General features: G+C 70.0%; 57 protein-coding genes and 1 pseudogene (1 of these 58 only partly in view). 36 read left to right on the top strand and 22 right to left on the bottom strand.

From position 1 onward, the window contains the following. Positions 1–540 precede the first annotated feature (540 nt). From EDD92_RS22810 to EDD92_RS22800, 3 genes are all read left to right on the top strand, one after another. Complete coding sequence (locus EDD92_RS22810; protein ID WP_123966046.1) at positions 541–1,314, top strand: serine protease; 774 nt, start codon at positions 541–543, stop codon at positions 1,312–1,314. 216 nt (positions 1,315–1,530) lie between these two features. Continuing rightward, positions 1,531–2,538: a bifunctional lytic transglycosylase/C40 family peptidase gene (locus tag EDD92_RS22805; protein WP_260326695.1), complete on the top strand. Its 1,008-nt coding sequence runs from the start codon at positions 1,531–1,533 to the stop codon at positions 2,536–2,538. 232 nt (positions 2,539–2,770) lie between these two features. After that, positions 2,771–3,478 carry a phosphatase PAP2 family protein gene (locus EDD92_RS22800; RefSeq protein ID WP_123966044.1) on the top strand — a complete coding sequence of 236 codons (708 nt, stop codon included), beginning with the start codon at positions 2,771–2,773 and terminating at the stop codon, positions 3,476–3,478. A 171-nt stretch (positions 3,479–3,649) separates the two neighbouring features. Here EDD92_RS22800 and EDD92_RS22795 read toward each other — a convergent pair whose 3' ends face one another. Then, positions 3,650–5,206, bottom strand: coding sequence for an FAD-binding oxidoreductase (locus EDD92_RS22795; protein ID WP_123966043.1), 1,557 nt, complete (start codon positions 5,204–5,206; stop codon positions 3,650–3,652). Positions 5,207–5,542: 336 nt separating this feature from the next. On the opposite strand from EDD92_RS22795, the gene pstS reads away from it, so the two are divergent. The 4 genes from pstS to pstB all read left to right on the top strand — a co-directional run bounded on the left by pstS (position 5,543) and on the right by pstB (position 9,709). Beyond that, a complete protein-coding gene (gene pstS / locus EDD92_RS22790; RefSeq protein WP_123966042.1) occupies positions 5,543–6,670 on the top strand; it encodes a phosphate ABC transporter substrate-binding protein PstS in 1,128 nt (375 codons plus the stop codon). Between the two features lie 138 nt (positions 6,671–6,808). Next, a complete protein-coding gene (gene pstC / locus EDD92_RS22785; RefSeq protein WP_123966041.1) occupies positions 6,809–7,813 on the top strand; it encodes a phosphate ABC transporter permease subunit PstC in 1,005 nt (334 codons plus the stop codon). After that, on the top strand, positions 7,810–8,865 hold the full coding sequence (pstA, locus tag EDD92_RS22780; RefSeq protein WP_123966040.1) for a phosphate ABC transporter permease PstA: 1,056 nt from the start codon (positions 7,810–7,812) through the stop codon (positions 8,863–8,865). The genes pstC and pstA overlap by 4 nt, the downstream gene beginning before the upstream one ends. Positions 8,866–8,932: 67 nt before the next feature. Then, a complete protein-coding gene (gene pstB / locus EDD92_RS22775; RefSeq protein ID WP_030941589.1) occupies positions 8,933–9,709 on the top strand; it encodes a phosphate ABC transporter ATP-binding protein PstB in 777 nt (258 codons plus the stop codon). 249 nt (positions 9,710–9,958) lie between these two features. Here pstB and EDD92_RS22770 read toward each other — a convergent pair whose 3' ends face one another. Beyond that, complete coding sequence (locus EDD92_RS22770; RefSeq protein ID WP_030941588.1) at positions 9,959–10,957, bottom strand: inorganic phosphate transporter; 999 nt, start codon at positions 10,955–10,957, stop codon at positions 9,959–9,961. A gap of 7 nt (positions 10,958–10,964) precedes the next feature. Beyond that, on the bottom strand, positions 10,965–11,585 hold the full coding sequence (locus EDD92_RS22765) for a DUF47 domain-containing protein (RefSeq protein ID WP_123966039.1): 621 nt from the start codon (positions 11,583–11,585) through the stop codon (positions 10,965–10,967). A gap of 224 nt (positions 11,586–11,809) precedes the next feature. Between EDD92_RS22765 and EDD92_RS22760 the strand changes: the two genes are divergently transcribed. Then, positions 11,810–12,148, top strand: coding sequence for a metal-sensitive transcriptional regulator (locus tag EDD92_RS22760; RefSeq protein ID WP_123966038.1), 339 nt, complete (start codon positions 11,810–11,812; stop codon positions 12,146–12,148). 23 nt (positions 12,149–12,171) lie between these two features. Here the strand turns inward: EDD92_RS22760 and EDD92_RS49945 are convergent, their stop codons facing one another. The 9 genes and pseudogenes from EDD92_RS49945 to EDD92_RS22720 all read right to left on the bottom strand — a co-directional run bounded on the left by EDD92_RS49945 (position 12,172) and on the right by EDD92_RS22720 (position 20,785). After that, on the bottom strand, positions 12,172–12,345 hold the full coding sequence (locus EDD92_RS49945) for a hypothetical protein (RefSeq protein ID WP_185124098.1): 174 nt from the start codon (positions 12,343–12,345) through the stop codon (positions 12,172–12,174). A gap of 109 nt (positions 12,346–12,454) precedes the next feature. After that, the gene (locus EDD92_RS22755; RefSeq protein ID WP_123966037.1) at positions 12,455–13,285 is read right to left on the bottom strand and encodes a hypothetical protein; all 831 of its coding nucleotides are present in this window, start codon (positions 13,283–13,285) and stop codon (positions 12,455–12,457) included. Between the two features lie 282 nt (positions 13,286–13,567). Then, complete coding sequence (locus tag EDD92_RS22750) at positions 13,568–13,990, bottom strand: NUDIX hydrolase (RefSeq protein ID WP_123966036.1); 423 nt, start codon at positions 13,988–13,990, stop codon at positions 13,568–13,570. 51 nt (positions 13,991–14,041) lie between these two features. Then, positions 14,042–15,169, bottom strand: a complete 1,128-nt coding sequence (locus EDD92_RS22745) for a CHAD domain-containing protein (RefSeq protein ID WP_123966035.1) — start codon at positions 15,167–15,169, stop codon at positions 14,042–14,044. Then, positions 15,150–17,384, bottom strand: coding sequence for an RNA degradosome polyphosphate kinase (locus EDD92_RS22740; protein WP_123966034.1), 2,235 nt, complete (start codon positions 17,382–17,384; stop codon positions 15,150–15,152). The genes EDD92_RS22745 and EDD92_RS22740 overlap by 20 nt, the downstream gene beginning before the upstream one ends. A gap of 315 nt (positions 17,385–17,699) precedes the next feature. Next, positions 17,700–18,488, bottom strand: a complete 789-nt coding sequence (locus EDD92_RS22735; RefSeq protein ID WP_123966033.1) for a hypothetical protein — start codon at positions 18,486–18,488, stop codon at positions 17,700–17,702. Continuing rightward, entirely contained in the window at positions 18,485–19,450 is a 966-nt protein-coding gene (locus EDD92_RS22730; RefSeq protein WP_221268121.1) for an ABC transporter permease, read from the bottom strand. The genes EDD92_RS22735 and EDD92_RS22730 overlap by 4 nt, the downstream gene beginning before the upstream one ends. Next, positions 19,447–20,363: pseudogene (locus tag EDD92_RS22725) on the bottom strand (ABC transporter ATP-binding protein). Before EDD92_RS22725 ends, EDD92_RS22730 begins: the two are co-directional and overlap by 4 nt. Further along, positions 20,360–20,785 (bottom strand): GntR family transcriptional regulator, encoded by a 426-nt coding sequence (locus tag EDD92_RS22720; protein WP_123966032.1) that lies wholly within the window; start codon positions 20,783–20,785, stop codon positions 20,360–20,362. The pseudogene EDD92_RS22725 and the gene EDD92_RS22720 overlap by 4 nt, the downstream one beginning before the upstream one ends. Positions 20,786–20,914: 129 nt before the next feature. Between EDD92_RS22720 and EDD92_RS22715 the strand changes: the two genes are divergently transcribed. From EDD92_RS22715 to EDD92_RS22695, 5 genes are all read left to right on the top strand, one after another. Beyond that, on the top strand, positions 20,915–21,454 hold the full coding sequence (locus tag EDD92_RS22715; RefSeq protein ID WP_123966031.1) for an RNA polymerase sigma factor: 540 nt from the start codon (positions 20,915–20,917) through the stop codon (positions 21,452–21,454). A 187-nt stretch (positions 21,455–21,641) separates the two neighbouring features. Then, positions 21,642–22,472: a zf-HC2 domain-containing protein gene (locus tag EDD92_RS22710; RefSeq protein WP_123966030.1), complete on the top strand. Its 831-nt coding sequence runs from the start codon at positions 21,642–21,644 to the stop codon at positions 22,470–22,472. Continuing rightward, positions 22,469–23,332: an ABC transporter ATP-binding protein gene (locus EDD92_RS22705; protein WP_123966029.1), complete on the top strand. Its 864-nt coding sequence runs from the start codon at positions 22,469–22,471 to the stop codon at positions 23,330–23,332. Before EDD92_RS22710 ends, EDD92_RS22705 begins: the two co-directional genes overlap by 4 nt. Next, a complete protein-coding gene (locus EDD92_RS22700; RefSeq protein ID WP_123966028.1) occupies positions 23,329–24,861 on the top strand; it encodes an ABC transporter permease in 1,533 nt (510 codons plus the stop codon). Before EDD92_RS22705 ends, EDD92_RS22700 begins: the two co-directional genes overlap by 4 nt. Continuing rightward, positions 24,851–25,567, top strand: coding sequence for an ABC transporter (locus EDD92_RS22695; protein WP_260326691.1), 717 nt, complete (start codon positions 24,851–24,853; stop codon positions 25,565–25,567). The genes EDD92_RS22700 and EDD92_RS22695 overlap by 11 nt, the downstream gene beginning before the upstream one ends. 68 nt (positions 25,568–25,635) lie before the next feature. Here EDD92_RS22695 and mshD read toward each other — a convergent pair whose 3' ends face one another. Next, a complete protein-coding gene (gene mshD / locus EDD92_RS22690; protein ID WP_123966027.1) occupies positions 25,636–26,562 on the bottom strand; it encodes a mycothiol synthase in 927 nt (308 codons plus the stop codon). Positions 26,563–26,737: 175 nt separating this feature from the next. Between mshD and EDD92_RS22685 the strand changes: the two genes are divergently transcribed. The 6 genes from EDD92_RS22685 (at position 26,738) to EDD92_RS22665 (ending at position 32,853) form a co-directional block, all read left to right on the top strand. Continuing rightward, positions 26,738–28,537, top strand: coding sequence for a bifunctional UDP-sugar hydrolase/5'-nucleotidase (locus tag EDD92_RS22685; RefSeq protein ID WP_123966026.1), 1,800 nt, complete (start codon positions 26,738–26,740; stop codon positions 28,535–28,537). A gap of 58 nt (positions 28,538–28,595) precedes the next feature. After that, positions 28,596–29,786: a DUF2993 domain-containing protein gene (locus tag EDD92_RS22680; protein WP_123966025.1), complete on the top strand. Its 1,191-nt coding sequence runs from the start codon at positions 28,596–28,598 to the stop codon at positions 29,784–29,786. 326 nt (positions 29,787–30,112) lie between these two features. Next, the gene (locus EDD92_RS51250) at positions 30,113–30,241 is read left to right on the top strand and encodes a hypothetical protein (protein WP_260326690.1); all 129 of its coding nucleotides are present in this window, start codon (positions 30,113–30,115) and stop codon (positions 30,239–30,241) included. A gap of 113 nt (positions 30,242–30,354) precedes the next feature. Continuing rightward, the gene (locus tag EDD92_RS22675; protein ID WP_123966024.1) at positions 30,355–32,139 is read left to right on the top strand and encodes an ABC transporter ATP-binding protein; all 1,785 of its coding nucleotides are present in this window, start codon (positions 30,355–30,357) and stop codon (positions 32,137–32,139) included. 76 nt (positions 32,140–32,215) lie between these two features. Further along, complete coding sequence (locus EDD92_RS22670; protein WP_123970497.1) at positions 32,216–32,449, top strand: type II toxin-antitoxin system VapB family antitoxin; 234 nt, start codon at positions 32,216–32,218, stop codon at positions 32,447–32,449. Further along, positions 32,446–32,853 carry a PIN domain nuclease gene (locus EDD92_RS22665; RefSeq protein ID WP_123966023.1) on the top strand — a complete coding sequence of 136 codons (408 nt, stop codon included), beginning with the start codon at positions 32,446–32,448 and terminating at the stop codon, positions 32,851–32,853. Before EDD92_RS22670 ends, EDD92_RS22665 begins: the two co-directional genes overlap by 4 nt. Positions 32,854–32,877: 24 nt before the next feature. On the opposite strand, the gene EDD92_RS22660 is transcribed toward EDD92_RS22665, so the two are convergent. After that, positions 32,878–34,920: a pectinesterase family protein gene (locus EDD92_RS22660; protein WP_123966022.1), complete on the bottom strand. Its 2,043-nt coding sequence runs from the start codon at positions 34,918–34,920 to the stop codon at positions 32,878–32,880. 230 nt (positions 34,921–35,150) lie between these two features. Between EDD92_RS22660 and EDD92_RS22655 the strand changes: the two genes are divergently transcribed. Then, entirely contained in the window at positions 35,151–35,741 is a 591-nt protein-coding gene (locus EDD92_RS22655; protein WP_260326689.1) for a Uma2 family endonuclease, read from the top strand. 11 nt (positions 35,742–35,752) lie between these two features. On the opposite strand, the gene EDD92_RS22650 is transcribed toward EDD92_RS22655, so the two are convergent. The 6 genes from EDD92_RS22650 to EDD92_RS22625 form a co-directional block, all read right to left on the bottom strand. Next, a complete protein-coding gene (locus tag EDD92_RS22650) occupies positions 35,753–37,258 on the bottom strand; it encodes a cell wall metabolism sensor histidine kinase WalK (protein ID WP_123966021.1) in 1,506 nt (501 codons plus the stop codon). After that, a complete protein-coding gene (locus tag EDD92_RS22645) occupies positions 37,255–37,992 on the bottom strand; it encodes a response regulator transcription factor (RefSeq protein ID WP_123966020.1) in 738 nt (245 codons plus the stop codon). Before EDD92_RS22645 ends, EDD92_RS22650 begins: the two co-directional genes overlap by 4 nt. Positions 37,993–38,113: 121 nt before the next feature. Beyond that, positions 38,114–38,314, bottom strand: coding sequence for a hypothetical protein (locus tag EDD92_RS22640; RefSeq protein ID WP_123966019.1), 201 nt, complete (start codon positions 38,312–38,314; stop codon positions 38,114–38,116). A gap of 34 nt (positions 38,315–38,348) precedes the next feature. Further along, positions 38,349–39,407, bottom strand: coding sequence for a S1C family serine protease (locus EDD92_RS22635; protein ID WP_123966018.1), 1,059 nt, complete (start codon positions 39,405–39,407; stop codon positions 38,349–38,351). A 172-nt stretch (positions 39,408–39,579) separates the two neighbouring features. Next, positions 39,580–40,602 carry a LacI family DNA-binding transcriptional regulator gene (locus tag EDD92_RS22630; protein ID WP_123966017.1) on the bottom strand — a complete coding sequence of 341 codons (1,023 nt, stop codon included), beginning with the start codon at positions 40,600–40,602 and terminating at the stop codon, positions 39,580–39,582. A 97-nt stretch (positions 40,603–40,699) separates the two neighbouring features. Next, positions 40,700–41,479 carry a response regulator transcription factor gene (locus EDD92_RS22625; RefSeq protein ID WP_123966016.1) on the bottom strand — a complete coding sequence of 260 codons (780 nt, stop codon included), beginning with the start codon at positions 41,477–41,479 and terminating at the stop codon, positions 40,700–40,702. A gap of 181 nt (positions 41,480–41,660) precedes the next feature. Between EDD92_RS22625 and EDD92_RS22620 the strand changes: the two genes are divergently transcribed. The 8 genes from EDD92_RS22620 (at position 41,661) to EDD92_RS22590 (ending at position 46,859) form a co-directional block, all read left to right on the top strand. Further along, positions 41,661–42,524: an alpha/beta hydrolase gene (locus EDD92_RS22620; RefSeq protein WP_123966015.1), complete on the top strand. Its 864-nt coding sequence runs from the start codon at positions 41,661–41,663 to the stop codon at positions 42,522–42,524. Between the two features lie 41 nt (positions 42,525–42,565). Further along, positions 42,566–42,820, top strand: a complete 255-nt coding sequence (locus EDD92_RS22615) for a MoaD/ThiS family protein (protein WP_123966014.1) — start codon at positions 42,566–42,568, stop codon at positions 42,818–42,820. A gap of 2 nt (positions 42,821–42,822) precedes the next feature. Continuing rightward, complete coding sequence (locus EDD92_RS22610) at positions 42,823–43,980, top strand: hypothetical protein (RefSeq protein ID WP_123966013.1); 1,158 nt, start codon at positions 42,823–42,825, stop codon at positions 43,978–43,980. Between the two features lie 174 nt (positions 43,981–44,154). After that, positions 44,155–44,901 carry a DUF2993 domain-containing protein gene (locus EDD92_RS22605; RefSeq protein WP_123966012.1) on the top strand — a complete coding sequence of 249 codons (747 nt, stop codon included), beginning with the start codon at positions 44,155–44,157 and terminating at the stop codon, positions 44,899–44,901. A 198-nt stretch (positions 44,902–45,099) separates the two neighbouring features. Continuing rightward, complete coding sequence (locus EDD92_RS52445; protein WP_350751515.1) at positions 45,100–45,180, top strand: Ms5788A family Cys-rich leader peptide; 81 nt, start codon at positions 45,100–45,102, stop codon at positions 45,178–45,180. 132 nt (positions 45,181–45,312) lie between these two features. Next, positions 45,313–46,152, top strand: coding sequence for a sulfurtransferase (locus EDD92_RS22600; protein ID WP_123966011.1), 840 nt, complete (start codon positions 45,313–45,315; stop codon positions 46,150–46,152). Positions 46,153–46,236: 84 nt separating this feature from the next. Further along, positions 46,237–46,524: a DUF1416 domain-containing protein gene (locus EDD92_RS22595; RefSeq protein WP_030052146.1), complete on the top strand. Its 288-nt coding sequence runs from the start codon at positions 46,237–46,239 to the stop codon at positions 46,522–46,524. A gap of 71 nt (positions 46,525–46,595) precedes the next feature. Then, complete coding sequence (locus EDD92_RS22590; protein ID WP_099929824.1) at positions 46,596–46,859, top strand: DUF3099 domain-containing protein; 264 nt, start codon at positions 46,596–46,598, stop codon at positions 46,857–46,859. A 30-nt stretch (positions 46,860–46,889) separates the two neighbouring features. Here the strand turns inward: EDD92_RS22590 and EDD92_RS22585 are convergent, their stop codons facing one another. Further along, positions 46,890–47,252 carry a DsrE family protein gene (locus tag EDD92_RS22585; protein ID WP_123966010.1) on the bottom strand — a complete coding sequence of 121 codons (363 nt, stop codon included), beginning with the start codon at positions 47,250–47,252 and terminating at the stop codon, positions 46,890–46,892. 71 nt (positions 47,253–47,323) lie between these two features. Here EDD92_RS22585 and EDD92_RS22580 point away from each other — a divergent pair, with 71 nt between their 5' ends. The 6 genes from EDD92_RS22580 to EDD92_RS22550 all read left to right on the top strand — a co-directional run bounded on the left by EDD92_RS22580 (position 47,324) and on the right by EDD92_RS22550 (position 52,401). Further along, positions 47,324–48,124, top strand: coding sequence for a hypothetical protein (locus EDD92_RS22580; RefSeq protein WP_123966009.1), 801 nt, complete (start codon positions 47,324–47,326; stop codon positions 48,122–48,124). After that, positions 48,121–48,966 (top strand): hypothetical protein, encoded by an 846-nt coding sequence (locus tag EDD92_RS22575; RefSeq protein WP_123966008.1) that lies wholly within the window; start codon positions 48,121–48,123, stop codon positions 48,964–48,966. The genes EDD92_RS22580 and EDD92_RS22575 overlap by 4 nt, the downstream gene beginning before the upstream one ends. A 224-nt stretch (positions 48,967–49,190) precedes the next feature. Beyond that, positions 49,191–50,078 (top strand): hypothetical protein, encoded by an 888-nt coding sequence (locus EDD92_RS22570; protein ID WP_260327325.1) that lies wholly within the window; start codon positions 49,191–49,193, stop codon positions 50,076–50,078. A gap of 240 nt (positions 50,079–50,318) precedes the next feature. Beyond that, positions 50,319–50,894 (top strand): FABP family protein, encoded by a 576-nt coding sequence (locus tag EDD92_RS22560; protein WP_030941519.1) that lies wholly within the window; start codon positions 50,319–50,321, stop codon positions 50,892–50,894. 93 nt (positions 50,895–50,987) lie between these two features. Beyond that, positions 50,988–51,425, top strand: a complete 438-nt coding sequence (locus EDD92_RS22555; protein WP_123966007.1) for a Fur family transcriptional regulator — start codon at positions 50,988–50,990, stop codon at positions 51,423–51,425. A gap of 10 nt (positions 51,426–51,435) precedes the next feature. Next, positions 51,436–52,401: a folate-binding protein YgfZ gene (locus tag EDD92_RS22550; protein ID WP_123966006.1), complete on the top strand. Its 966-nt coding sequence runs from the start codon at positions 51,436–51,438 to the stop codon at positions 52,399–52,401. A gap of 23 nt (positions 52,402–52,424) precedes the next feature. On the opposite strand, the gene dtd is transcribed toward EDD92_RS22550, so the two are convergent. Continuing rightward, complete coding sequence (dtd, locus tag EDD92_RS22545) at positions 52,425–52,850, bottom strand: D-aminoacyl-tRNA deacylase (protein WP_123966005.1); 426 nt, start codon at positions 52,848–52,850, stop codon at positions 52,425–52,427. A gap of 202 nt (positions 52,851–53,052) precedes the next feature. Here dtd and EDD92_RS22540 point away from each other — a divergent pair, with 202 nt between their 5' ends. Further along, positions 53,053–53,700 carry an aerial mycelium formation protein gene (locus tag EDD92_RS22540; RefSeq protein ID WP_123966004.1) on the top strand — a complete coding sequence of 216 codons (648 nt, stop codon included), beginning with the start codon at positions 53,053–53,055 and terminating at the stop codon, positions 53,698–53,700. A 597-nt stretch (positions 53,701–54,297) separates the two neighbouring features. Beyond that, on the top strand, positions 54,298–54,562 hold the beginning of the coding sequence (locus EDD92_RS22530) for a GNAT family N-acetyltransferase (protein WP_123966002.1). The gene runs 992 nt beyond the window's last position; the window shows 265 of its 1,257 coding nt (coding positions 1–265); it begins with the start codon at positions 54,298–54,300; its stop codon lies off the right edge, out of view.

Below are 54,562 nucleotides of genomic sequence, written 5' to 3'. Positions count from 1 at the left end.
GTGAATTCGTAAGTCTCTGTGCGGACGGACCCCGAGTCCCGTACGGGTTCCGGGCTGAACCTGTCGTAGCGGCAGAAAGGGCCGAAGGCGGGCGTGGGCTGCAGCCCGTGCGGGCCTGTGCGGACTCGGTCGGGGTTTGTGCTGCGAGAGCTCGGCGCGTCGAGGGGCGGGAAGCTGCTGTGGGCAATGTCAGTCCGGTGGCCTAACGTGATGGTGTGGGTTCGGAGAGTGATGGGAGGGTGTTGTGGCGAAGGTGGAGCCGCGGGGCAGGAGGGCTGCGCACGCGTGGGTGGACCGTGACCCGGAGGCGGGGGAGCAGGTCGCACAGTACGGTGGATTCGACGCTGAGCGGGATGTCGGACCTCCCAGTGACCCCGCTCGTGCAGCCGGCGAGGAGGAGGGACGGAGGCAGCGAGCGATGTCCGTATCGTCCGAGGCCTCCATGTACCTGAGGGCGCTGCCGCAGGAAGGCTCGTTCACGGAGAGATCCAAGTGAACGGCAGACCTTTTTCTCACCTTCGTGGGCCACAGTGGCTGCCGATGAAGCGCATCCCACGCATCAGCAGGCGTGTCACCAGTCCCCTGTGCGCGGCCGTCGTGCTCCTTGTGCCGGCGCTCACCTCCGCTTCCCTCGCCAATGCGGACGACGGGCCGGGACCTCTCGGGGTGACCGCCGTCACGGCGGACAACGCGCAGTCCAGGAAGGTCGGGGCCCTCTTCGGCGCCGACCGAAGATCCTCGCTCGCCGGCGGGCACTTCTGCACCGCCTCCGTCGTGTACAGCCCGCACCGCAATCTCATCGTCACCGCCGCTCACTGCCTGGGCGGGAGCAAGGGCGGGGACCTCATCTTCGTGCCGGGGTACCGGGGCGGGCGGGCTCCGTACGGGACGTGGACGGTGCGGAAGGTGTTTCTGCCCGACGGGTGGGCCAAGGGGCAGCGCGAGGACAGTGACGTCGCCTTTGCCGTCGTCGAGAACAAGGGCGGGAAGGGCGTCGAGGACGCCGTCGGCGGCAACCCCTTCGTGGCCGGTATGGCGACCGGGGCCACCGCCGTCACCATCACCGGGTATCCCAACACCCGGGAAGTGCCCGTCAGCTGTACCAACAGGCCGACCGTGCACAGCCGCACCCAGCAGCGGATCTACTGTCCCGGCCTTGCGGGAGGAACCAGCGGCAGTCCCTGGGTCAACGGGGACAAGGCGGTCGTCGGGATCCTGGGCGGCCACGAGAAGGGCGGGAGCACGGACGACATCTCGTACAGCGTGGTGTTCGGGGCGGAAGCGGCCGAGCTGTATCGGGACGCGACCGGCTGACGGCTGGCGGGGTGCGCCAAAGGGCGGATATCGGGCGCCATTTGGCGCGTAATTACCTTGCGGGGCATGCCTGTTGGCAGGGGGTGGGTATGGCCTTTCCGCGTGCGGTTCTCCGTCTGTCCTGCGTCTGTTTCTCGTTCTGTGTGATCACCCGGAAACACCGGACGCGCGCCTAGACTGACGTGGGCTATCGGACTACCGGGCGGTGAGGGGCGGTTGACGGTGCGTAAGGCGTGGATCATTGCCGGCGTTGCCGTCGGCTCTGCCCTGTCCTTCGTCATGCTGCTCGTCGTCGGGGTGTACGTCGTCGCCGGGAACCTCATCAACGGGGTGGGCGGCGGGACCAAGGCGTTGGCCAAGGGGGCCGTGCCCGCCGCGTACTCGGCCATCGTGCAGAAGTGGGGCAACCTCTGCCCCGCCCTCAACCCCGCGCTGCTCGCCGCCCAGCTCTACCAGGAGAGCGGGTTCAATCCGAACGCCAAGAGTGCGGCGGCCGCGGAAGGGATAGCGCAGTTCATCCCCGGCACCTGGGCCACGCACGGCGTCGACGGCAACGGGGACGGGGTCAAGAACGTCTGGGACCCGGCGGATGCCATTCCGTCCGCCGCCTCCTATGACTGCCAGCTCGCCTCGTACGTCAAGGACGTGCCCGGGAATCTGACCGAAAACATGCTCGCCTCGTACAACGCGGGGTCCTACGCGGTGATCAAGTACGGCGGCGTGCCGCCGTACAAGGAGACCCAGAACTACGTCAAGACGATCACGACGCTCGAGGAGAGCTTCGCCGCGCCCGTCAGCCGGGTGGATCCCAGCAAGCAGGCCGCGGGGGCCATCTACTACGCGCAGAAGAAGCTCGGGACGCCCTATCTGTGGGGCGGCAACGGGACCGCCGCGGACGACGGGCGTTTTGACTGCTCGGGGCTGACGAAGGCCGCGTACGAGAGTGTCGGGATCACGCTGCCGCGGGTCGCCAACGACCAGTACAACGCGGGACCGCACCCGAAGCGGGACGAGCTTCTGCCCGGCGATCTCGTGTTCTTCTCCCAGGACCCCACCGACTCCCGGGCCATCCACCATGTGGGGATCTATGTGGGTGGCGGGTACATGATCGACGCGCCGAGGACGGGCGCGGTGATCCGGTTCGACCCCATCGACACCTCCGAGTACTTCGGAGCCACGCGAGTCACCGAAGATGGCGCGAAAGCACTGCCCACCACGGTGTGAACCGAGCGTGAACCCACCCCCTGAGCTGCAGAGATGAGTCTCTCTTCGATAACGTCTGCGTGATCATTCGGTGGAGTGTGGAACGTAGTAACTGGGACCGTGCGTTCCTGTTCTCGTAGTCATCCGACAGTCATCCCGGTGGCTGTCCACGACGTGACCTACAACCACGGGGGTGGGTAAGCGGGCGTGCGCGAGCACGTCCGGCAGCAGACGACGAAGGGGCCGCAGCACCATGGCTGGACTCGCCGAATCCGGGTCGAACCCCGACGTCGACCTGCTCTACGACATCAATGGCCTGGCCAAGGACGCACCGCACTGGTTCGACCGGGTCGTCTCCTTTGTCGGGGAGTACGGGCTGCTGCTGGCCATGGTCCTGCTGGTGGTGTGGTGCTGGTGGTCCGTGCGGCGGCGGGGGGACGAGGACGCTGCCTCGTCCGTGGCCGCGTTGGTGTGGGCGCCGGTCGCTGCGGCGTTGGCGGTGCTGGTGAACGTGCCGATACGGGGGTTTGTCGAGCGGCCTCGGCCGTTTCGTACGCACGACGGGCTTGATGTTCTGGTGTCCGGGAAGACCGACTACTCGTTTGTGAGCGATCACGCGACCATCACCATGGCTGTGGCGGTGGGGGTGTTTGTCGCCAATCGGAAGTTCGGCGCTGTCGGGATCGGCTTGGCGCTGCTTGAGGGTTTTTGCCGGGTCTATATGGGTGTGCACTATCCGACTGATGTGGTCGGGGGGTTTGCCCTCGGGACGGCTGTGGCGTTGCTGTTGTCGCCGGTTGCCATGTTGTTGCTGACGCCTGTGGTGAAGGCTGTTGAGGGGTCGGCTTGGGGTGGGTGGTTCGTGCGGGGGCCCGGGCGGGCGGCTGTAGGGCGGGGCGCGTTGATCCCGGGGGCGCGGAATGAGGCCCTAGGGGCGGATGAGCGGGACCTCGCCGCATAGGTGACCCGGGGTGGAGCCGGCGTACGGGGGTGTTGCTTGCCCGCGCCTGAGGGGTGCCGCTCTCTTTGGGACGGGTGCCGCCCTCAGCGGCATGATTGTCCGCAGCTACGGCGGCATGATTGTCCGCAGCTACGGCGGCACTGACGCCCGCAGCTAAGGCGGGCGGGGCTGCTACAGGGCCTGCGGGTAGGTGAAGAAGCGGTTCGGGTCGTACTGGTTCTTCACCTGGGACAGGCGCGTCGCCGCATCCCCGTAGTACGCCTTCCGCCAGTCCGTCAGGGTCGGGTCCGTGTAGTTCTGGTAGGCCGCTCCCGAGGCGTACGGGCGCATTGCCTTGTGGGTGTTGGTCAGCCAGGTCTGGGCCGCTGAGCCTGTGGTGCCCGCGCGCCAGGACGCCAGGTACTGGGCCAGCATCCGGGAGCGGCGGTGGACGAAGGCCGTTGCGGTGGGGGAGACGCGGTTGACCGCGCCGCCCAGGGCCGTCAGCGCGATGCTGCCCGCGCCGCCCGGGACCGAGCTGACGTTCCGCAGCAGGGTCTGGATGCCCGCCGAGGAGATCGAGCGGTCGAAGAAGTCCGAGCGGGCCGTGTAGGTCTCCCGGCCCAGGGCGCCCTGCGGGTTGCGGTTCGGGGTGGAGCCGGGAAGGTGGCACTGGGCCTCGGTGCGGAAGGACGAGCAGCCCGCGTACGCCTCCATCGCGCCCTCGTAGGTGTGCCGCTTGAGCGTTTCGCTCCGGGTCGGCGAGCCGACGGCCGAGACCAGGCGGTCGAGCGCGTTCTGCAGTTCTCCGTACGTGCCGATGGAGAAGGCCGCGACCGACACGGTGGGCGAGCCGCCGTTCTCCAGGTGGCAGGAGGACCAGATCTCGTCGGGCTGGTCGGGGCCCCACTCCTGCCAGGCCTTCAGCACGGCGGCGGCCTTCGACCAGGGCCAGGTCAGGTATGCGGAGACGGCCTGCGGGGCCGGGTGGGTCCTGAAGTGCAGTTCCGTCACGACGCCGAAGTTGCCGTTGCCCGCGCCGCGCAGGGCCCAGAACAGGTCCTTGTTCTCCGTCGCGTTGGCAGTCAGTTGTTTGCCGTCCGCCGTGATCACGGTGGCCTGCGTGAGGCTGTCGCAGGTCAGGCCGTACGCCCGGGAGACCACGCCGTGGCCGCCGCCCAGGACCAGGCCCGAGACGCCGACCGAGGGGCAGGAGCCCGCGGGTATCGTCACGCCCTTCGCGGTCAGCGCGCGGTAGACGTCGATCAGCTTGGAGCCGGCACCGACGACGGCCTGGCCGCCGCTCACCCGGATCTGCTTCAGCTTCGAGACGTCGACGATCAGCTTGCCGTTGCCGGAGGACCAACCCGCGTAGGAGTGGCCGCCGTTGCGGATCGCGACCCGGATGTTGTGGGCGCGGGCGTAGGCGAGGGTCGTCCGTATGTCGTCGGCATGGGCGACATAGGCCACGGCCGCCGGCTTCAGGCCGTCGAAGCGGGTGTTGTACAGCTGGTGGGCCGTGGTCCAGGTCGCCTCGCCCGGGCGTATCAGAGCGCCGTCGAGGTCGTGGGAGAGTGCGGTCCAGTTCGCGGGGGCTGCCGCGGCGGACTGGGACCTGATCGCCGTACCGGAGGAGGACGAGGACGACGAGGTGCTGGTGTCCGCGTCGGCGGACCCGCCCCTGCACGCAGCCGTGGCGACCGCCGCCAGTGCGGCCGCGCCGCCTCCGATGAACGTACGACGTTCCATGTTGCGTCCTCCCGGATTGCTCTCGGGGAACGAGACGGCTCGCCGACCACACGGGTTCCCGCAGGAGTGTCACTCCTGTGTCACCGTGGAGAGAGACACCCGATGGGCCGGAACCTTCATGTGCTCTCCCCGTAAGCGTTCCGTGACCTAACCACACCGTCGGCAGGGGTTCACCTGCCGTTCATTTCCGGCCGTAGGCGCCTTCACCTGGTCTGCCTAATTTCGGCCTTACGCGATGTGGGCCGTGCCTCGGGGAAGGTGCGTCCTCCGTTGCCAGGACTTCAACCTGCACGCCGCCGAATTCAGGACGGCGGCTCCTGGAAGGAACTCTTTCAAGTGAAGCTTCAGCGCATGAATCGGCGGGCCATCGCCCTCGGTGCCATCGCCGCGTCGAGCGCCCTGGTCCTCACGGCGTGCGGCTCGGACGACACCGGCAACAGCAGCGGCGGCGCCAGCGCGTCCTCGACGGGCAACGCCAGCTCGATCAAGTGCGACGACGCCAAGGGGCAGCTGCTGTCCGACGGCTCGTCCGCGCAGAAGAACGCGATCGACGCGTGGGTGGCGCAGTTCTCCAAGGCCTGCGGCGTGCAGATCAACTACAAGGCCGGCGGTTCCGGTGCGGGTGTCACCTCCTTCACCCAGGGCCAGCTCGCCTTCGCCGGTTCCGACTCGGCGCTGAAGCCCGACGCCGTCGCCGCCTCGAAGAAGGTCTGCTCCGGCGGCCAGGGCATCGACCTGCCGATGGTCGGCGGCCCGATCGCGCTCGGCTACAACCTCTCCGGCGTGGACAACCTGGTCCTGGACGCTCCGACCATTGCGAAGATCTTCGACAGCAAGATCACCAAGTGGAACGACCCGGCGATCGCCGCGCTGAACAAGGGCGTGAAGCTCCCCGACCTCAAGATCCAGGCGTTCCACCGCTCGGACGAGTCCGGCACCACGGACAACTTCACCAAGTACCTCATCGCCGCGACGCCCGACAACTGGAAGTACTCCGGCGGCAAGGCCTGGCAGGCCAAGGGGGGCCAGTCCGCCGCGCAGTCCTCCGGTGTGGCCGCCCAGGTCAAGCAGACCAACGGCGCCATCGGTTACTTCGAGCTGTCCTACGTCACGGACGGTGTGAAGGCCGCCAGCATCAACACCGGTGCCAGCGCCCCGGTCGCCCCGAGCAGCGACAGCGCCACCAAGGCCATCGCCGACGCCAAGGTCGTGGGTACGGGCAAGGACCTGTCGCTCAAGCTGAACTACAACACCAAGGCCGACGGCGCCTACCCGATCACCCTGGTCACGTACGAGATCGTCTGCGACAAGGGCAACAAGGCGGACACCCTGCCCGCCACCAAGGCGTTCCTGCGCTACATCGCCTCCGAGGACGGCCAGGGCCTGCTGCCCAACCTGAAGTACGCCCCCGTCCCCGCCGACATCATCGCCAAGGTCCGCACCACCATCGAGGGCCTGAGCTGATCCGAGTGCGGTCCGGTCCCGGGCCTGAAAACCCGGGACCGGACCGCACCGTCCGGTGCACCGCCGCCACGAGCCGTACGTCGCGTACGGCTTCGCAGAACCGCACCTCGCGTGAGGTTCCGCAGACCGGAGAACCCGATGGACACATCTACAGAGATAACTGACACGCCACCCCCCGCCCCGCAGCCCACCGCCGAACAAAAGCGCGCAGCGCGTGGCGCCACCCGACCCGGTGACCGGATCTTCCTCGGTCTCTCCCGTGGGTCGGGCATCTTCCTGTTGGTGATCATGGCCGCGATCGCGGTCTTCCTCACCTACCGCGCCTCCCTCGCGATCAGCAAGGACCACGGCAACTTCCTCACGACCTTCGAGTGGAACGCCACGTCCGTCCCGCCGGTCTTCGGTATCGCGGTCCTGGCCTTCGGCACGGTGATCTCCTCGATCATCGCCATGGTCCTGGCCGTGCCGATCGCCGTCGCGATCGCGCTGTTCCTCACGCACTACGCACCGCGCAAGCTGAGCGGTCCGATCGCTTACGTGATCGACCTGCTCGCCGCCGTGCCGTCCATCGTGTACGGCCTGTGGGGCGCGCTGATCCTCGTACCGCACATGAACGGCCTGTACGGCTGGCTGGACAGCTACTTCGGCTGGACCGGCATCTTCTCCTGGGACGGCGGCGCACCGCGCTCGATGCTCACCGTCGGCATCCTGCTCGCGATCATGATCCTGCCGATCATCACCAACGTGAGCCGCGAGGTCTTCCGCCAGGTCCCGCAGATGCACGAGGAGGCGGCCCTTGCCCTCGGTGCCACGCGCTGGGAGGTCATCCGCATGGCGGTGATCCCCTTCGGCCGCTCCGGTGTGATCTCCGCCTCGATGCTCGGCCTCGGCCGTGCGCTCGGCGAGACGATGGCCGTCGCCACCGTGCTCTCCCCGGACTTCCTCATTCACGGCAGCCTGCTCAACCCGGGCGGCGGCACCTTCGCCCAGAACATCGCCTCCAAGTTCGGTGAGGCAACGGAGCAGGGCCGGGACGCGCTCATCGCCTCCGGTCTGGTCCTGTTCGTCATCACCCTGCTGGTCAACGGCGCGGCCCGCATGATCATCGCCCGCCGCAAGGAGTACTCGGGGGCCAACGCATGAGCCACGCCGCCATCGCCGAAAAGCCCGCCAGCACCCTGCGCGGCGCCCGTCTGCCCAAGTGGTCGCCCTGGGCGATCGCCGCCGGCTCCCTCGCCCTCGCGGTCGCCATCGGCCTGGGCGCGGGCCTCGACAGCAAGGTCCAGTGGGGCCTGATCGCCGGGATCCTCTTCCTCGTCGGTACGTACGGCATCGCCGCGCGCGTCGAGGGCCGCCGTCAGGCCAAGGACCGTATCGCGACCGGCCTGGTCTGGACGGCCTTCCTGATCGCCGTCGTCCCGCTGGTCTCCCTGGTGTGGGTGACCATCTCGCGCGGCGTGAAGGTCCTCAACGTCTACTTCCTGACCCATTCGATGGGCATCGTCGCCGACTCCCAGCCGGGCGGTGGCATCTACCACGCCATCATCGGCAGCCTGGAGCAGGTCGCACTCGCCACGCTGATCGCCGCACCGGTCGGCATCCTCACCGCGATCTACCTGGTCGAGTACGGCCGCGGCAAGCTCTCCCGGGCCGTCACCTTCTTCGTCGACGTGATGACGGGTGTCCCGTCGATCGTCGCGGGTCTGTTCATCCTCAGCCTCATGCTGATCTTCAAGATGGAGCCCTTCGGCTTCGCCGGTTCGCTGGCCCTGGCCATCCTGATGATGCCGGTGGTCGTGCGCTCCACAGAGGAGATGCTCAAGCTCGTCCCGAACGAGCTGCGCGAAGCCTCCCTGGCGCTCGGCGTCCCGAAGTGGCGCACCATCCTGAAGGTGGTCCTGCCGACCTCGATCGGCGGCATCACGACCGGCATCATGCTGGCGATCGCCCGTATCACCGGTGAGACGGCTCCTGTGCTGCTGCTGGTGTTCGGCAACCGGTTCATCAACAACAACCCCTTCGAGGGTGCGCAGCAGTCGCTGCCGCTGTACATCTATCAGCAGTACGCGGCAGGCGCGGACGCGTCGTACGACAGGGCCTGGGCGGCCTCGCTCACCCTGATCGCCTTCGTGATGATCCTGAACCTGGTGGCCCGCGGCATCGCCCGCTGGAAGGCCCCGAAGACCGGTCGCTAAAGCGACGACTTCCGGCTCCGCCGGGCGGGGCCAATCGGCGACTGAAGATCCTGGAAGTGAAGTAGTTATGGCCAAGCGAATCGACGTAAGCGGACTGACCGCCTACTACAGCGCCCACAAGGCGATCGAAGACATCTCGATGACCGTCGAGCCGCGTTCGGTGACGGCGTTCATCGGCCCCTCCGGCTGCGGCAAGTCGACGTTCCTGCGCACGCTGAACCGTATGCACGAGGTCACGCCCGGCGGCCGGGTCGAGGGCAAGGTGCTGCTGGACGACGAGGACCTGTACGGACAGGGCATAGACCCGGTGTCCGTGCGCCGCGAGGTCGGCATGGTGTTCCAGCGGCCGAACCCGTTCCCGACGATGTCGATCTTCGACAATGTGGCGGCGGGGCTGCGGCTGAACGGCTCGTACAAGAAGTCCGAGCTCGCGGACGTCGTCGAGAAGTCGCTCAAGGGCGCGAACCTCTGGAACGAGGTCAAGGACCGGCTGAACAAGCCCGGTTCGGGGCTGTCCGGTGGTCAGCAGCAGCGTCTGTGCATCGCGCGGGCGATCGCGGTCGAGCCGAAGGTCCTGCTCATGGACGAGCCCTGCTCGGCGCTCGACCCGATCTCGACGCTCGCCATCGAGGACCTGATCGGTGAGCTGAAGGAGCGGTTCACGATCGTCATCGTGACGCACAACATGCAGCAGGCGGCGCGTGTCTCGGACCGTACGGCCTTCTTCAACCTGGCGGCCGTCGGGCAGCCCGGCAAGCTGATCGAGATCGACGACACGGAGCGGATCTTCTCCAACCCGTCGGTCCAGGCGACGGAGGACTACATCTCCGGCCGCTTCGGCTAGGCCGCCACAAACCCCTCGCGGTGCTGCATGGCGGTGCCACCGCGAGGACGATAAAGGGCCCGCCCCTGGCTCCCGGGGGCGGGCCCGTCGTCGTCTTCGTCTACGGGTGCGTCGGGGTGCGCGTCCCTGGGGGCGGCCGCCCCCAGACCCCCCGCTTCGGCCTGAACGGCCTCGTCCTCAAACGCCGGACGGGCTGAAAAGATCAGTCCTCGGCCGGCGAAAAATCAGCCCCGCCAGGCAAAATCAGCCCTACAGGAATGCCAGGTTGACCACGCCGAACGCGCCCGCTGCGACCAGCGCCGCCGCCGGCATGGTGATGAACCAGCCCAGGATGATGTTCTTGGCGACGCCCCAGCGCACCGCGTTCACGCGCTTCGTCGCACCGACGCCCATGATCGCCGACGTGATGACGTGGGTCGTGGAGATGGGGGCCTTGAAGAGGTACGCGGTGGTGAACATGATCGAGGCGCCGGTCGTCTCGGCGGCGAAGCCCTGCGGCGGGTCCAGTTCGATGATCTTGCGGCCGAGGGTGCGCATGATGCGCCAGCCGCCCGCGTAGGTGCCCAGGGACAGCATGACCGCACAGACGATCTTGACCCAGACCGGGATCGGGTCGCTGTACGTCTGGTGGCCGGAAATCACCAGGGCCATCACCACGACACCCATGGTCTTCTGGGCGTCCTGGAGACCGTGGCCGAGCGCCATGCCGGCCGCGGAGACGGTCTGGGCGATACGGAAGCCGCGCTTGGCCTTGTGCGGGTTGGAGCGGCGGAACAGCCACATGATGGCCGTCATCACCAGGTAGCCGGCGATCAGGCCGACGACGGGCGAGGCGAACATCGGGATGACGACCTTGTCGAGCACGCCGTTCCACAGGACGTCCGTGCCGCCCGCCAGCGCCGCGCCGACCAGGCCGCCGAACAGCGCGTGGGAGGACGAGGAGGGCAGGCCGAAGTACCAGGTGATCAGGTTCCATACGATGGCACCCACCAGTGCCGCGAAGAGGATGCCCATCCCCTTCGAGCCGGCCGGGGTCTCGATCAGCCCCTCACTGACCGTCTTCGCCACTCCGTTGCCGAGGAACGCACCCAGCAGGTTCATCGCCGCGGCCATCGCCAGCGCCGCCCGCGGCGTCAGCGCCCGGGTCGAGACCGACGTCGCGATCGCGTTCGCCGAGTCGTGGAAGCCGTTCGTGTACGTGAAGAAGAGCGCGACCGCGATGGTCACGACCAGAGCGAAGGTGTCCATGGAGGGGTCAGGACTCCTTGACGGCGATGGTCTCCACCGTGTTCGCCACGTGCTCGAAGGCGTCGGCTGCCTCTTCCAGCACGTCCACGATCTGCTTGAGCTTGAGCACCTCGATGGCTTCGTACTTGCCGTTGAAGAGATGGGCGAGGAGCTTGCGGTGGATCTGGTCGGCCTGGTTCTCGAGGCGGTTGACCTCGATCCAGTACTCGGTCAGATTGTCCAGCGTGCGGAGGTTCGGCATGGCCTCCGCCGTCAGCTCGGCAGCGCGCGCAAGGACCTCGATCTGCTGCTCGACGCCCTTGGGGAGTTCCTCGACGTTGTAGAGGACGACCAGGTCGACCGCCTCCTCCATGAAGTCCATGATGTCGTCGAGGGACGACGCGAGGTTGTAGATGTCCTCGCGGTCGAAGGGCGTGATGAACGAGGAGTTCAGCTGGTGGAAGATCGCATGTGTGGCGTCGTCACCCGCGTGTTCCGCGGCCCGCATACGCTCTGCGATCTCGGCCCGGGCAGGTGCGTCCGCCCCGAGCAGTTCCATCAGGAGCTTCGAGCCCGTGACGATGTTGTCCGCGGAGGCGGCGAACATGTCGTAGAAGCTCGTCTCCCTGGGGGTCAGACGAAAGCGCACGTGGGGTCCTCGGGGTGCTTCGGTTTCGGTCAGGCTGATGCTAGGCGCATCATCCGGCCACGGCTAATGGGCCGTCCCCCAGTGTCGCCCATCGGGCAGAGTGGTCGGCACGGGGGCCGTTCGGAGGTCCGGCCCAGGCAAGGGCCAAGGGCCGTATACCCAGCAAAGTTCGATACCATATACCCACCAGGGGTATATGTCCGCATGTCTTACGGGAGGACGCGATGACGACCACCGAGGCCGGCGCGACGGCGCCCTCCGACGACAGCACGCAGAACGCGACGCACGGCTACCACAAGCAGAAGGACGAGCACCTCAAGCGCCTGCGCCGGATCGAGGGCCAGATCCGCGGCCTGCAGCGGATGGTCGACGAGGACGTCTACTGCATCGACATACTCACCCAGGTGTCCGCCTCCACCAAAGCCCTGCAGTCCTTCGCGCTGCAGCTCCTGGAGGAACACCTGCGGCACTGCGTCGCCGATGCCGCGGTCCGCGGCGGTGACGAGATCGACGCCAAGGTGGACGAGGCGACGAAGGCGATCGCCCGGCTGCTGCGCACCTGAACCCGCCGGTGCGGGGCCTCCGGCTAGTCGCCGGAGGCGTCGCGCTCTTCGGCCACTTTCAGCACCTCGTCGATGCTCTCAAGGCTGAGCCGGTCCTCCGCGGCCGAGGCCGCGATGATCAGCTCTCCGCACAGCTCGATCTCGGCGAGGGCCACGTGGTCCTGAACTGCCGTACCGCCGACCGGAGCCACGTGCATCACCTCATCTCTGCCGTTACCGACTTCCTAGAGTAGGGAGCGGCCTACACACCGCGCATGGCACGGACGGGCTAGTTCTTGACGCCCGTCAGTCATCCTCCAGTACGGGCTACTGCTCGGCGATCTTCCCTGCGTAGATGTCCTTCGAGGCCGGAAGGCGTACGTCGACGGGGGCCCCGAAGTCGTACAGCAGTGTCGTCGAGGCGACCGCGACGGTGCCCTTCTGGAGACCGTTGACGAAGCTGAACCGGTGCCGGATCTTGCGGATGCGGCCCTGGTCGTCGAGGTAGACGTCGAACGGGACCTCGGCCGTGGCGAACCCTTTCGCCGCCGCGGCGAGGGCCTCCCGGACACCTTTCGAGGCGTGCCGCGCCGCTGTGGTGAGGTCGGCGGTGCCGCGGTAGTGCCGCACCTCGACACCGGCGAACTCGGTCCGGCCGAGATACGTCGCCCTGCGCGTCCCGCGCAGCAACTCGGCCGCGGCATACGGGTCGGTGGCGCCGCCGGTCACCAGGTTGCCGTCGGAGAGGGTGGCCGTGTCGACCCGCACCCACTTGTCGGCGGGCACTCCCGCGCCCCGGTTCTTCATGAACAGGGCGCCGGGCGCGAGGAGTTCGGTGATCGGGCGGTGGTCGTCGGTACCGGCCGGGTTCTGCGGGAGCTGCACCTTCAGCCTGCCGAGCTGCCGGCGGTAGTCGTAGTCGCCCTCGCCGCGGATGGTGACGCGGGTGCCGCCGATGGCCATCTCCATCGACGTGGTCGCCCTTGAACTGCCCGCTTCCACCAGGGTTTCGGCGGCGCGGTGCAGGGTCTCGACGGGACCGGAGGCGCGGGGGTCCTCGGCGGCGGACCCGGTGCCGGAGCATCCGCCGGCCCCCATGCAGACACAGACCATGAGTCCTGCCGTGACGACCGTCCCCCTGTGCTGCCGCTCCGCCATCGCCTGCCTACCCCCAGCCGGTACGTCCGTCACGGGCCCCCTGTCGTTCCGGATAACGACGGGTAGGTGGGCTCGTCACGCGCATACCGGCTCCGCTGCCGGAGGCGGCTGATGAAGGCAGCCGTGGGTGGGTAACGTTGTCAGCGTGGCGCAGCACGAACATCGGACGACGACCGTCGAGCAGGGTCGCTTCTGTTTTGCCAGGTGCAGCTGTGGATGGCGCGGACCGGCCCGCAGAGCGCGCAGCCAGGCCCGGACGGACGCCGAAGGGCACGTGAGCCCTCAGGCGTGACGCAGCGTCGTCAGCAGTTCGTCGACCAGGATGCGGTCGCGGTACTGGGTCAGCCGGCTGCGGGCCGCGGCGGGGGAGAGCCACAGGATGCGGTCCACCTCCGTGGTGGGGGTGAAGCCGCCCGAGACCGCCTCGGCCGCCCAGTAACGGACCTGTTTGGGGCGGCCGTTGGCGAAATAGCGCAGGGTGGACAGCTCGGCGCCCGGCTCCGCCGTGTAGCCCGACTCCTCGGCGACTTCGCGCAGGGCGCCCGTCAGGTGGTCCTCGCCCCGCTTCAGCTTGCCCTTGGGGTGGGACCAGTCGTCGTACTTCGGCCGGTGGACGAGGCAGATCTCCAGCTCGCCGTCGACCGGGGAGCGTCGCCACAGGACGCAGCCGGCTGCCTGGATGAGAGTGTCGTTGGTGTGGGTCACGGGTGGGTCACCGCCTCCTTCGACAGGGTTGAGTACGCCGGGGTCACCGGCTCAGGGCGTGCTCACCGCCTGCTTCAGCCAGGACTGCTGGAAGGCGAAGCGGGCCGCCTCCACTTCGTGCCGCTGGTCCGCGTGGAGCACCCCGAGCGCGTACGCCGTCGCCGGGGCGATCCGGGGGGTACGGGCCGCCGAGGCCGCGGCCGCCGCCGCCTCCGAGGCGTCGCGGTGCCGGTCCAGGGCCTGGCCCGCGGTCAGCAGGCGGACGTCGATGGGGCCGCCGGTGTCGTGGAGGGCCTCGCGGGCGTAGCGGTGCAGGCGCAGCAGCAGGCGGACCTGGTGCCAGGGGGCGTCCTGGGGGTGCGGGGACGGGTCCGGGGAGAGGCCGTGGATCAGGGCCTCCGCGTTGTAGGGGCTGCCTGCGGTGACGAGGGGGAGCGCGGTGATGGCGTCGGTCAGGCGCTCCTCGGCTGCGGTGGCGAGGGGGTGGAGGGGGGTGGTGGGGGCGGTGGGGGTGAGGGGGACTTCGCTGGCGAGGACTGCGATCTTGTCTGCTACGGCGTGGAAGCGGCTGGATCCCAGTGCCTGGAGGGCTGTTGAGTGGGCCCGGGTGCGGGCCAGTGTGAGCTGGCGCTCCAGTAGGGCGCCCGCTTTTGCGGCGCCGACTGTCAGGTTGCCGCGGTCTGTTGTGGGCGTGGCCGCGGGGGGACCGGCGGTCCCTTGTGCCGTTTTCCGTGGGACGGGATCCGCCCCAGCGGAACGACTGCCCACAACGGCGCCGACGGCTGAAGCAGCGGCAGACTGCGTCGGGAAAACCGTCGCCCCCGACAACCTGTGCAGCGCCAGTAGCAGCCGTTCCTGCCGTGCCGCGTAGGCGTGTTCCATCGTCAACGTGCCGGACAGCCAGGCCAGTTCGGGCTGGAGGGACTCCGACCATTCCGTTTCCAGGAGGGGGCGGAACGTGTGCAGGCTGCCGCTGATGCGGCGGACCGAGCGGCGCAGGGCGCGGGCCGCGTCTACGGAGTCCTCCGTGCCGTTGCCGGTCGCACCGCCGGTTTCCCGGTGGAGCCGCAGGGCGCGGAGGAACTCCGTGGCCTGGGCCCTCAGGTAGCCCGCGAGGGCTTCGCCTGTGGGGGAGGGCCCGGCCGTGGGGTCCGTCGGGTCAAGGTGTTGCTGTGCCACGCCGGCGCCTCCGGGCGTCTATGAGCATCTCCTGGATGTTTCGCAGGGGCCCGCCGTCCGCGTCGGTGGCGTGCCGGATCCACTCGCCGTCCGGGCCGAGGTGCCAGGACGAGGTGGTGTCGGACATGCCGGTCTCCAACAGCCGGTTCAGGGCTGCGCGGTGGGCCGGGTCGGTAACCCTGACCAGGGCCTCGATACGGCGGTCGAGGTTGCGGTGCATCATGTCGGCGCTTCCGATCCAGACCTCGGGTTCGCCGCCGTTGCCGAAGGCGAAGACCCGGGAGTGTTCGAGGAAGCGGCCGAGGATCGAGCGGACCCGGATGTTCTCCGACAGGCCCGTGACACCGGGGCGGATCGCGCAGATGCCGCGGACCCAGATGTCGACCGGTACGCCGGCCTGGGACGCGCGGTAGAGGGCGTCGATGAGGGCCTCGTCGACCATCGAGTTGACCTTGATGCGGATGAAGGCAGGACGACCCGCACGGTGGTGCTGGGCCTCCTTGTTGATCCGCGCGATCAGGCCGTCGCGCAGGGACTTGGGGGCGACGAGGAGACGGCGGTACGTCTCGCGGCGCGAGTAACCGGAGAGGCGGTTGAAGAGGTCGGAGAGGTCCGCGCCGACCTGCGGGTCGGCCGTCAGCAGGCCGAGGTCCTCGTACAACCTTGCGGTCTTCGGGTGGTAGTTGCCCGTGCCGACGTGGCTGTAACGCCGTAGCGTGTCGCCCTCCTGACGGACCACCAGGGACAGCTTGCAGTGGGTCTTCAGGCCGACCAGGCCGTAGACCACATGGCAGCCGGCCTCCTCCAGCTTGCGCGCCCACTTGATGTTGGCGTGCTCGTCGAAGCGGGCCTTGATCTCGACCAGGACGAGGACCTGCTTGCCGGCCTCGGCGGCGTCGATGAGCGCGTTGACTATGGGGGAGTCGCCGGAGGTCCGGTACAGGGTCTGCTTGATCGCGAGGACGTCCTCGTCCTCGGCCGCCTGCTCCAGGAACGCCTGCACCGACGTGGAGAAGGAGTCGTACGGGTGGTGCAGCAGCACGTCCCGGCTGCGCAGCGCGGCGAATATGTCGGGCGCGGAGGCCGACTCGACCTCGGCGAGGTCGCGGTGGACGCCGGCGATGAACTTCTTGTACTTGAGCTCGGGTCGGTCGAGGCCCGCGATGCGGAAGAGGCCCGTGAGGTCCAGGGGACCGGGCAGCGGGTAGACCTCGGCCTCGCTGATCTTCAGCTCGCGGACCAGCAGGTCCAGGACCTCGCGGTCGATGGACTCCTCGACCTCCAGGCGCACCGGCGGCCCGAAGCGGCGCCGCATGAGCTCCTTCTCCAGGGCCTGCAGGAGGTTCTCGGCGTCGTCCTCCTCGACCTCCAGGTCCTCGTTGCGGGTGAGCCGGAAGGCATGGCTCTCCAGCACCTCCATGCCCGGGAACAGCTCCTCCAGGTGGGCGGCGATGACGTCCTCTATCGGGACGTAGCGGCCGGGGGAGCTCTCCAGGAAGCGGGACAGCAGCGGCGGGACCTTGACGCGGGCGAAGTGCTTGTGGCCGGTGACAGGGTTGCGTACGACCACGGCCAGGTTCAGCGAGAGGCCCGAGATGTAGGGGAAGGGGTGCGCCGGGTCGACCGCGAGGGGGGTGAGCACCGGGAAGATCTGGTGGCGGAACAGGGTGAACAGGCGGGCCTGCTCCTTCTCCGTCAGCTCGCTCCAGCGGACCAGGTGGATGCCCTCCTCCGCGAGCGCGGGGGCGACGTCCTCGTGGTAGCAGGCGGCGTGCCGGGCCATGAGTTCGCGGCTGCGGGCCCAGATCATCTCCAGGACTTCGCGGGGCTGGAGGCCGGAGGCGGAGCGGGTGGCGACACCCGTTGCGATACGGCGCTTCAGACCGGCCACCCGGACCATGAAGAACTCGTCCAGGTTGCTGGCGAAGATCGCGAGGAAGTTGGCGCGCTCCAGCAGCGGGGTGTTGGGGTCCTCGGCGAGTTCGAGGACCCGCTCGTTGAACGCCAGCCAGCTGCGCTCCCGGTCGAGGAAACGACCCTGCGGCAACTGAGGGCCGTCGTACGGCGACTCCTCGTAGGCATCGAGATCGGCATCGATGTCGGGTTCCAGGTCGGAGACCGCGGCGGCCACCGTGTGCGGGCGGTGCGCGGCGATGGAGCCCACGGAGGGCTGCGCGTGCTGGACCTGTGCCTGGGCGGTGTCTGGCTGACTCATGAACCCATTCTTCCGCGTTCCCAGCGATACGGGCGCGTCGGAAAGCGCGGGTGGGAGTGCTTTTACGGAGCGGAGGGCGTCCCCGTTCCCCGCGGGCCCCTCGGGGGGCGGCGAAGGCTTGGGCACGGAGGGCGTCATTGGCTGAGCGTCGCAAGCCTGTCTGAACCGTTGGTTACGGCGACATGGCGTGCGGGATATCTGGGGGCGGCTCCCGGGCGTCTACCTCGGCGGGACCGGCGTAAGAGCCTGCTGGGAGCCGCCCCGAGAATACGTACGTCCATCCCCCCGTGGAAGGACGTACGCGCATCGGATGCCTCACACGGTGCGGCGGCGCAGCAGCCGGAAGGCGATCACGGCGGCCGCGGCGGCGACGGCGAGGACGAGGCCGGTCTCGACGAGGCGGAGCGGCCAGGAGGGGGACGAGGCGTGCGGGTTGCGGAGGCAGCCGGTCGTGGCGAGGACCGCTTCCGTGACCGCGACGGCGACGGCCAGTGCGGGCAGGGACCGGCGCAGGACCAGGCCCGTGAGGGCGCCGAGGGCGAGACCGAGGAGGGGGTTCGCCAGGGCGAGGGCGGCGTCGGACGGGAGGTTCTGGCTGTGCCATCGCCAGTCGTACGGGAACGGGGCCGTCGCGGCCAGCAGGCTGTGCAGTACGACGAGGAGTGCCGAGCCGGTGGTGAGCAGTGCGGCGGGAAGCGCGAGCTTGGCGGTGAGCCAGCGGGCGGGGCTCACACCCTGGGTCCAGGCCAGGTGTGCGGTGCCGGACTCCAGTTCGCGGCCGATCAGGGCGGCGCCCGCCCAGGCGGCGACCGGCAGGGGGAGCACCGCGACTACGGCCTCGGCGAGCGTGCGGGCCCGGTAGTAGTCCGTGATCGCGCTGCCCCATGTGCAGGGCTCCCCGCCGTTGCAGATCCGCAGCCACTCGGCGTGCGCCGCGTCGGCCCCCGGGCCGTGGGCCCACAGCAGGAGCGCCGAGGTCACGGCGACCAGGAGGGCCCAGACGATCAGCGCGGGGCGGTGCAGCCGCAGGAGCACCGCCGCCAGGCCGCCGCTCTCGCCGCCGCCCATGGCCGTCACCGGCGCCTTGATGTCGAGGGCGGTCATACGAGGGACTCCTTGCGGGCGGCCCGGGTGCGGCGGGGGAGGAGACGGAAGGCGAGGACGGCCGCGAGGACGGCGACAGCCAGGACGACGCCGGTCTCCACGAGGTGGAGGGGCCAGTAGTGGGACTGGGGGTGGTAGACCGTGTAGTAGCCGGTGATGTCCAGGTCGGCGGCGCACTGCTTGACCTGGGCGGGATTGCCCTCGCACGGCGAAGTGCCGGTGTACGCGACGCGGTGGCCGTGCCGGATTGCCCCGCTCTCCAGTACCCATGCGTGCCTGGGCCACAGCTCCTCGGTCGCCGTGACGCGGTTTACCGCCGGCCAGAGGTGCTCGCGGAAGATTTCCAGGGCGAGGTGCAGCGCCCAGGTCGCGGCGAGGGAGACGCCGAGGGCAGGCAGTGTGCGGCGCAGCAGCATGGCGGTGAGCGTGCCGACGGCGAGCGCGCAGAGGGCGTACGCCACCGTCGCCGGGCCGCGGGCCACGAAGGTGACGACGGAGGTCCAGTCGCCGTCCCGCAGGCCGGGGTGTGCGCTCCAGGCCCTGCGGTACGCCAGGACCAGTGCCGTGCAGCCGAGCGTGACCAGCAGCGCGGGCACGGCGAGCTTGGCGGCCAGCCAGCGGGCCGGGGAGACACCCTGCGTCCACGCCAACTGCGCGGTGCCGGACTCCAGTTCACGGCCGATGAGGGAGGCGCCCGACCAGGCGGCCACGGCGAGGGAGCTGTAGCAGACGAGTGTCGCGACCCAGACGGTCCGCTGGCCGTAGTTCAGCTGGTCCAGGATGTTGCAGGTGTCGTGATGGTCGCAGTAGGCGCGCTGCCGCTCGCCCGCGCTGGACGTCACCGTGTTCAGCCAGACCAGCCAGCCGATCAGGGCGGCCACGAAGGCACCCCACACGATGAGCGCCGAGCGGTGCAGCCGCAGGACCGTCCGGGGCAGTCCCGGTATCCCGAGCGCGCTCACAGGGCGGCCTTCTCGGACTCGGACGCGGCCTCGGCCGACGTCGTACCCGGGGCCTCGGGGTTGCGCAGGTAGGCGAGGACGAGCTCCTCCAGGGAGGGAGCGCTGGTGCGCAGGCCGTCCGGGAGCGGGCCCGCCGGGCGGATCAGTGCGCTGAGCTGGCGGCCGGTCGTACGGGACTCGACGACGGTGTGCGGGTCGAGGGAGGTCTGCGCGAGGCCGGACACGCGTACATGCGCCTCCAGCAGCTCGTCGATCTCCCCGGCGAGGCGGACGCGGCCGCCGCCTATCAGCAGCAGGTGGTCGCAGGAGCCTTCCAGTTCGGCGACCACGTGCGAGGACATCACGATCGTCGTGCCGTACTGCGCGGCCTGCGCCATCAGCACCCCCATCAGTTCGTGCCGGGCCAGCGGGTCGAGGTCGGCCATCGGCTCGTCCAGGAGCAGCAGCTCGGGCCGCTTGGCGAGGGCGAGCGCGAGCGCGACGCGGGTTCGCTGGCCGCCGGAGAGGGCGCGGATCTTCGTCTTCAGGCCGAGGTCGCCCTCGGCGACGATCCGCTCGGCGGTCGGTGCGTCCCACCGGCCGGGGTTGAGGTCGGCGCCCATGCGCAGCGTCTCGGCGACCGTGAGGTGTGGGTAGAGCGGCTTGTCCTGCGCGACGAAGCCCACGCGGGCGCGGGCCGAGGCCGGGTCCGTGCCCAGGACGGTGACCGTGCCCTCGGTCGGGACCAGCAGCCCGGCGGCGAGCGCCAGGAGCGTGGACTTGCCCGCCCCGTTCGGGCCGACGACGGCGCAGACGCGGCCGGCGGGCAGCCGGAAGCCGCAGTCGCGCAGCGCCCAGCCGCCGGCCCCCGGCGCCTGCCGAAGCGCTTGCCCACAGCGGCCGCCTCCAGGGCGAAGCCGGTGGTGTCCGTCATGAAAGGTCCCCCTGGCTGTGCTGGTCAGAGCTGTGCTGGTCCGGGATGTCGGCGAAGTGCTTCTCGAGTACGGCGGTGAACAGCGCGGCCACGTCGTCCCGGTCCAGGCCGGCCGCGCGGGCCTTCGCGGCCCAGACGTCCAGCTCCCCGTGCAGGGGGGACTCGGCCGGTGCGGTGCCCAGTGACCGCCGTACGAAGGTCCCCAGGCCCCGGCGGGCCTCGACCAGGCCCTCGCGTTCCAGCTCGCGGTAGGCCTTCAGGACCGTGTTCGGGTTGATGGCGGTGGCCTCGACCACCTCGCGGGCTGTGGGCAGCTTGTCCCCCGGTTCCAGGAGGCCCAGACGGAGGGCCTGCTTGGTCTGCTGGACGATCTGGACGTAGGTGGCGACGCCGGAGCGCCGGTCGATGCGGTACTCGACCACGCGGACAACCACCCTTTCACTAATTGAGTAGTGAAAGGGTGGTGGAAGCGGCCTGCGAAAGTCAAGCCGCCTGAGAAAGTCGAGGGAAAACGTGTGAACCGATCCGCGGGGCCGGTCCGATGAGGGGACGTGAGCGAAACGAGAAGCGACGGTGAGCTGCTGCGGGCCGCCGCGGACGGGGACCGTCGCGCCTTCGAGGAGCTGTACCGGCGGTACGCGCCGTGGCTGACCGCCCGGCTGCGCGGCCGGTGCGCAGACGCCGGCGTGGTCGACGACGTCGTACAGGAGACGTTCCTCGCGATCTGGCGGGGCAAGGCCCGCTACCGGGAGGACGGCGACGTCGCCGGATGGCTGTGGCGGATCGGCTCGCGGCGGCTGATCGACGCGCTGCGGGGCGACGGGGCCCGGGGGCGCCTCAGGCAGGCACTGTCCAGGCTGCGGCACCGGGACGAGGCGTCCGCGGAGGAACGCGTGCTCGCGGGGGTGGAGCACGGGGACCTCGCGGGCGCCCTGGTCCGGCTCTCACCGGAGCTGCGCGCGGTGCTCCAGGCCACCGTCATCGACGGCCTGACCACCCGGGAGGCGGCCGTCCTGCTCGGGATACCGCCGGGGACGGTCAAGACACGGGCGATGCGGGCCCGTAAGCAACTGCGGGAGGCGCTGACATGAGCGGGCGGATGTGCAATCGGGGCTGCCGGGCCGCGCGCAGGCTCGGGAGCGGCGACGCCGGCGGGCCGCTGTGCGATCGGGTGTGCCGGGTCGCGGGGCTGCCGCACCGGCATGGAGGTGGCGGTATGGGCAGGCAGGTGCGCGACCGGGGTCTGCCGGGCCGTGTGCCGGTGCAGGAGGTGGCGGCATGACCTGGCATGTGGATGCAGAAGACCTACGGGCCTACGCCCGGGGCGAGTTGGCGCCGCCCGCACTGTGGTCCGCCGACACCCATCTCGTCGCGTGCGCGCAGTGCCGGGGCGTCCTCGCCGAGGTCGGTGACCCGGAGCGGGTCGACGCCGGCTGGGAGCGGCTGGACGCCGAGCTGGATGCGCCCCGGCCGGGGTTGCTCGAGGGGCTGCTGATGCGGCTGGGGGCCGCCGATCACACCGCGCGGCTGCTCGCGGCCACGCCCGTGCTGCGCCGTTCCTGGCTGGGTGCGGTCGTCGCCGTGCTGGTGATGAGCGTCGTCGCGGCCCACGCGGGTACGGCGGCCGCCTCGCCCACGCTCTTCCTCGCCCTCGCGCCGCTGCTGCCCCTCGGCGGGGTCGCCCTGTCGTACGGGCCCGCGCTGGACCCGACGTACGAGATGGCGGTGGTCGCGCCGATGCACGGGTTCAGGCTGCTGATGGTGCGGACGGTCGCCGTGCTCACCGCCGTGCTCGGCCTCAGCGGCCTGGCGACGCTCGCGCTGCCGGGCTACGGGCTGGGCGCCCTCGCCTGGCTGCTGCCCGCGCTGGCCCTGACCTCGACCGGCCTGGTCCTCACCGCCCGGCTCGGCCCGGTGCTCGCGCCGTCGCTGGTCGGCGGGGTGTGGGTGGCGCTGCTGCTGGCGGCCCATGCCTACGACGCCGACGCCACGCCGGTGCCGTTCACCGCGGCCGGCCAGGGGGTGGCGGCTGCGGTCGCCGCGCTCACCGGCGGGCTGCTCTTCCTCGTACGTGACCGTTTCGACCGCTTCCAGGGGGATGCCGTATGACACCGACCGTTTCCGCTTCCGGGCTCAGTCTCCGCTTCGGCGGGACACAGGCCCTCGACGAGGTGTCGCTGCGGCTGACCTCGGGCGTCACCGGGCTGCTCGGGCCCAACGGGGCAGGAAAGACCACCCTGTTGCGCGTGCTGGCCACCGCCGTGCCCCCGGACCGGGGTGCCTTCACCGCGCTCGGGCACGACCCGGCGACGGCGGCCGGCCGGCAGGAGGTGCGGCGCAGGCTCGGCTATCTGCCGCAGACGCCCGGCTTCCACCCGGACTTCACGGCCTTCGAGTTCGTCGACTACGTGGCGATCCTCAAGGAGCTGACGGACCGGGGCGCCCGGCACCGGGAGGTGAGGCGCGTGCTGGACGAGGTCGACCTCGCCGACGTACGTGCCAAGCGCATCAAGAAGCTGTCCGGCGGAATGCGGCAGCGGGTCGCGCTGGCCGCCGCGCTGGTCGGCGACCCCGGCTTCCTCGTCCTCGACGAGCCGACCGTCGGCCTCGACCCCGAACAGCGCATGCGCTTCCGGGAGTTGATCGCACAGGCAGGGGAGGGCCGCACCGTACTCCTCTCCACCCACCAGACCGAGGACGTGGCGATGCTCTGCCACCGCGTGCTGGTGATGGCGGGCGGCAGCATCCGCTTCGACGGCACCCCGGCCGAGCTGACCGCACGGGCGGCCGGACGGGTGTGGAGCAGCACGGAGCGCGACCCCGGCGCGAAGGCGGGCTGGCGCACCGGCACAGGTACCTTCCGCAACGTCGGCAACCCGCCCGCAGGCGCCGACCTGCTCGAACCCACCCTGGAGGACGGCTACTTGCTCACCCTGGACGGCGCGGGCGCGGAGGTGGCGGCCGCATGAGCACGGTCATGGAAGCGACGGCCCCGCTCGTCGTCCACGGCGAACAGCGCCGCAGCTGGGCGGCCGTGTTCGCCCTCGCCCGCTTCGAGGCGCGCGATCTGCTCCAGTACATCCCGGTGGCGGCGACCCTGCTGTTCTACGTCGGCTACACCGGCTGGAAGCTGGTGTCCCCCTCGGACGGCATGGCCGCCTACCCGGCGCTCCAGGACGTCGACCGTGCGACCCAGACCACGCCGATCCTGCTCGGCATCGCCCTGTTCGTCTGCGTCAACCGGGCCGCGCTGCGCTCCCGCCGACGCGGTACCGACCGCCACTTCGACGTGCTGGTCATGGAGCCGTGGCGGCGCACGGTCGGGCACGCCCTGTCCGTGGTGCCGTTCGCCCTGCTCACCGCACTGGTCGTGCTGACCCAGTTCACCTGGCAGGCGCTGCGGCCGGGCGCGGTGGGCCACGGGTCGGTGGCCGAACTGGCCGTGGCTCCGCTGTACGTGCTGCTGTTCGGGGCCCTCGGCCTGCTGATCGCCCGGCTGATCCCGTCCGCGTTCGCCGCCCCGATCGTGGTGATCGGTCTCTTCACCTTCCTGCTGTTCGCCGCCACGGGGTCGGGTGGTGCGCAGTGGAGCCGCTGGCTGTCGCCGGTCGTGAGCGAGAACAGCAGTTCGACCCTGCCGTCCGACCTGCTCGGCCGCCCCGCGGCCTGGCACGCCCTGTACCTCGCCGGGCTGGCCCTGCTGACGGCCATGGCCGCGGTGTTGGCGGCCGGCGGCCGGTCCTGGCCGCTGAAGGCGGGTCTCGCGGGTGCGCTGGCCCTCGCGCTGACCGGCGCGGTCGGGCAGTCCGGAGGCGTCTCGCCGGAGCTGGCGGCGGCCCGGGAGCGGGCCTCGGTCTCGCCGGAGAAGGAGCAGTCGTGTGTACGGCAGGGCGTCTCGCAGTACTGCGCCTTCGACGAGTGGAACGCCCGGACCGGTACCTGGGCCGGGGTCGTCGACCGCGTCCAGGCCCTCGCCGGCGGTACGGCCGCGAGCCGGCCCCTGCTCGTACGGCAGCGGATCGAGGCCCGCTACGGCCTCGACGGCGACGCGGCGATCGAACCGTCCACCACACCCGGCCAGGTGACGGTCGGCACGCGCTGGGGCGGAAACCGGGTGCCGGAGTTCGCGGTCGCCGTCGCCTCCGTGCTGGTCGGCGGGGACGAGAACAAGGGCAGCGAGCTCTGCGACGGACGCGTGGTCACGGTGATGTGGCTGGCACTGGGCCGCGATGCGGACCCGGTCGCCGACCTCAGGAACGTCCGCGTCGACGACAGCCTGAGCGGCCCGGCGACCGTGCTGACACCGACGAACCCGATGTCGATGTCGGCCGGACAGACCGACGTCGTACGGGAGTTGCTCTCCCGTCCGCGCGCCGAGGTGACGGCCGCGGTCAAGTCCCACTGGGCGCAGCTGACGGCTCGCGGGGTGACCACGGCCGAGGTGGCCCGGGTCCTGGGAACCAAGGTGCCGAAGGGGGCGGACGAGTGTGGGAAGTGAGCGCAGGACCGTGCCGGTGAGCGGGGCGCTGGTGGCGGCCGTGGCGCGTACGGTGCCGTGGCGGGCGCTCGGGGCGGGCGCGGGCGTGGGGCTGCTGCTCGTCGTCCTGCCGCGGCTGTCCGACGGCCCGCCGGGTGCCTGGCTCGCGCTCACCCTGCTGCGGGCCGCCGCCCTGGCCTTCGCGCTGGGCCTGACGTTCCTGCTGGACGACCCGGCCCGGCACCTCACCACACCCGTCACCACTCCGCGTTGGGTGCGCACGAGCCTGCGGGTGCTGCTGGTCGCGCCGGTGGCCGCGCTGTGGTGGACGGCCGCACTGGCCCTCGTACCGCACGGCGTACGCCCTCCGGTCGGCGCCGTCACCCTGGAGGCCGCCGCAACCGCCGCCCTCGCCCTGGCCGCGGCGGCCACCGCCGTACGCCTCACGGACGAGCCCGAACCGGGCCCGTCGGTGGCGGCCGCCGTCCTGACGACGGCGACGCTGGTGGCCCTGCTGATCCCCAGCCGCTGGACCCTGCTCGCCGGGGCCGGCGATCCCCGCTGGGGGGATGCGCATGAGCGGTGGGGGGTGCTGCTGGGGGTAGGGGTGGTGGCTTGGGGGGTTTGCATGCCCGAGCCGTTGCGAAGGCGGGCGCTGCTGCGCGCGCTGCGCTTCAGCCGCCGGTCAGGCACTCCCAGCCCGTTGGGGGTCCCCCCACGCCCTTAAGGCAGTGGGGGAGTTTGAGGACGAGGCCGTAGGCCGATGGGGGGTCTGGGGGCGCAGCCCCCAGGAGGTCACGTCTCCGTGCGGTACATCAGATCCGTCTCGTACGTGGTGAACCCCAGCCGCTCGTACACCGACACCGCCGCCTTGTTGTCCCCGTCGACGTACAGCATCGCGGTCGGCAGCCCCTGCGCCTCCAGATGCCGCAGCCCGATCGTCGTCAGGGCCTTGCCCAGCCCCCCGCCCTGCGCCCCGGGACGCACGCCGAGGACGTACACCTCCCCCAGCCGGTCGGCCGCATGCACCTTCGTCCAGTGGAAGCCGACGAGTTCGCCGCCGCGGAAGGCGAGGAAGAACCCCGCGGGGTCGAACCACGGCTCGGCCTTGCGGTCGTCGAGGTCGCGCTGGGTGAGGGAGCCCTGCTCGGGGTGGTGGGCGAACGCGGCGGCGTTCACCGCGAGCCAGGCGGCGTCGTCCTCGCCGGGGACGAAGGTACGGACGGTCACGGCCGACGGCAGCACCGGCTCGGGCAGGTTCAGCCCCGTCAACGGCCGCCGCATCTGCCGCAGTTCGCGGAAGAGCGTGAGCCCCAGGACCTGCGCGAGATGCCGCGCCGCGGAGTGCCCGCCGTGCGCCCACACCCGCAGCCGCTTGCCGGAGGCCGCGAGCAGCGCCGAGCCGAGCGCCCGCCCGTGCCCGTGCCCGCGGTGCGCGGGGTGCACGACCAGCTCGGCGGCCGGTGCCTCCACCGGGTCGGTGTCCTCCAGCTGCGCGTAACCCACGAGCTCGTCGCCGACCCTGAGCAGCAGATGGGACACGCCCTCGCGTTCGCCGCCGCGCAGCTGCAGCCGTCCCTGTTCGGACACCGCCTGCTGGCCGTCGTCCTGGGCGGCCTCGGCGAGCAGGGAGAGCACGGACTCGGTCTGCTCCGGGGAGAGCGCCGAGTAGGTCTCGATGGAGCGGGTCCGGCCGGGCCGGGCGGTGTCGTCGCTGGTCATGCGTACGAGGGTAAGCGGAGGCCCCCGCAAAGTGGCGGTCAAGGGCCGGGCAAAGGGAAACCAGGATGTAACCACGAATCCCTTTTCGCGCTACGCGCGTTGACCCTAGGCTGCGCCCGACGAGGCCATGACATCCAGCAGACCCGCAGGCCTCAACGGACCCTCAGGGGGGCGCATGCCAGCCACTTCCCAGCCGTACCCGCGCCGCAGACGGACGTTCCGTCTCGTCGCCGCAGCCGCCGGACTCGCCACCGCCGGTGCCCTCGCCGCCGCGCTCCCGGCGGACGCGCACGAGACGAAGGGCGGCGGTCACCACCCGAGCCGCTACCAGGACGTACAGCTGCTGTCCTTCAACGACCTGCACGGCAACCTGGAGCCGCCGTCGGGTTCGTCCGGCCGGGTCACCGAGCTGCAGGCCGACGGTACGACGAAGACCATCGACGCGGGTGGTGTCGAGTACCTCGCGACCCATCTGCGCGAGGCCCGCAAGGGCAAGGCGTACTCCATCACCGCGGCCGGCGGCGACATGGTCGGCGCCTCCCCGCTGATCTCGGGCCTCTTCCACGACGAGCCCACCATCGAGGCGCTGAACAAGCTCGACCTGGACGTCACGTCCGTCGGCAACCACGAGTTCGACGAGGGCGCCAGGGAACTGGCCCGGCTGCAGAACGGCGGCTGCCACCCCACGGCCGGCTGCTACACGGACCAGGAGTTCGAGGGCGCCTACTTCCCCTACCTGGCGGCGAACGTCCTCGACGAGAAGACGAACAAGCCGATCCTCAAGCCCTACTGGGTGTGGAAGAAGAAGGACGTCAAGATCGGCTTCATCGGCGTGACCCTGGAGGACACCCCGGGAGTCGTCTCCGCCGAAGGAGTCAAGGGCCTCAAGTTCAAGGACGAGGTCGAGACGATCAACAAGTACGCGCGCGTGCTCCAGGCGCAGGGCGTGAAGTCGATCGTCGCGCTCATCCACGAGGGCGGCCTGCCCGCCTCCGGCTCGTACAACTACAACTGCGACTCCGCGGGCGCGGGCAGCGGCATCTCCGGCCCGATCGTCGACATCGCGAAGAACATCACGCCGTCGGTGGACGCCCTGGTCACGGGCCACACGCACGCGGCCTACGTCTGCACGATCCCGGACCCGGCGGGCAGGCCCCGCATGGTCACCTCGGCCGCGTCCTTCGGCCGTCTCTACACGGACACCACGCTGACGTACGACCGCTTCACCGGTGACATCGCCCGTACGGCGGTCAAGTCGGCGAACCACGTGGTCACCCGGACCGTCGCCAAGGCGCCGGACATGACCGAGCTGATCGGCAAGTGGAACACCCTGGCCGCGCCCATCGGCAACCGTGCGATCGGCTACATCTCCGCGGACGTCCCCAACACCGGCACCGAGTCCCCGATGGGCGACCTGATCGCCGACGCGCAGCTGGCGTACGGCAAGGAGCTCGACCCGGAGACCGACCTCGCGCTGATGAACCCGGGCGGTGTGCGGGCCGGACTGACCTACGCGGCCAAGGGCAGCGAGGGCGACGGGGTGGTCACCTACGCCGAGGGCTTCACCGTCCAGCCCTTCTCCAACACCGTGAACCTGCAGAGCTTCACGGGCGCCCAGCTGATCCAGGTCCTGAAGGAGCAGGTGAGCGGTACGAACGCGGCCGCGCCGAAGATCCTGCAGCCGTCGTCGGGGCTGACGTACACCCTGGACATGACGAAGACGGGCGCGGACCGGGTGGTGACGGACTCCATCAAACTGAACGGGTCCGCCATCGACCCGGCGGCCACCTACCGCGTCGCCACCAACAGCTTCCTCGCGGGCGGCGGTGACGGCTTCCCGACGCTCGGGCAGGGCACGGGCGACCTGGTCGGGACCGACGATCTGGCGGCGCTGGAGAAGTACCTGACGGCCAACTCCTCGGCCGGCAGCCCGATTTCGCCCCCGGCGGCCGACCGGATCACGATCGTGAGCTAGATCGCATACCTGAGGTTGAGGTTGCGGGTGGGGGGCGTTCGCATGGTCGGATGGCTCGATGCGTTCCCCCCACCACATAACGACGCAGCCTGGTACAAACATCAACGACTTTGTTGCGAGTGTCTTTGTCGCAAGCGAGGCCGAGGAAGAGGAGGACGAGCCCTGGGCTCCGCCCAACCACCGCCGCGGCGGCCGCCGCAGGCGAAAACGCTTCGCGGGCCTGCCGCTCGCGCTGAAGGCGGTGGTGGGCGTCGTCGTCCTCGCCGTCTTCCTCACCCTCACCGACCGCTGGGCGCTGCTGTACGCCGAGCGCCGGGCGGCCGATGAGCTCAAGGCGCGGATGCACCTGAGCGCGGCGCCCGAAGTGGACATCGACGGCTTCCCTTTCCTCACCCAACTCGCCGACGGCAGACTGAAGTCGGTGAAGGTCACCGTGCCGGACGTCGCCGCCGACCGGGTCACGCTGGCCAGGGTGACGGCGACCGCACACGACGTACGGCTGGACGCGCCCGACGGACCGACCTCCGTACGGGGCGCGGGGATTCCCCGCCTCGACGGCGACGTGCTGCTCTCCTTCGACGACCTGAACCGCGAACTCGGCGCGTCCCAGGTGACGTTCACGGGAGACGGCCACGACCGGGTGCTGGCGCGCGGCACGCTCCCGGTGGCCGGCCACGACCTCCGGCTGCGGGCCGACGCCCGTATCGGCCGGGACGGCGAGCACGGCATCGCGACGCAGATCGGCGGAATGCGCCTGGACATCGGGGACCTGGCCACCTACCGGCCCGGCACCCGTGCCTCCGAGGGCCTGCACCTGACCCGCTCCTCCGCCGCACGCCTCGCGCACGAGACGAAGAAGGCGAAGGCGCTGTTCGCGGTTCCGGCGGTGATACGGCGGCTCGGCGTACCCGACTCCGCCGTACGCGCGGCCCTGCGCTCCGACACCGAGCTGGCGCGCGTGACGGGCTCCCCGCGCTTCATCCACCGGGCCATGCGGCTCAACCTGATCGACCTGGCGCTGGAACACCCGGCCCTGCTCAAGCGCCTCGGCTTCGACCCGTCCCTCCTGAACGCCCTGCCCCGGCTCACCCGCCCGGTCCTGGCCGACCGCCTGTCCCTGGGCTTCCGCCTGCCCACACCGCACCGCGGTGAGCTGCGGCTGCGGGATGTGCGGGTGGAGAAGGACGGGATCAGGGTGCGGATCGAGGGCGCGGGCCTTTCGGTCGGCAGCACCCCCGGCGCCCCATAAAAGCTGTGTGAGTGCGGATTCGGTTCCGCAATTGACATAAGAATCTCTCACAGCATCAACTCAGGAACCTCTAAGCGGTATTGGCCTTTTGCTTCCTCGGGAATGCCGTAATGTTTTCCATGTCGAAAGCGAACGACGCGAAACGAAGGAGAACATGATGAGCTTCCACAAGATCGCCCCGGTCAAGAAGGCCCACAAGCCTGCACCGGCCCCCAAGAAGAAGGCCCCGAAGAAGCCGGCTCCGAAGCGCCCCGTCGGACACAAGTGCTGACACAGAATTTATCTCGGTAAATCAAAGCAATTCACAGCCAGAAAGGCAGAATCTCATGAGCTTCCACAAGATTGCCCCGGTGAAGAAGAACGACTGCAAGAAGGGCGCCCCGGCCCCCCGCAAGAAGGCGCAGAAGAAGCCCGCCCCGGCCCCGAAGCGCCGCCCCGTCGGCCACCAGGGCTGAGCCACGCCACGAGGCGGGGTCACCGGTCGGCGAGCATCCCGCTCGCACCGGGGCCCCGCCTCGGCCATGTCCGATGGCCGTATCAAGGGCCCTGCGCCCGAAGGGAGTCGACCATGAGCGAGGTCCGTGCGGCCTTCCGCCGTTTCTGGCCGCTGACCCGCGGCGACCGCAAGTGGCTCGCGGCGATCGTCGCGTGCGTGGTGGTGTCCGCGCTCGCCGAGACCGCCTCGATCCTGCTGTTCGCGGAGCTCACCGACAACGCCCTGAAGGCCGGCTCGCTCTCCGCCTTCTGGGGGCCCGCCGGCGCCTGGCTGGCCGTCGCCGCGCTCGGCGCGCTCGTCGGCTACCTCGGCAACTCCCTTGCCACCTGGACCGCGGAGAGATTCGTGCTGCGGCTACGGGCGGGCGTCTTCCGGCATGTCCAGGGCCTGCCACCGCACTTCTTCCAGAAGCACCGCCAGGGCGACCTGGTCGAGCGGCTGACCGGTGACGTCGAGGCCATCGAACAGATGGTCGTCTCGGGTGTCGTCGGCACGGCGTCGGCCGCCTTCTCGGCGGTCTTCTACTCCTGCGCCGCCCTCTACCTGCGCTGGGACCTGGCCCTGGCCACGTTCGTCCTCGCGCCCCTCTTCCTCCTCGCCGCCCGCCGCTTCTCCGGCCGTATCAGGACGGCCTCGCAGGACGAACGGGTCGCCGACGGCGCGATCACCTCCGTCGTGGAGGAGTCGCTCGGCAACATCGTTCTCACCCAGGCCTACAACCGCCGCCGGGACGAGGAGCAGCGCCTCGACCGCGAGGCGCGCGCCTGGATGACCGCGTCGGTCCGCGGGGCCCGCCTCAGCGAGATGTACGAGCAGTTCGTCGAGGTCGTGGAGACGCTCTGCGTCCTGGCCGTCATCGGCCTGGGCGTCTGGGAGATCTCGGCCGGCCGTATGACGCTGGGCCAGCTCCTCGCCTTCGCCGCCTTCCTCGGCTACCTCTACCCGCCGGTCCGCAACCTCGGTCAGCTCGGCCTCACTCTCACCGCCGCGACCGCGGGCGCCCAGCGCCTGAACGAGATCCTGGACGCGAAGCCCGCCGTCGCCGACCCCGCCCAACCGGTCGCCCAGTGGCCGGTGCGCGGCTGGGTCGCCTTCCACGACGTGTCCTTCCGCTACCCCGAGTCCCGCCGCGCCTCCCTGCGCGACGTGACATTCGCCGCGGGACCTGGCGAGCTGGTGATCGTCACGGGTTCGAGCGGCGCAGGCAAGTCGACCCTCTCCAAACTCCTCACCCGCTTCTACGACCCCGCGCAGGGCACGATCACCCTGGACGGCGTCCCGCTCACGGACGTACCGCTGGAGTTCCTGCGCGAGAACGTGGCGCTGCTGCCCCAGGAGACCCTCGTCCTCAGCGGCACCCTCCGGGAGAACATCGCCTGCGGGCGGCCCGGCGCGAGCGACGAGGAGGTCGAGCAGGCGGCCCGCGAGGCGGCGGCGCACAACTTCATCACCGCCCTGCCCGAGGGGTACGACACCCACATCGCGCCCGGCACGGCCGCCCTCTCCGGAGGCCAGCTGCAGCGCGTCGCCATCGCCCGCGCGATGCTCCGCGCCGCACCGGTCCTGGTCCTCGACGAACCGACCGCGGGCCTGGACGCGGTGGCCGCCCGCCAGGTGGTGACACCGCTGCGCAAGCTGATGGCGGGCCGTACGACGATCATGATCACGCACGATCTGAGCCTCGCGCCGGACGCGGACCGGATCCTCGTCGTCGACCGGGGCCGCCTGGTGGAGGCGGGCACCCACCACGAACTCCTCGCCCGCCCGGGCGCCTACGCCCGGCTGGCCGAGCCGCTGCCGGACGCCGTGGCCGACGTACCGCCGGCGCAGGACGAGACGATGATCCTCAGGTGGTAGCAGAGGATGCCTTCCTGCGATGTTGGCGATGTACCCTGATGATGTACATCATGGACTCGCGGGCGAGGTGGTCAGTATGTCCGTTACCCAGATCGATCTTGATGACGAAGCGCTGTCCGAAGCGATGCGCCTGATGGGAGCGTCCACCAAGAAGGAGACAGTCAACGCGGCCCTGCGGGACTACGTGGCCAGGATCAAGAGGCTCGAGGCAGCCGAGAGATTGGCTGCTCGCGGTGAGCGCGGCGAGTTCGAGGCCGCGGCAGCCGCGCATGAAGCAGCCAAGCGCGCGCGACAGGCGTCCTTCGAGTGATCACGTACTTGCTCGACACGTCTGCACTGTGGCACCTGTTCCGCACGCCGGGGGCGCTGCGGCCCTGGGAGGGCCACATCGCCGCCGGCGTGTTCCACATCTGTGAGCCCACCAGGACGGAATTCCTCTTCTCGGCCACCGGCCCGGCCCACCGTGACGAGCTGGCCGAGGAACTCGATGCCCTGTGCCAGTTCTCTCCGGTGCCCAAGAACGCGTGGCGCTGGGTCGACACCGCTCAGTACAAACTCACCCAGCGTGGGCAGCACCGTTCCGCGGGCGTCATCGACCTCCTGGTGTGCGCGACCGCCGTCTACCATGGCCACACCGTGCTCCACGTGGACAACGACTTCGCCGCCGTGGCGTACGTCCTGAAGGAGGTGGAGCAGCGAGACGTACGCGGCTGACAACAGCGGTCGCCGCACCGGACGTCAGGAAGCCGTCGGCGTCCAGCCGGCCAGCCAGTCCGCGACCTCCTGGCCGGCGGCCTGCGCGTCCGTCAGCTGCGGCCGGTCACTGCTCGCCGCACCCGACCCCGCACCCGTGTTCTTGTACTCGGCGAACCGGTCGTCCTTCCAGGAGAAGCCACTCATGTCGGTCCACGGGGTGGTCTTGACCGCCGCACTCAGGCTGGTGTTGCGGACCGTGGTCTGCGGGTCCAGGGTCGCGTCGCCGCCCGCGTGCCACGGCCGTCCGAGGTAGAAGGACCGGTTGGACACATCGCCGTTGACCGTGGAGTTGGCGATCAGGATGCCCTTGCGGTTGGCGGCGGTGCTGGGGGCGGTGACGAACCCTGCCGACGTCCCGTTGTAGCGCTTCTTGAGCGTGATGACGGACTTGTCGATCACGGCCGTGGCCCGCCCGAAGATGAAGTCGACGTTGCCGACGACGTACGAGTTGCTCATGTAGACGCGGCCCAGCTTGTCCTTGGCCGCGGTGTCCACGAGCAGCGTGTCCTGGTCGCCGCTGACGATGATTCCGTCGAGGAACACCTTGTCGGAGCTGGTGCGCAGGGCGACGGCCTGCTGGGCGATGTCCTGGTGGGCGGCCTCGTCGAAGTCGTTGGAGATGGTCAGGTTGCGGGCCTGGAAGTCGTCGGCGTCGACGGCGACGGTGGCGCTTCCGCCGGTGCCGTACGTACCCGACCCGTCGGGCTTCTGCGTTCCCGCCGCGTTGTTGTAGACGATCACCGTGTCCTTACGGCTGGCGCCCGTGCCCTGGATGGTGACGTGCGGCTTGTTGGCGGGGACCTTGACCAGCTCGCGGTAGGTCCCCGGCTTGACCGCGATCACGACCCGGGAGGTGTTGTTCGCCGGTACGGCGTTCACGGCGGCCTGGACCGTCCTGTACTGGCCGGACCCGTCCTGGGCGACGGTGAGGGTGGTGGCAGCGGCGGACGTGGACGTCGTGGTGGCCGTCGTACCGATGGAACTGCGCGGCCCCGCACCGGACTTGAGGATCGCGGGCACGTCGGCGGCCTTGTCGAGGGTGTAGCTGTAGTAGCTCTTCGGGTCCCAGGAGGCGCCCGATCCCCCGCTCTCGTTCCGCCCCGTCGTCCCGGAGAACTGGTTCCCCCGCTGGACGAGGGTGGCCGTGCTGTCCCTGATCACGGGGTTGTTGATGCCCTGGAAGCAGGAGTTCTCCAGCAGCATGTTGGTCCTGCCGCGCGAGTAGTTGCCGTAGGAGGACTTGATGTCGGTGCCGGCCACGTCCTCCAGGTAGTTGTTGTAGAGATGGGCATGGGCGACGTTGTCCGTCGAGGGGTTGCGCTGCTCGGTCTCGCGGATCCAGTTGTGGTGGACGGTGATGTCCGCGGTGACGTTGGTGGTCCAGCCGATGCCGAAGGCCTTGTTGTCCTGGCTGAGCCTGTTCCAGGAGACGGTCAGGTAGCTGGTGTCCTTGCGGCTGTCGATCAGCCCGTCGGCCATGTGCCGGATGTCGTCGTGGTCGATCCAGACGTGATGGGCGCCGTCCATCTGGATGCCGTCGAAGTCGTGGTCCTTGTCGTTCCAGGTGCCCTGGTACGTGTCCCGGATGGTGAGGTTCCGGATGATCACGTTGTGGACGCCCTGGCCGAGGAAGAACCCGCCGCCGACGATCTGCCCGGAGGTCCCGGACCCGACGATGGTCTTGTTGCTCTGGACCTTGATCTCTTTCCCGACGGGATCGATGTTGATGGCCGCGGCCACGACGATGACATACGGGTCGGCGGAGGTCGCGTACTTCTCCAGGTCGGCCTGGGTCCTCACGGTGACGGTCTTGCCGTCCCGGCCGCCATAAGTGCCGTTCTGGCCAAGGGCGTTGACGGAGGCGAAGCCGTCGGCGACGGCGGTGGCCCAGGCGGGGGCGGTGGTGGCGGCGGACGCCTTGGGCTGGGCGCCGGGGAACATGCCGTACGCCAGGGTGCCCGCCGCCGTGAGGGCGAGGGGGACGGTGACGGCGAGAGCGGTTCTGCGTCGGCGGTGCTGGGCCATGGGGGAATCCGTTCCGTGCGGGGGATGGACAGGACCGGTGATGGGTCGTCACCCCGCGGGGAAAGGTTGCCGGGACGCGAGTGGTGGATCGTTCCGGCTTCGCTCGAACGGGTGAGCTGGGGGCGTTTGCCCAGGTCACCCGTGTCCTCTTACCTACCGTGATCGCGTCGCTTGTGCCGCAGGCACGTCCAGCCCACATGTGAGGAGGAGCCACCCTGACCGCTGAGTTCTTGAACAGACCCGGCCTGGACGAGGTCCTGTGGCAGGCATGGAAGGCCATGGAACTCCCCGAGGGCTACCGCGCCGAGATCATCGAGGGAGTCATCGAGGTGTCACCCACCGGCCGCTTCTCGCACAGCCAGATCGTCTTCATGCTGAGAGAGGCGTTGGGGGAGTTCCTGAAGGGCGGGGACTTCGCCACCCGGAACGGCACGAACGTCATCCATGAGAGCCGCGTTTGGGTGCCCGACCTGTTCGTTGTCGCCACGGACCCTGAGCGCTACGTGACGGACGACGGGATCGGCCTGACGGCTGGGGCTGTACGAGCCATCTTCGAAGTCACTTCTCCCGGGAAACGCAGTCTCGCGCGCGACCGTGTCGGCAAGCGCCGCGAATATGCCCGCGCCGGAATCCCCATCTACGTGATCATCGACGACTACGACGTTCAGGGCGCAGTCACTGTCTTCACCAGGCCCCGCCCCGACAAGGCCGACTGGGAGGACATCCACCGCGTCCCCTACGGCACCGAGGTCACCATTCCCGAAGGCCCCGCCAAGGGTTTCGTGATCGGCGAGACGATCACCGGCCCGAAGCGCGGGTGAGGCCGGCCGGACTACGGCCCCTCCGGCGGAGGCATCGGCGCCCCCGGCAGCCGTACCGTCGCGACCGTGCCGCCGCCCTCCGCGCGGGCCAGGGTGACCTCGCCGCCCGCCTGCTCCACCGTCCGCGCGACTATCGACAGACCCAGGCCCGAGCCCGGCAGCGCCCGGGCGCTCGGTGAGCGCCAGAAGCGGTCGAAGACGTGGGGGAGTTCCTCGGCAGGGATGCCGGGGCCGTGGTCGCGGACGGTCAGGATGCCGCTGCCGAGCTCCACCTCGATGGTGCCGCCCTCGGGGCTGAACTTCACCGCGTTGTCGAGGATGTTGACGATCGCCCGCTCCAGGGCGGACGGCTCCGCCCGTACGTACCAGGGGTGCAGGTCCGCCGTGATCGTCAGCTCCGGCCCGCGCAGCCGTGCCCGGCGCAGCGCCGCTTCCACCGTGTCCTCCAGCGAGATCACCTGGACGCGCTCGCCCTCCTGGCCCGCCGACCGCGACAGCTCCTGCAAGTCGCCGATCAGGGCGGCCAGTTCGGTCATCTGCGCCTTCACGGAGGCGAGGAGCGCCTTGCGGTCGGCCGGGGGGAGGGGGCGGCCGGTCTCCTCGCTTCGGGTGAGGAGTTCGATGTTCGTGCGCAACGACGTCAGCGGTGTGCGGAGTTCGTGACCCGCGTCTGCGATGAGCTGCTGCTGCAGGTCGCGGGAGCTGGCCAGGGACGCGGTCATCGAGTTGAAGGAGCGGGAGAGACGGGCCACCTCGTCCTCGGCGTCGTCCTCCACGGGGATGCGGATGCCCAAGTCCTCGGTGCGGGCCACGTGTTCGACGGCTTCCGTGAGCTTGTCGACAGGGCGCAGTCCGGCGCGGGCGACCGCGAGGCCTGCGGCGCCGGCGCCGAGGACTCCGACGCCGGAGACCAGGAGGAGGATCAAGGCCAGGTCGTTGAGGGTCTTCTCGGTGTTCTTGAGGGGGACCGCGATGAGGAGTGCGGTGTCGGGGTACAGCTGGGGCGGGCCGCCCGGGCCCTGGACGAGCAGAGGAGTGGTGAACACGCGGACGGCATTGCCGTCGCTGTCGGTGCCGTCCCGGATGATCCCGTCGAGGGGGTTCCCCTTGCCGCTGCCCGCTTCCTTGATCACGTTCTTGTCGGCGCTGGTGACCTTGACGGTGCCGGCCGAGGTCGAGGACACGCAGGGCGTCCCGTCCGCCTTGACCAGCTGAATGTAGTTGTTCTGCGTCCGCAGTCCCCTGTTGCCGGTCTGGTCGTTCTTGTCAGTCTGGTCGTTCTGGTCGGTCGGGACTGTGTGGGGGCAGGCAAGGAGGAGCTCCGCCACCTGGCTGTACCGCTGTGGCTCCGACATCTTCCTGAGGTCGGCGTTGACCTGGTCGTACAGCTTCCCCTGCACGATGAACCAACAGGTGACCGAAACCGCCGCCACCGCAAACGCCACAGCGGCAGCGACGAGCATCGCCAGCCGCGACCGAATCGGCAGCGTCTGGAAGCGGCGCAGGACCTTCCTCACTCCGCGCCACCCTGCCGCAGCACATACCCGACGCCCCGCACCGTGTGCACGAGGCGCGGCTCGCCGCCCGCCTCCGTCTTCCGGCGCAGGTACATCACATACACGTCCAGAGAATTGGAGCTCGGCTCGAAGTCGAAGCCCCACACCGCCTTCAGGATCTGCTCACGCGTGAGCACCTGACGCGGGTGTGCCATGAACATCTCCAGGAGGGTGAACTCCGTGCGGGTCAGCTCCACCGGGCGCCCGCCCCGCGTCACCTCCCGGGTCGCCAGGTCCATCCGCAGGTCGGCGAAGGTCAGTGCCTCGTCCTCGTGGAGGGCCCCGGCAGCCGCCGCGGCGGCGTACGAGCTGCGCCGCAGCAGGGCACGGACGCGCGCGAACAGCTCGTCCAGCTCGAAGGGCTTGACCAGGTAGTCGTCGGCGCCGGCGTCCAGGCCCGTCACCCGGTCACCGACGGTGTCGCGCGCCGTCAGCATCAGGATCGGTGTCGTCGTGCCCGCCCCCCGCATGCGGCGGGCCGCGGTCAGGCCGTCCATGCGCGGCATCTGGATGTCGAGGACGACCAGGTCGGGCTGGTACGCCGTCGCCTTCTCCAGGGCGTCGGCACCGTCGACCGCGACCTCCGTCTCGTAGCCCTCGAAGGCGAGGCTGCGCTGGAGTGCTTCGCGCACGGCCGGCTCGTCGTCGACGATCAGGATGCGCTGCGGGTCACGGTCGCCATCGGCGGGGCTCATGGGCTTCGGATTCCTCGGGTGCGGTGGGACGACAGGAGCTGAGGGGGCCGGCACTGCTGAACGCCTTCAGCCTCGCATGTTTCCCTGCGGACACGTGAAGAGCAGGAGCGGCGGGCGGGGATCAGCCGCGCATCGTCGAGAGCCGGTTCAGCGGCACCTTGCGGCGGTGCGGGCGGGCGGCCGTGGTGTGCAGGCCCATCAGCTGCGGGGCCACCTCAGGCGCCCGCGTCGTCGGTGCGTGCAGTTCGTACGCCACCTCGAGGGCCAGGGCGAGACCGGCCGGGTTGCTGCCGGCGACGGAGTGGGAAACCTGCTGGATCATGACGCACTCCCTACTGGACCGGACGGCCCCTGGATCAGCTGGTGGAACCGGACCGCAGCGTGGCCAGGTCGGACTTGACGGTGTTGATCGGGATGGCGAAGCCGAGGCCGACGCTGCCGGCGTCCGACGAACCCGAGGACGACTGCGAACTGGCGGAGTACATCGCGGAGTTGATGCCGATGACGTTGCCCGCGGCGTCGATCAGCGCGCCGCCGGAGTTGCCCGGGTTGAGGGACGCGTCGGTCTGGATCGCCTTGTACGTGGTCGTCGAGGAACCGGTGTCGCCGTTGAACTGCTGGCCGCCGAAGGAGAACGGCCACCGGCCGTCACCGCCGCCCTGGCCCTGCCCCTGGTTCTGGCCCTCGTCGGTCGAGACGGTGACGTCGCGGTTCAGGGCCGAGACGATGCCGCTGGTGACCGTGCCGCTCAGGCCCTCGGGGGAGCCGATCGCCACGACCGTGTCGCCGACCTGGACGCCGGAGGAGTTGCCGAGCGTGGCCGGCTTGAGACCGGAGGCGCCCTCCAGCTTGATCAGGGCGAGGTCCTTCTTGCTGTCGGTGCCGACGACCTTCGCGGTGTACGACTTCCCGCTGCTGGTCGTCACCTTGATCGACGAGGCCCCGGAGATGACGTGGTTGTTGGTGACGATCTCGCCGCCGCTGGTGATGATCACGCCGGAGCCGGTCGACGAGCCGTTGCTGAGGGTGGCGCTGATCTCGACCACGCTCGGGCTGACGGCCGCGGCGATCGTGGCGACGTCGCCCTTCTTGCCGGCCGGCACCACATTGGTGCTGGTGCTGCTGGTGGCGACGATGTCGTTGCCCGTCAGCTCCTGGAAGGCGTACGCGGTGCCGCCGCCGATCGCCGCGGCGACGATCGCCACGGCTGCCAGCAGGGCCAGGGGGCCCCGGGCCCGCTTCTTCGGCGCCGGAGCGGCGGGCTCGACCGTGACCTGCTGCGCCGGCGGCTGCGCCGGCGGGGGCGGCCACTCGGGGTTCACAGGGGAGGAGGCGTGCTGCGGGGTGCCCTGCTGCGGGTTCCCGTAGCTGTCATAGCTCTCGTACTCGCCGCTGCGGCGGAAGCTCTCGGTCATGACAACGAGCTTGAACCGTGACCATGAGAGCTTCCTGAGTGCCGGCTGAGAAGCCCGGCAGAACCTTGTTTGCCCGATATAAAGGCGGTACTCGCAGCTCGGGCCGCTCTCTCAGACAGGCTTCACAAAAGCGCCCCGACAGGGGCGACGAACGACGGCCGAACCGGCGGAGCTACTCGCAGCCGCAGGAGCTTCGAGCCACCAGGCGCGAAGGAAACGTCTTCAACCGCTCCCGCCGGGCGCCGGCGACTCGCAGCCCGTCGTCGAGTACGAGGTCCACGGCCGCCCGGGCCATCGCGGAGCGGTCCGAGGCGATGGTGGTCAGGGGCGGGTCGGTCAGCGCCGCCTCCTTGATGTCGTCGAAGCCGGCCACCGCCAGCCGGCCCGGCACGTCGATGCGCAGCTCGCGGGCGGCCCGCAGCACGCCGATCGCCTGGTCGTCGGTGGAGCAGAAGATCGCTGGCGGCCGCTGCGGCCCGGAGAGGATCTCCAGCGCCACGCGGTAGGCGTCGTAGCGGTTGTACGGCGCCTCGAAGAGCCGCCCCTCGGTGGAGATCCCGGCCTCGTCCATCGCGCGCCGCCAGCCCTCGACGTGGTCGGAGACGGGGTCGCCGACCGCCGGGGTCTCGGCGGTGCCGCCCATACAGGCGACGTAGTCGTAGCCGTGCTCGATGAGGTGGCGTACGGCGAGCTGGGCGCCGCCCAGGTCGTCGGTGACGACGGCGACGTCGTCGATGGCCTCGGGCCGCTCGTGGAGGAGGACGACCCGGGCGTCCCAGGCCTCGATCTCGGCGGCGGCCTGGTCGTTGAGGGCGTGCGAGACGAGGATGAGCCCGGAGACCCGCATCCCCAGGAAGGCGCGCAGGTAGTGGACCTCGCGCTCGCTGACGTAGTCGGTGTTGCCGACGAGCACCATCTTTCCGCGCTCGGAGGCGGCCTGTTCGACCGCGTGCGCCATCTCCCCGAAGAAGGGCTGGCGGGCGTCCGGGATGATCAGGCCTATGAGGTCGGTGCGTCGGGACGCCATCGCCTGGGCGACCCGGTCCGGCCGGTACCCCAGCTCCTTGATGGCGGCGAGGACACGCTCGCGCGTGGCCGGGGCGACCGGCCGGGGTCCGTTGTTGATGACATAACTGACGACGGCGGTCGAAGTTCCCGCCAGCCGTGCCACATCATCCCGAGTCACCTTGGCCACGCGCGGAGTCTACGCGGATATACCGGCCCTGGGCAGGGCGAGAAGGAGCTTGCCTCCACGCCCTCTGTGCGGAAGCAATGCCCCTTCCGGCGGTCCGCTATGCCTCGGCCGCCACCTCGGTGCTGTCCAGAGCGGCGGTCTCGTCCGCATCCTCCGGCTTTGCCCGGTCTGCCTTGGCCTTGGCCTCGTCGGAGACGCGATCGGCCTTCTCGGGAGTAACGAATCGATAACCGACGTTCCGGACGGTCCCGATCAGCGACTCGTGCTCGGGGCCGAGCTTGGCGCGCAGGCGTCGTACGTGGACGTCGACCGTCCGGGTACCGCCGAAGTAGTCGTAGCCCCAGACCTCCTGCAGCAGCTGCGCACGCGTGAAGACGCGGCCCGGGTGCTGAGCGAGGTACTTGAGGAGCTCGAACTCCTTGAAGGTGAGGTCGAGGACCCGCCCCTTGAGCTTCGCGGAGTACGTCGCCTCGTCGACCGACAGGTCGCCGTTGCGGATCTCCATGGGGGAGTCGTCGTTGACGATCTGCTGCCGGCCCATGGCCAGCCGCAGTCGCGCCTCGACCTCCGCCGGGCCGGCGGTGTCGAGGAGCACGTCGTCGATGCCCCAGTCGGCGGTGACGGCCGCGAGGCCGCCCTCGGTGACGACGAGGACGAGTGGACAGCCGGGGCCCGTGGAGCGCAGCAGCTGGCACAGGCTGCGGACCTGGGGCAGGTCACGGCGGCCGTCGACGAGGATGACGTCGGCACCGGGGGTGTCGACGAGGGCGGGGCCCTCCGCCGGAGCCACTCGCACGTTGTGCAGGAGCAGGCCGAGGGCGGGGAGCACCTCTGTCGACGGCTGGAGGGCATTGGTCAGGAGCAGCAGAGAACTCATCAGTCTGGTTCCTCCTCGGTCCCTGCGAGGACGTATGGCGGTGCGGCACTGCTCTGCGATCCCGGGGCCCCGTACACCTGCGGTTTCCTTGCTTTTCCCGCTTCGTATACAACGCTTCCGAAAGCACAAAAGGACCCGGGGGCTACGCTGCCCGAGTCCTCTGCCCAGCAGAATAGCCCACATGAGCATCACTCCGGCAGGTCATGTGGCGCGATCCACCGTTCGTCCGAATCTTGAGACGGGCAGAGGGGGGCCTTTCCGTACGTTTCTGCGCACGGACGACGGTGTTGCGATCGATTCCGTATACGACCCGGGTGCGGTCGTATACGACGGCTCCACGCAACCTTCCGTTGTTCCCGTGTTCGTCGTCGCCCACGGGTTCACGGGCGATGTGGACCGGCCGCATGTCCGGCGGGTGGCGGAGGCGTTCGCGCAGTACGGGGCCGTGGTCACGTTCTCCTTCCGCGGCCACGGCGCCTCCGGCGGCCGCTCGACGGTCGGCGACCGTGAGGTCCTCGACCTGGCGGCCGCGGTGGAGTGGGCGCGGGGGTTCGGGCACGCGCGCGTGGTGACCGTCGGCTTCTCGATGGGCGGCTCCGTGGTGCTGCGCCACGCGGCGCTGTACGGACAGGGGCGCGAGGGGCGCACCGAAGCGGCGACGGACGCCGTGGTTTCGGTGAGTGCCCCCGCCCGCTGGTACTACCGGGGCACCGCCCCTATGCGGAAGCTCCACTGGCTGGTAACACGGCCGGAGGGCCGGCTGGTGGGCCGCTACGGATTCCGTACCCGGATCCACCACCGGGAGTGGGACCCGGTACCGATGTCCCCCGTGGAGGCCGTACCGCGGATCGCGCCCACGCCGCTGCTGATCGTGCACGGAGACCGGGACGGCTACTTCCCGGTCGACCACCCGCGCATGCTGGCCGACGCTGCCGGTGACCGGGGCGAACTCTGGCTGGAGCCCGGCATGGGCCACGCGGAACACGCGGCCACCGACGCTCTGCTGGCCCGTATCGGGACCTGGGGTGCCGCGCAGGCGGGCTAGCCTGACCGTGTACACCGCCGATCCACTACCAGAGGAACCGGATGCCGAAGGTCACGGTGCGCTACTGGGCCGCCGCGAAGGCCGCGGCCGGGGTCGCCGAGGAGCCGTACGACGCGGCCACCCTCGCCGAGGCGCTCGACGCCGTGCGCGCGCGACACCCCGGAGAACTCACGCGCGTCCTGCAGCGATGCTCGTTCCTCATCGACGGTGACCCCGTGGGCACCCGCGGACATGAGACGGTACGGCTGGCCGACGGCGGCACGGTCGAGGTGCTCCCGCCGTTCGCAGGAGGGTGACGATGACCAACCAGCCGTACGAGGGCTCGTACGACGCGTACGACCCGTATCAGCAGCAGCCCCAGCAGCAGGCGTGGACCGGCGAGCAGGGGCAGCAGCCGTACCAGGGCTACCAGGGGTACGACGACCCGCACGCCGCCCAGGCTCAGCAGTACCAGCAGTACACGCAGCAGTGGCAGGGGCAGACCTGGGAGGCACAGGGGGCGGCGTATGCCGAACCCGGCGTTGCAACTCCTGCAGCCGGCCCGGGGCACGACGCCCCCGGCGCTGCAGGCCTTGCCCACCCGTCCCGCCTGGGGGTCCCCCCAGGCCCTTCAGGCACTGGGGGAGGGACGACTACCCAAAGCGGTGAGGGCGAGGAGGACTCCGACTACGGCCCCGCGACCCTCGCCGGCAACTCCCGGATCACGGACGCCCAGCGCGCCCGTGAGGAGGGACGTTCCCCGATCATCGAGCCGGGCATGCAGCCGGCCGGGCTCACGGCGCTGCTGGGTCTGCTCGTGTCCGGTGCGGCGGCGGTCGGCTCGTACGCCCTGCTCGTCCCGCTCATCGCCCTGCAGGCGGTCACCGCGGCGGGCTGGTTCCGGCTGAACGGCATGTGGCCGGCCCGGCAGGGCATCGCGCTGGCGTTCCTGGGCGCGCTGGCCGCGGACGTCGCGCTGCTGGTGGCGGGCCGGGAGAACGCCCCCGCGGCGATCCTGGGCACCCTCGGCGTCTGGGTCCTGCTCTCCCTGGTCCTCCAGCTGCGCTCGCACGCGGACCCGGACGAGCGGATGTACGGCCTGATGGCGACCGTCGCCTCGGCGGCGCTGTCCATCGTCGCGGCCGGATACCTCGCGGCCGAGCCGGACGCGGTGACCGTCGGCGCGGCCGCCGTGGCGGTGGCCGTCCTGGCCCGCGCCCTGCCGCTGCCCACCCCGGCGTCGGTCGTGGTCTCGCTGCTCGCCGCGGCGGGGGCGGGCATCGCGGTCGGCGGGATGACCGGCTTCGGCGCGAAGGGTGCCCTGCTCGGCGCGGGCGCGGCGGCCTGCGCCCTGATCGGCCACCGGGTGGCGAGCTACGACTACCCGTCGAGGTTCGTCCACTTCACAGCGGGTGTGGCCCTGCCACTGACGGCGGCGGCACCGGTGGTGTTCGTGCTGGGGCGGGCGCTGGCGTAGGGCTGGACTGGGGGCGGCAGCCCCCAGCTCACGGCCGGACCGACCCCGGCAACCTCTGTCACAGCTGATCGACAACTCCCCGATCAAACCCCGGTGCAGGGTTACTCTCGCGCTGGACGGCCACCCGGTCGTCGTGACCGTCATCGTCGTCCGGCCAGGTGGGGGAAAAACCGAATGCGCGCCCTGCGAATACTTCTGATCGTCGTCGTGGTCCTGGGCGGCCTCTTCGTCATCGCGGACCGCGTCGCGGTCCACTTCGCCGAGAACGAGGCGGCGGACAAGGTGAAGACCACCGAGAACCTCGCCACCACCCCGGACGTGTCCATCAAGGGCTTCCCCTTCCTCACCCAGGTCGCCTCCGGCGAGCTGGACGACGTCGAGATCGGCATCAAGGACTACGAGGCCGACACCGGCACCGCCACCGGCGGCAACGGCGGCCCGAAGACGATCCGTATCGACGACCTGAAGGCCGACATGAAGGGCGTCAGCTTCTCCGGCGACTACAGCTCCGCCACCGCGGCCACCGCGACGGGCACCGCCACGATCGCCTACGACGAACTCCTCAAGGCGGCCAAGTCCGAGCCGACGCGGATCATCCCCGGCGTCAACGCCCAGGTCGTCGGCCTCTCCGACGGCGGCAACGGCAAGATCAAGGTGGACATCAAGGTCACCGCCGCGGGCGCCGCGCAGACGTATCCCGTGCTCAGCTCGGTGACCGTGGACGGCGACACCGTCAAGGTGCACGCGGACAACCTGCCCAAGCTGGTCGTCGACCTCGCCGACTCCCGCATCCGGTCGATCACCGACTTCCAGCAGGCGATCCACCAGCTGCCGGGCGGCGTGAAGCTGGACAGTGTGCAGGCTGGGCAGAACGGTGTGGAGATCACGGTGAAGGGTTCGAACGTCAGGCTCGCGGGGTAGTACGACGGGCGGTGGACGCAAGGTGTCCGAAAGACGAGACGCTCATGTCCGCACCGTAGATGTGATGACCGATACATCCGCCCGGGGACCGTGCCGGTACGGCCCGGGCGGTGATCAGTTCTCACATCCCGGACGATCGCGTCTCACAATACGACATGGCGGTGACACGCCCCGTTGTCCGTCCCTACGATCGAGCCCATGAAGCGACAGGCGGACCTCACGAAGCGGCGGGCAGTCGACCTGTGCCGCGTCGCCGCCATGCTCTGTCGCCCCTTCTGAGCGGAAGGCCCAGACCTCCGCATCCCCCCGCCCTGCTCAGGGCACCCGTGCGCGCCCCGGCCCACCGCCGGAGGCATCCCGCACCCCCTGCACTCGCACGCCCCGCCGCAACTGCCCCGGAGGAGAAAGAGCATGAGCCGCAGCGACGTCCTGGTCGACGCCGACTGGGTCGAGGCCAACCTCGACAACCCGAACATCGCGATCGTGGAGGTGGACGAGGACACGTCCGCCTACGAGAAGAACCACATCAAGAACGCGATCCGCATCGACTGGACCAAGGACCTGCAGGACCCGGTCCGCCGCGACTTCATCGACCAGGAGGGCTTCGAGAGGCTCCTGTCGGCCAAGGGCATCGCCAACGACACGCTGGTGATCCTCTACGGCGGCAACAACAACTGGTTCGCGTCCTACGCCTACTGGTACTTCAAGCTGTACGGCCACGAGAGCGTCAAGCTGCTCGACGGCGGCCGCAAGAAGTGGGAGCTGGACGCCCGCGAGCTGGTCGAGGAGGTCCCGGAGCGTCCCGCGACCACCTACACCGCCAAGCCGCAGAACAAGGCGATCCGCGCCTTCCGCGACGACGTGGTGGCGGCCATCGGTTCGCAGAACCTGGTCGACGTCCGTTCGCCCGACGAGTTCTCCGGCAAGCTGCTCGCTCCCGCGCACCTGCCGCAGGAGCAGTCGCAGCGTCCGGGGCACGTCCCGTCCGCGCGCAACATCCCGTGGTCGAAGAACGCCAACGACGACGGCACCTTCAAGTCGGACGACGAGCTCAAGGAGCTCTACGCCGAGGAGCAGGTGGACCTGGCCAAGGACACCATCGCCTACTGCCGCATCGGTGAGCGCTCGGCCCTGACCTGGTTCGTCCTGCACGAGCTGCTCGGTGTCGAGAACGTCAAGAACTACGACGGCTCGTGGACCGAGTACGGCAGCCTCGTCGGCGTCCCGATCGAGCTCGGCGCCAACAAGTAAGAACTGCAGCAGGCCCAGCAGCAAGCGAACAGACCGCAAATCCCGACCGGCCTTCCTCCGGTCAGACCCCTCTTGGAGAAAGACATGTGTGGAGCGAAGGCCGGCGGCCCGGACGCCTCGACGATCAAGCCCGGTGAGACCACCATCCAGGGCCAGGTGACGAAGGACGGCGAGCCCGTCGTCGGCTACGTCCGTCTCCTGGACTCGACCGGTGAGTTCACCGCGGAGGTCCCGACCTCCGCCACCGGACAGTTCCGCTTCTACGCCGCCGAGGGCACCTGGACCGTCCGTGCCCTCGTCCCCGGCGCCACCGCGGACCGCACGGTCGTCGCCGAGCAGGGTGGCCTCGCGGAGGTCGCGATCGCGGTCTGACGACCCGCCCGACCAGGGGCCGCACCCTCCGGGGTGCGGCCCTTCGGCATGTACGGGCCTACGCTGGAGGCATGCTGGCACGTCGCCGTCACGTGTATTTCGCCATGATGGGCACCTGCATCACGCTGTTCGTCCTGGCCTGGGGAGTCGTACGCATCTGGTCGGTCCCGGTGGCCGTCGGGATGTGCGTGGTCGCGATGGTCATCCCCCCGGTCGCCGCGATGGTCGCCAACCGCAGGGGCCCGGACGACCGCTGGTGGGACGACCCGTCAGGCGACCCGAAGTCCGACGAGTGGTGGGACGAACTGGACGGCAAGAAGCGCCCGAGGCCCTAGCGTCCCGGTCGACCGGCTCAGTGGACCGGCTCAGTAGACCAGCGCCTGCGTTTCGTCGCCGAGCGCCTCCTGGACGAACACCTGTGCCCCCGCGATCCGTACGCCCTCGAGGACGTCCTTCTCCGTGATGTCCCGGCGGGCCGCGCACTGGGTGCACAGGGTGACGTGGCCGGCGGCGAGGATCGCGTCGAGCAGGTCGGGCAGCGGGGCCGCGTGCGGGAGTTCGAACTCGGCGGCGCGGCCCGGCAGGGCGAACCATGCGGACTCGCCGGTCAGCCACAACGAGACGTCGACGCCGCTGGCCACGGCCACCGCCGCCACAGTGAACGCCTGCGAGCACCGCTCGGGCGCATCGGCCCCCGCCGTCACCTTGATCACGAGCTTCTTCGCCATGGCCGAATCGTAATCAACTCCCCTACAACCAGCAGTGCCGGCCATGGGTCTCCTGTGAGCGCGCGTACGGAATGCGCGCTTCAACTTTGTGGGGGGACGTGTTGGAAGTAACCGAAGAGGTGGTCGAAGCACCGGTTGCGGAGGTTGCGCCGGATGCGCCCGCCGTGCCCGGCCGCCGCGGCCGCACCGCTCTGCTCATCGCCGGTGCCGCACTCCTCGGCGTGGTCGCCGGCACCTGCACCGGCTACCTGATCCAGGCCGACCGCAGCCCGACGGCGCTGCCCCCGCTGTCCCAGCCCAAGCTCGCACAGGCGACGGGCAAGGCCCCCGAGCCACTGTCGGCGGCCCAGGACCGTCAGGTGAAGACCGACGGTGACCTGCGCAAGCTGCTGCTCAAGAAGCCGCGCGGCGCGAAGGCGGCGCCCTGGCTGGGCGGCGACGCCTGGATGGACCTGACCGCGTACGCCGAGGACTTCGAGAAGCCCGGAACCATGTTCGGCAACCTCGTCCGCGACGAGTTCCGCCGCGCGGCCGTCACCGGCTGGGAGACCGACGGCAGACAGACCGTGGAGATCCGGCTGGTCCAGTTCCGCCAGCAGGAGTCCCTGGAGGCCGCCGACTCCAGCGACAACGGCCAGTACTGGGCGGACCGGAAGTCCGCCACCGACAGCTGGTCCGTCCCCGGAACGGGGAGCGGTATGGCGTACGTCCACAACCGGCCGGAGGGCAAGGCCGGCTATGTGCCGCTGTACAGCGCGGAGGCCCACGCCTACCGCGGTGACATCGCCATGGAGGTCTGGATCTACGACAGCAGGCCGATCACCAAGGCCAGGATCATGGACCTGGCCGAGCGGCAGATGGAGCGGCTGTGAGCGAGAACGTCAACGAGCAGCCGGCCGAGCCGGTTGAGCCCACTGTGGCTTCCGTGGAGCCCGGCGCCCCCGCGGTGCCCGCAGCCCCCGTCGGCAAGCCACGCCGACGCGGCCGTATCGCCGCCGTCGCCGGGTCCGCCCTGCTCGCCGTGGCAGTTGCCGCCGGCGTCGGCTACACCGTCGTCACCGTGAACGGTGCCGATCGCGACGCCGGTGCGGCCGTCTGGAAGTTCCCGAAGCAAAAGAGCGCCGACGACGAAAAGAAGGCCCGCGCCAAGGGGCTCTCCGGCATGCTCCTGACCTACACCAACGGCTGGAAGCGCGGTCCCGACCTCGGCAACTTCGCCGCCGACACCGAACTCAGCGGTGCCCAGGCCACCGCCCTGCGCAAGGAGTCGCTGCGGGACCTGCCGCGCACCCAGCGCAGACAGCTGGAGAAGCTGATCGACAGGCAGCACATCGAGGGCATGGCGATGCGCAGCTATGTGAAGGGGGCCGGCGCCGAGTTCTTCTCGGACACCGCCGTCGCCGTGAACATCCAGCTGTCCCAGATGAAGAACAGGGCCGCCGTCCGGAACATCTCGGCGTCCCAGAACGAGTTCCTCGGCAGGCTCGGCGGCTTCCGCAAGGGCCCGAAGATCGAGGGCTACAAGGAGGCCGCGTGCTTCCTGCCGCGCAAGGACTCCCACGAGCACCTCGAGGCGATGCTCTGCTCCGCCTACCGCGGAAACGTCCTGGTCACCGTCACCGCGGACGGGGTCAAGCCGTTCGACTCCAAGGGGATCGCAGAGCTCCTGAAGGACCAGCTCGACCGCATCGCCGAGCCGGGAGAGGCCGTATGACCGAGCAGACCGAACCCACAGTGCAGGTCGAGGCCGCAGTGCAGGTCGAGGCCACAGTGGAGACCGAGCGTGCAGTGCAGGTCGAGGCCACAGTGGAGACCGAGCGTGCAGTGCAGGTCGAGGCCACAGTGGAGACCGAGCGTGCAGTGCAGGTCGAGGCCACAGTGGAGACCGAGCCCGCCGTGCAGGCCGAGCCCGCCGTGCAGGCCGCGCCGCAGGCCGTCATGGCGCCGCCCCACCAACCACCGGCCCCTGTCCAGGACCCGGCCTCTGTCCAGCCACAGGCCCCTGCCCAGGACCCGGCCCCCGTCCAGGACCCAGCCCCTGGCCCGGCCCCGACCCCGGTGAAGAAGGACCGTCGTGTCCTGCGCGCAGCCCTCCGCTGGACCGCCGCCGTCGTGGTGTTCGCGGTGGCCGGTGCGGGGACGGCGTACGGCATCGCGGCGATGAAGCGGACCGACGTACCGGGACTGGCGACGCAGGCGGACGGGCGCTGGGACTACCCGACGCTCGTCAAGGCGCCGCTGCCGTCCGGCAGCCCGGAGCCCTTCGCCGAGGACAACACGGCCGGTGCCCACTATGCCGACCTGCGTGAACTCGTCCTGCCCGCACCCGAGGGAGCGGTGCAGGACAAGAAGCTGCGCGGCAAGGACGGCTGGCTGGCGACGAAGGACTTCCTGGCCGAGTACGCGCCGGGGTCCGCCCGCGACGACCTGCGGCAGGAGTTCGTCGACGACGGTCTGCGGCACATCGCGGCCCGCGGCTGGACCACTCCGGACGGCACGCGCACCCGCGTCTACCTGCTGCAGTTCGGCACGGCGGAGGTCGTCGACGACCTGTTCTCCCACGAGGCCCCGATCGACGGCCCCCGGCAGCAGCTGCGCGGCACGGAGGGTTCTGTCTTCGACACGGACTTCCCGGCCGAGGCCCACGACCACAACGTCGAGTACTCCGTCTACATCGAGAAGAGGCCGCGCGGCGCCGAACAGACCCGGCAGGGATACCTCTCCGCCGGTGACGTTCTCGCGGTGATCGTGCAGTCCAGGAAGGGCGGGGCGAAGGCCGTACCGTTCCGGCAGACGGTGGCCCTGCAGAGCGAGCTGCTCGGCTGAGTCCCGCTTGGGCGTACCTCACAAGGAGTGCCGGGCCCCGGCCGCGTAAGCTGGGGCCCGGCCTTTGTGTACCGCCCACCCTCAGCTCATCAAGGAGCACCCCGTGCTTGAGGCATTCTTCGAAGCCCTGCTGGTCCTGGTCTGCGTCGGCGTCCTCGCCTTCGCCGGGCTGACCGTGAAGAAGCTGTACCAGGGCCAGCGCTGACCCCCATCAAGGTCCCATCAAGGAACTGCCGACCCATGATCGAGATCCCGTCCGACCTCCACAAGGACCTCGTCCCCCTCGCCTTCCTGCTCGGCAACTGGGCGGGCGCGGGCGTGCACGACTTCCCCGGTGCCGAGAAGTGCAACTTCGGGCAGGAGGTCACCTTCAGCCACGACGGCCGGGACTTCCTGGAGTACCAGTCCCGCACCTGGGTGCTCGACAACGACGGCAACAAGGTGCGGCCGCTGGAGACCGAGCACGGCTTCTGGCGCATCGACGCCGACCGCAAGGTCGAGGTGACGATGGTCCGCGACGACGGCGTCGTCGAGGTCTGGTACGGCGAGATGGCCGACAAGAAGCCGCAGATCGACCTGGTCACGGACGCGGTCGCCCGGACGGCCGCCTCCGGCCCGTACAGCGGCGGCAAGCGCCTGTACGGCTACGTGAAGAGCGACCTCATGTGGGTCGGCGAGAAGCAGACCCCCGAGGTCGAGCTGCGCCCCTACATGTCGGCGCACCTGAAGAAGGTCGTAACCCCGGAGGACGTCGAGCGCTGGGCCAAGGCCCTGCCGGACGACATGCCGGACGACGGCATCGCGTTCTTCAAGTAGTACGGCTCCGCAAGTAGTACGGCTCCGCAAGTAGTACGGCTCCGCGTTTTTCAAGTAGTTCTGACAAGTACAAGTAGTTCTAGACTCTTCGGTGTGGTGAGCACCGACTGGAAGAGCGACCTCAGGCAGCGCGGCTACCGGCTGACGCCGCAGCGGCAACTCGTGCTCGAAGCCGTGGACGCCCTGGAGCACGCGACCCCCGACGACATCCTCACGGAAGTGAAGAAGACGGCGTCGGGGGTCAACATTTCCACCGTCTACCGGACGCTGGAGCTGCTGGAGGAGCTCGGACTGGTCAGCCACGCCCACCTGGGGCACGGCGCGCCGACGTACCACCTCGCGGACCGCCACCACCACATCCACCTGGTCTGCCGGGACTGCCAGAACGTGATCGAGGCCGATGTGTCGGTGGCCGCCGAGTTCACCGCGAAGCTGCGTCGGGAGTTCGGCTTCGAGACGGACATGAAGCACTTCGCGATCTTCGGCAGGTGCCGGGACTGTGCGCTGAAGAGTTCAACTACCGAGTCGTAGGCTTGTGCATATGAAGAGCCCCCTCCTGTCCCTGCCCGGCGCCGTCCCCGCCGAGGGCGTGGACGAAGGCGTCGCCGCCCACTACGGCGAACTGTTCCGTGAGCAGCGCGCCCTCGCCGACGGCACCGGCTTCGTCGACCTCTCGCACCGCGGGGTGGTCACCGTGACCGGCGAGGACCGCCTGAGCTGGCTGCACCTGCTCCTCACCCAGCACGTCAGCGACCTCCCGGCCGGCCAGGCCACCGAGGCGCTGATCCTCTCCGCGCACGGTCACATCGAGCATGCGCTCTACCTGGTCGACGACGGCGAGACGGTCTGGGCCCACGTCGAGCCCGGCACGCAGGACGCGCTGATCGCGTACCTGGAGTCGATGAAGTTCTTCTACAAGGTCGAAGTCGCCGACCGGACGGCCGAGTTCGCGGTCGTACACCTGCCGGCCGGTTCGATCGCGGAGGTGCCGGACGGCGTCGCCGTACGCGAGACGTCGTACGGCCGCGACCTGTTCCTCCCGCGCGCGGACCTCGAGTCGTACGCGGATAAGGCCGGCCCTCCGGCCGGGATCCTGGCCTACGAGGCCCTCCGCGTCGAACACCACCGCCCGCGCCTGGGCTTCGAGACCGACCACCGCACCATCCCGCACGAGCTGGGCTGGATCGGCACGGCGGTGCACCTGCAGAAGGGCTGCTACCGGGGCCAGGAGACGGTGGCGCGCGTGCAGAACCTCGGGAAGCCGCCGCGCCGCCTGGTGTTCCTGCACCTGGACGGCAGCGAGGTCCACCTCCCCACCCCCGGCACGGAGCTCCGCCTCGCCGACGAGGACCCCGACGGCCGCAAGATCGGCTTCATCACGACCTCCGTACGCCACCACGAGCTGGGCCCGGTCGCGCTGGCCCTGGTGAAGCGGAACGTGCCGGTGGACGCGCGGCTGGTGGCGGGCGATACGGCGGCGGCGCAGGAGACGGTCGTAGAACCGTAGGCGCCGGGTCCGGGTCAATACACCTAGATCTCCACGAGCACGGTGAAGGGTCCGTCGTTGGTCAGCGACACCCGCATCTGCGCGCCGAAACGACCCGTCTCCACCGTCGCGCCGAGGGCTCGCAGCTGGGCGACGACCTCGTCGACGAGGGGTTCGGCGACCTCGCCGGGAGCGGCGGCGTTCCAGGTGGGCCGCCGCCCCTTGCGCGCATCCCCGTACAGGGTGAATTGACTGATCACCAGCAGCGGCGCATCCACATCACTGCAGGACTTCTCGTCCTGCAGCATGCGGATCGACCAGAGTTTGCGCGCGAGTTGGGCGGCCTTCTCCTTGGTGTCCTCATGCGTCGCCCCGACAAGGACGCAAAGCCCCTCGCCGATGATCTCCCCGACCGTCTCACCGTCGACGACGACGCTCGCGCCGTCCACTCTCTGCACCACTGCACGCATGAACCCATCATGCCGTGCGCCCGGAAACGGGCCGGAGGAGCCCGGGAGACGCCTGGGGGAGACCCCTGAAGGGTGCCCGACTGGACCTTCCTTTTGATCCTTAACCCCCCATCTGGGGCCGATCGGGGGCACTCGGTCACATAGCGGCCACTTGGGGTGGCACGATGCTTCCACACGCCGGTCGAGGGGACGGTTGAGGCACATGAGCACACCGAGTATTGGGCAGCCTCCTGGGGCAGTCTCGCTGATTCGTACAGGAGAGCGGAGACCTCTGCGTCCGCCCACGCAGCGCACGGACAGCCCGGACAGCGCGACCGGCGGGGACAGTGGTGACGGCTCGGGCGGCCCGCAACTGCCCGCCGGCCCGCCCGAGCACGGCCTGGCCGTGCTGAGCCTGCCCGAACTGCGCACCCTGCGCCGGGACGCGCAGCGCGAGGAGGCCGACCTCAGCTATGTGCGGCGGCTGCTGCAGGGCCGTATCGACATCCTGCGGGCGGAACTGACCCGCCGCTCGCCGGCAGGTGCGGGCTCCGTGGTCGAACGGCTGCCGGAGATCCTCACGGACGCCCCGGCCCGCCACCGCTCCTCCGCCCGCCATGTGACGCTGGGCACGCCGTACAACGAGGAGTACGGGCAGCTGGCCGCGGACATGCTCGCCGAGGTCGAACTCTCCGACCTGGCCGCGCGCACCGACCTGGAACTGAACACGGCGATGGGCCGACTGGTCCGCTACGAACAGCAGGTGTCCCTCAGGCGCCAACGCCTCCAGCGGACAACGGACAACTGCAGCGGCGAAATCGCCCGCCGCTACCGCGAGGGGGAGGCCCAGGTCGACGACCTGTTGATCTGAGCCCTGGGACGTCCTTCCCGTTCCGGGCTCCGCAGGCTGGCGGGGGTGTCCGCCGTAGAGGCGCTTCGTGGACTCCGTCCGGTGTGGCGTTCGGTGCTGAGGCCGCCGTGGGGCGTGTCGGCCGTAGCGCCGGTCGGCGCCCCGTGCCTGTCCGGCGTTCGGGGCCGGGGGAGCGTGGTTGTCGTAGCGCCGGGCAGTGCCATTCAGCCTGGCTGGTGTTCGGGGGTCGAGGTTTGCCGTCCCGATCCCCTGCCCGCCCGTGGGGGTGTGGTCGTCGTAGCGACGGTCGGTGCACTCCGGCCTGTCTGGTGTTTGGGGTCGGGGGCGTGGTCGCCGTAGCGTCGGGCCGTGCTCTCCAGCCCGTCCGGCGTTTGAGGACGAGGCCGTTCAGTCCGATCGGGGTCCGGGGGCAGCCCCGAAACGGGGTGCGGGGGCGGAGCGCCGAAGAGGGGTCCGGGGGAAGCCCCGCGAGGGGTGCAGGGGCGGAGCCCCTGGTGGGGTCGAAGGGGCGGCAGCCCCTGGGGATGGGACGGGTAGGGGCGGCAGGGGCGAGGAAATCCGCGCGACACCACCCCACGCTCCACCTACCGTGATCCCATGACCCCGGCGCACCCCGACATCGACGTCCGCCCGATCACCGAGCCCGAGTTCCCCGAGTGGATCCGCGCCGTGAAAGTGGGATTCGTACAGCAGCCCCACGTCTGGGAACCCGAACTCGAAGCCCGCCGCCCCCAGTTCGAGCCGAATCGATACTTCGGCGCCTTCGACGGCCCCCGCTGCGTAGCAACCTTCCGCTCCTTCGACCAGGAGGTCACCGCGGTCGGCGGCACCCCCGTCCCCGCCAACGCCATCTCCGCCGTCA

The sequence above is a fragment of the Streptomyces sp. TLI_185 genome, from assembly GCF_003814765.1.
Classification (GTDB): Bacteria; Actinomycetota; Actinomycetes; order Streptomycetales; family Streptomycetaceae; genus Streptomyces.
Note: the sequence above shows the minus strand (reverse complement) of the source record. Positions and strands in the feature narration are given on the sequence as shown.

What these genes read in the sequence shown, in the direction of transcription:
- EDD92_RS22810 (WP_123966046.1), top strand. Translation starts at nt 541, where the DNA reads ATGAAGCGCATCCCACGCATCAGCAGGCGTGTCACCAGTCCCCTGTGC.
- EDD92_RS22800 (WP_123966044.1), top strand. Translation starts at nt 2,771, where the DNA reads ATGGCTGGACTCGCCGAATCCGGGTCGAACCCCGACGTCGACCTGCTC.
- EDD92_RS22795 (WP_123966043.1), bottom strand. Translation starts at nt 5,206, where the DNA reads ATGGAACGTCGTACGTTCATCGGAGGCGGCGCGGCCGCACTGGCGGCG.
- pstC (WP_123966041.1), top strand. Translation starts at nt 6,809, where the DNA reads ATGGACACATCTACAGAGATAACTGACACGCCACCCCCCGCCCCGCAG.
- pstA (WP_123966040.1), top strand. Translation starts at nt 7,810, where the DNA reads ATGAGCCACGCCGCCATCGCCGAAAAGCCCGCCAGCACCCTGCGCGGC.
- pstB (WP_030941589.1), top strand. Translation starts at nt 8,933, where the DNA reads ATGGCCAAGCGAATCGACGTAAGCGGACTGACCGCCTACTACAGCGCC.
- EDD92_RS22770 (WP_030941588.1), bottom strand. Translation starts at nt 10,957, where the DNA reads ATGGACACCTTCGCTCTGGTCGTGACCATCGCGGTCGCGCTCTTCTTC.
- EDD92_RS22760 (WP_123966038.1), top strand. Translation starts at nt 11,810, where the DNA reads ATGACGACCACCGAGGCCGGCGCGACGGCGCCCTCCGACGACAGCACG.
- EDD92_RS49945 (WP_185124098.1), bottom strand. Translation starts at nt 12,345, where the DNA reads ATGCACGTGGCTCCGGTCGGCGGTACGGCAGTTCAGGACCACGTGGCC.
- EDD92_RS22755 (WP_123966037.1), bottom strand. Translation starts at nt 13,285, where the DNA reads ATGGCGGAGCGGCAGCACAGGGGGACGGTCGTCACGGCAGGACTCATG.
- EDD92_RS22740 (WP_123966034.1), bottom strand. Translation starts at nt 17,384, where the DNA reads ATGAGTCAGCCAGACACCGCCCAGGCACAGGTCCAGCACGCGCAGCCC.
- EDD92_RS22735 (WP_123966033.1), bottom strand. Translation starts at nt 18,488, where the DNA reads ATGACCGCCCTCGACATCAAGGCGCCGGTGACGGCCATGGGCGGCGGC.
- EDD92_RS22710 (WP_123966030.1), top strand. Translation starts at nt 21,642, where the DNA reads ATGACCTGGCATGTGGATGCAGAAGACCTACGGGCCTACGCCCGGGGC.
- EDD92_RS22705 (WP_123966029.1), top strand. Translation starts at nt 22,469, where the DNA reads ATGACACCGACCGTTTCCGCTTCCGGGCTCAGTCTCCGCTTCGGCGGG.
- EDD92_RS22700 (WP_123966028.1), top strand. Translation starts at nt 23,329, where the DNA reads ATGAGCACGGTCATGGAAGCGACGGCCCCGCTCGTCGTCCACGGCGAA.
- mshD (WP_123966027.1), bottom strand. Translation starts at nt 26,562, where the DNA reads ATGACCAGCGACGACACCGCCCGGCCCGGCCGGACCCGCTCCATCGAG.
- EDD92_RS22685 (WP_123966026.1), top strand. Translation starts at nt 26,738, where the DNA reads ATGCCAGCCACTTCCCAGCCGTACCCGCGCCGCAGACGGACGTTCCGT.
- EDD92_RS22680 (WP_123966025.1), top strand. Translation starts at nt 28,596, where the DNA reads ATGCGTTCCCCCCACCACATAACGACGCAGCCTGGTACAAACATCAAC.
- EDD92_RS51250 (WP_260326690.1), top strand. Translation starts at nt 30,113, where the DNA reads ATGAGCTTCCACAAGATTGCCCCGGTGAAGAAGAACGACTGCAAGAAG.
- EDD92_RS22675 (WP_123966024.1), top strand. Translation starts at nt 30,355, where the DNA reads ATGAGCGAGGTCCGTGCGGCCTTCCGCCGTTTCTGGCCGCTGACCCGC.
- EDD92_RS22670 (WP_123970497.1), top strand. Translation starts at nt 32,216, where the DNA reads ATGTCCGTTACCCAGATCGATCTTGATGACGAAGCGCTGTCCGAAGCG.
- EDD92_RS22660 (WP_123966022.1), bottom strand. Translation starts at nt 34,920, where the DNA reads ATGGCCCAGCACCGCCGACGCAGAACCGCTCTCGCCGTCACCGTCCCC.
- EDD92_RS22645 (WP_123966020.1), bottom strand. Translation starts at nt 37,992, where the DNA reads ATGAGCCCCGCCGATGGCGACCGTGACCCGCAGCGCATCCTGATCGTC.
- EDD92_RS22640 (WP_123966019.1), bottom strand. Translation starts at nt 38,314, where the DNA reads ATGATCCAGCAGGTTTCCCACTCCGTCGCCGGCAGCAACCCGGCCGGT.
- EDD92_RS22635 (WP_123966018.1), bottom strand. Translation starts at nt 39,407, where the DNA reads ATGACCGAGAGCTTCCGCCGCAGCGGCGAGTACGAGAGCTATGACAGC.
- EDD92_RS22625 (WP_123966016.1), bottom strand. Translation starts at nt 41,479, where the DNA reads ATGAGTTCTCTGCTGCTCCTGACCAATGCCCTCCAGCCGTCGACAGAG.
- EDD92_RS22620 (WP_123966015.1), top strand. Translation starts at nt 41,661, where the DNA reads ATGAGCATCACTCCGGCAGGTCATGTGGCGCGATCCACCGTTCGTCCG.
- EDD92_RS22615 (WP_123966014.1), top strand. Translation starts at nt 42,566, where the DNA reads ATGCCGAAGGTCACGGTGCGCTACTGGGCCGCCGCGAAGGCCGCGGCC.
- EDD92_RS22610 (WP_123966013.1), top strand. Translation starts at nt 42,823, where the DNA reads ATGACCAACCAGCCGTACGAGGGCTCGTACGACGCGTACGACCCGTAT.
- EDD92_RS22605 (WP_123966012.1), top strand. Translation starts at nt 44,155, where the DNA reads ATGCGCGCCCTGCGAATACTTCTGATCGTCGTCGTGGTCCTGGGCGGC.
- EDD92_RS52445 (WP_350751515.1), top strand. Translation starts at nt 45,100, where the DNA reads ATGAAGCGACAGGCGGACCTCACGAAGCGGCGGGCAGTCGACCTGTGC.
- EDD92_RS22600 (WP_123966011.1), top strand. Translation starts at nt 45,313, where the DNA reads ATGAGCCGCAGCGACGTCCTGGTCGACGCCGACTGGGTCGAGGCCAAC.
- EDD92_RS22595 (WP_030052146.1), top strand. Translation starts at nt 46,237, where the DNA reads ATGTGTGGAGCGAAGGCCGGCGGCCCGGACGCCTCGACGATCAAGCCC.
- EDD92_RS22590 (WP_099929824.1), top strand. Translation starts at nt 46,596, where the DNA reads ATGCTGGCACGTCGCCGTCACGTGTATTTCGCCATGATGGGCACCTGC.
- EDD92_RS22585 (WP_123966010.1), bottom strand. Translation starts at nt 47,252, where the DNA reads ATGGCGAAGAAGCTCGTGATCAAGGTGACGGCGGGGGCCGATGCGCCC.
- EDD92_RS22580 (WP_123966009.1), top strand. Translation starts at nt 47,324, where the DNA reads ATGCGCGCTTCAACTTTGTGGGGGGACGTGTTGGAAGTAACCGAAGAG.
- EDD92_RS22570 (WP_260327325.1), top strand. Translation starts at nt 49,191, where the DNA reads ATGGCGCCGCCCCACCAACCACCGGCCCCTGTCCAGGACCCGGCCTCT.
- EDD92_RS22560 (WP_030941519.1), top strand. Translation starts at nt 50,319, where the DNA reads ATGATCGAGATCCCGTCCGACCTCCACAAGGACCTCGTCCCCCTCGCC.
- EDD92_RS22550 (WP_123966006.1), top strand. Translation starts at nt 51,436, where the DNA reads ATGAAGAGCCCCCTCCTGTCCCTGCCCGGCGCCGTCCCCGCCGAGGGC.
- dtd (WP_123966005.1), bottom strand. Translation starts at nt 52,850, where the DNA reads ATGCGTGCAGTGGTGCAGAGAGTGGACGGCGCGAGCGTCGTCGTCGAC.
- EDD92_RS22540 (WP_123966004.1), top strand. Translation starts at nt 53,053, where the DNA reads ATGAGCACACCGAGTATTGGGCAGCCTCCTGGGGCAGTCTCGCTGATT.